Source organism: Flavobacterium sp. YO64 (genome assembly GCF_004119505.1).
Taxonomy (GTDB): Bacteria; Bacteroidota; Bacteroidia; order Flavobacteriales; family Flavobacteriaceae; genus Flavobacterium; species Flavobacterium oncorhynchi.
Map to the genome: position 1 here is coordinate 1 of NZ_NRQV01000021.1, position 57671 is coordinate 57671.

Annotated in this window: 56 protein-coding genes and 1 pseudogene (1 of these 57 running past the window's edge); 28 read left to right on the forward strand and 29 right to left on the reverse strand. The window is 32.4% G+C overall.

From position 1 onward, the window contains the following. Nucleotides 1-126 precede the first annotated feature (126 nt). The 10 genes from BOW57_RS14725 to BOW57_RS14770 all read left to right on the forward strand — a co-directional run bounded on the left by BOW57_RS14725 (nt 127) and on the right by BOW57_RS14770 (nt 13114). Entirely contained in the window at nt 127-1290 is a 1164-nt protein-coding gene (locus BOW57_RS14725) for a hypothetical protein (RefSeq protein ID WP_129055308.1), read from the forward strand. Between the two features lie 308 nt (nt 1291-1598). Further along, on the forward strand, nt 1599-2693 hold the full coding sequence (gene ychF, locus BOW57_RS14730; RefSeq protein WP_089052424.1) for a redox-regulated ATPase YchF: 1095 nt from the start codon (nt 1599-1601) through the stop codon (nt 2691-2693). A 385-nt stretch (nt 2694-3078) separates the two neighbouring features. Next, nucleotides 3079-3756, forward strand: a complete 678-nt coding sequence (locus BOW57_RS14735; RefSeq protein WP_129055310.1) for a TIGR02117 family protein — start codon at nt 3079-3081, stop codon at nt 3754-3756. A gap of 7 nt (nt 3757-3763) precedes the next feature. Beyond that, nucleotides 3764-4438: a hypothetical protein gene (locus tag BOW57_RS14740; protein ID WP_129055312.1), complete on the forward strand. Its 675-nt coding sequence runs from the start codon at nt 3764-3766 to the stop codon at nt 4436-4438. Between the two features lie 92 nt (nt 4439-4530). After that, nucleotides 4531-5448: a YihY/virulence factor BrkB family protein gene (locus BOW57_RS14745; RefSeq protein ID WP_129055314.1), complete on the forward strand. Its 918-nt coding sequence runs from the start codon at nt 4531-4533 to the stop codon at nt 5446-5448. A 95-nt stretch (nt 5449-5543) separates the two neighbouring features. Continuing rightward, nucleotides 5544-6068 carry an NADPH-dependent FMN reductase gene (locus BOW57_RS14750; RefSeq protein ID WP_129055316.1) on the forward strand — a complete coding sequence of 175 codons (525 nt, stop codon included), beginning with the start codon at nt 5544-5546 and terminating at the stop codon, nt 6066-6068. 54 nt (nt 6069-6122) lie between these two features. Further along, entirely contained in the window at nt 6123-7052 is a 930-nt protein-coding gene (locus tag BOW57_RS14755; protein ID WP_241687451.1) for a transglutaminase domain-containing protein, read from the forward strand. Nucleotides 7053-7136: 84 nt separating this feature from the next. Then, nucleotides 7137-8312, forward strand: coding sequence for a nicotinate phosphoribosyltransferase (gene pncB / locus BOW57_RS14760; protein ID WP_129055320.1), 1176 nt, complete (start codon nt 7137-7139; stop codon nt 8310-8312). 163 nt (nt 8313-8475) lie between these two features. Further along, nucleotides 8476-10344: a DNA topoisomerase IV subunit B gene (locus tag BOW57_RS14765; RefSeq protein WP_129055323.1), complete on the forward strand. Its 1869-nt coding sequence runs from the start codon at nt 8476-8478 to the stop codon at nt 10342-10344. A 52-nt stretch (nt 10345-10396) separates the two neighbouring features. Beyond that, nucleotides 10397-13114, forward strand: a complete 2718-nt coding sequence (locus BOW57_RS14770) for a DNA gyrase/topoisomerase IV subunit A (RefSeq protein WP_129055325.1) — start codon at nt 10397-10399, stop codon at nt 13112-13114. 64 nt (nt 13115-13178) lie between these two features. Here the strand turns inward: BOW57_RS14770 and BOW57_RS14775 are convergent. The 9 genes and pseudogenes from BOW57_RS14775 to BOW57_RS14820 form a co-directional block, all read right to left on the reverse strand. Continuing rightward, nucleotides 13179-14135, reverse strand: a pseudogene (locus tag BOW57_RS14775) (AAA family ATPase); the annotation flags it as partial. Nucleotides 14136-14434: 299 nt separating this feature from the next. Then, complete coding sequence (locus BOW57_RS14785; RefSeq protein ID WP_129055329.1) at nt 14435-16219, reverse strand: cytochrome-c peroxidase; 1785 nt, start codon at nt 16217-16219, stop codon at nt 14435-14437. Nucleotides 16220-16288: 69 nt separating this feature from the next. Next, on the reverse strand, nt 16289-17770 hold the full coding sequence (locus BOW57_RS14790) for a hypothetical protein (protein ID WP_129055331.1): 1482 nt from the start codon (nt 17768-17770) through the stop codon (nt 16289-16291). A 160-nt stretch (nt 17771-17930) separates the two neighbouring features. Beyond that, the gene (locus BOW57_RS14795) at nt 17931-18557 is read right to left on the reverse strand and encodes a PolC-type DNA polymerase III (RefSeq protein WP_129055334.1); all 627 of its coding nucleotides are present in this window, start codon (nt 18555-18557) and stop codon (nt 17931-17933) included. Between the two features lie 2 nt (nt 18558-18559). After that, on the reverse strand, nt 18560-20482 hold the full coding sequence (locus BOW57_RS14800; RefSeq protein WP_129055336.1) for a DUF294 nucleotidyltransferase-like domain-containing protein: 1923 nt from the start codon (nt 20480-20482) through the stop codon (nt 18560-18562). Between the two features lie 179 nt (nt 20483-20661). Next, nucleotides 20662-21435: a TerC family protein gene (locus BOW57_RS14805; RefSeq protein WP_089052410.1), complete on the reverse strand. Its 774-nt coding sequence runs from the start codon at nt 21433-21435 to the stop codon at nt 20662-20664. 24 nt (nt 21436-21459) lie between these two features. Continuing rightward, nucleotides 21460-21831, reverse strand: coding sequence for a DNA topoisomerase IV (locus BOW57_RS14810; protein ID WP_089052409.1), 372 nt, complete (start codon nt 21829-21831; stop codon nt 21460-21462). 221 nt (nt 21832-22052) lie between these two features. Next, nucleotides 22053-22628 (reverse strand): DUF1572 family protein, encoded by a 576-nt coding sequence (locus BOW57_RS14815; RefSeq protein WP_129055339.1) that lies wholly within the window; start codon nt 22626-22628, stop codon nt 22053-22055. 12 nt (nt 22629-22640) lie between these two features. Further along, nucleotides 22641-22991 carry a helix-turn-helix domain-containing protein gene (locus tag BOW57_RS14820; RefSeq protein ID WP_129055341.1) on the reverse strand — a complete coding sequence of 117 codons (351 nt, stop codon included), beginning with the start codon at nt 22989-22991 and terminating at the stop codon, nt 22641-22643. 99 nt (nt 22992-23090) lie between these two features. Here BOW57_RS14820 and BOW57_RS14825 point away from each other — a divergent pair, with 99 nt between their 5' ends. Beyond that, complete coding sequence (locus BOW57_RS14825) at nt 23091-23927, forward strand: DNA alkylation repair protein (protein WP_129055343.1); 837 nt, start codon at nt 23091-23093, stop codon at nt 23925-23927. 15 nt (nt 23928-23942) lie between these two features. Here BOW57_RS14825 and BOW57_RS14830 read toward each other — a convergent pair whose 3' ends face one another. The 5 genes from BOW57_RS14830 to BOW57_RS14850 form a co-directional block, all read right to left on the reverse strand. Next, the gene (locus tag BOW57_RS14830; RefSeq protein ID WP_129055345.1) at nt 23943-24515 is read right to left on the reverse strand and encodes a pentapeptide repeat-containing protein; all 573 of its coding nucleotides are present in this window, start codon (nt 24513-24515) and stop codon (nt 23943-23945) included. A 79-nt stretch (nt 24516-24594) separates the two neighbouring features. Next, nucleotides 24595-24816, reverse strand: a complete 222-nt coding sequence (locus BOW57_RS14835) for a DUF6095 family protein (RefSeq protein WP_129055347.1) — start codon at nt 24814-24816, stop codon at nt 24595-24597. 72 nt (nt 24817-24888) lie between these two features. Then, nucleotides 24889-25701, reverse strand: coding sequence for an N-acetylmuramic acid 6-phosphate etherase (gene murQ / locus BOW57_RS14840; RefSeq protein ID WP_129025106.1), 813 nt, complete (start codon nt 25699-25701; stop codon nt 24889-24891). A 429-nt stretch (nt 25702-26130) separates the two neighbouring features. Beyond that, entirely contained in the window at nt 26131-26799 is a 669-nt protein-coding gene (locus tag BOW57_RS14845) for a ZIP family metal transporter (RefSeq protein ID WP_089052451.1), read from the reverse strand. Nucleotides 26800-26887: 88 nt separating this feature from the next. Continuing rightward, nucleotides 26888-27652 (reverse strand): bifunctional 2-polyprenyl-6-hydroxyphenol methylase/3-demethylubiquinol 3-O-methyltransferase UbiG, encoded by a 765-nt coding sequence (locus BOW57_RS14850; protein ID WP_129055350.1) that lies wholly within the window; start codon nt 27650-27652, stop codon nt 26888-26890. A 154-nt stretch (nt 27653-27806) separates the two neighbouring features. On the opposite strand from BOW57_RS14850, the gene BOW57_RS14855 reads away from it, so the two are divergent. Then, entirely contained in the window at nt 27807-28970 is a 1164-nt protein-coding gene (locus BOW57_RS14855) for a class I SAM-dependent RNA methyltransferase (RefSeq protein ID WP_129055352.1), read from the forward strand. Between the two features lie 191 nt (nt 28971-29161). After that, a complete protein-coding gene (locus BOW57_RS14860) occupies nt 29162-29398 on the forward strand; it encodes a hypothetical protein (protein WP_129055354.1) in 237 nt (78 codons plus the stop codon). Nucleotides 29399-29517: 119 nt separating this feature from the next. Here the strand turns inward: BOW57_RS14860 and BOW57_RS14865 are convergent, their stop codons facing one another. The 3 genes from BOW57_RS14865 to rlmD are packed head-to-tail and all read right to left on the reverse strand — an operon-like array spanning nt 29518 to nt 32283. Further along, nucleotides 29518-30327: a DUF6048 family protein gene (locus tag BOW57_RS14865; protein WP_129055356.1), complete on the reverse strand. Its 810-nt coding sequence runs from the start codon at nt 30325-30327 to the stop codon at nt 29518-29520. Beyond that, nucleotides 30299-30856, reverse strand: a complete 558-nt coding sequence (locus tag BOW57_RS14870) for a DUF6452 family protein (protein WP_089052399.1) — start codon at nt 30854-30856, stop codon at nt 30299-30301. Before BOW57_RS14870 ends, BOW57_RS14865 begins: the two co-directional genes overlap by 29 nt. Nucleotides 30857-30870: 14 nt before the next feature. After that, the gene (gene rlmD / locus BOW57_RS14875) at nt 30871-32283 is read right to left on the reverse strand and encodes a 23S rRNA (uracil(1939)-C(5))-methyltransferase RlmD (protein ID WP_089052398.1); all 1413 of its coding nucleotides are present in this window, start codon (nt 32281-32283) and stop codon (nt 30871-30873) included. 193 nt (nt 32284-32476) lie between these two features. Here rlmD and BOW57_RS14880 point away from each other — a divergent pair, with 193 nt between their 5' ends. After that, nucleotides 32477-33490, forward strand: a complete 1014-nt coding sequence (locus BOW57_RS14880; RefSeq protein WP_241687452.1) for a sensor histidine kinase KdpD — start codon at nt 32477-32479, stop codon at nt 33488-33490. 102 nt (nt 33491-33592) lie between these two features. On the opposite strand, the gene BOW57_RS14885 is transcribed toward BOW57_RS14880, so the two are convergent. From BOW57_RS14885 to epsC, 3 genes are all read right to left on the reverse strand, one after another. Next, nucleotides 33593-34579, reverse strand: a complete 987-nt coding sequence (locus BOW57_RS14885) for an aldo/keto reductase (RefSeq protein WP_129055360.1) — start codon at nt 34577-34579, stop codon at nt 33593-33595. A 169-nt stretch (nt 34580-34748) separates the two neighbouring features. Beyond that, a complete protein-coding gene (gene cysM, locus BOW57_RS14890) occupies nt 34749-35636 on the reverse strand; it encodes a cysteine synthase CysM (protein ID WP_129055362.1) in 888 nt (295 codons plus the stop codon). Between the two features lies 1 nt (nt 35637). Continuing rightward, nucleotides 35638-36429: a serine O-acetyltransferase EpsC gene (gene epsC, locus BOW57_RS14895; RefSeq protein ID WP_129055365.1), complete on the reverse strand. Its 792-nt coding sequence runs from the start codon at nt 36427-36429 to the stop codon at nt 35638-35640. Nucleotides 36430-36619: 190 nt separating this feature from the next. On the opposite strand from epsC, the gene BOW57_RS14900 reads away from it, so the two are divergent. Next, nucleotides 36620-37321 carry a DUF1003 domain-containing protein gene (locus BOW57_RS14900; RefSeq protein ID WP_129055367.1) on the forward strand — a complete coding sequence of 234 codons (702 nt, stop codon included), beginning with the start codon at nt 36620-36622 and terminating at the stop codon, nt 37319-37321. 17 nt (nt 37322-37338) lie between these two features. Here the strand turns inward: BOW57_RS14900 and BOW57_RS14905 are convergent, their stop codons facing one another. Next, nucleotides 37339-37605 carry a DUF2752 domain-containing protein gene (locus BOW57_RS14905; protein WP_371413529.1) on the reverse strand — a complete coding sequence of 89 codons (267 nt, stop codon included), beginning with the start codon at nt 37603-37605 and terminating at the stop codon, nt 37339-37341. A 123-nt stretch (nt 37606-37728) separates the two neighbouring features. Between BOW57_RS14905 and BOW57_RS14910 the strand changes: the two genes are divergently transcribed. Together BOW57_RS14910 and BOW57_RS14915 are read left to right on the forward strand one after the other, a co-directional pair. Next, entirely contained in the window at nt 37729-37914 is a 186-nt protein-coding gene (locus tag BOW57_RS14910; protein WP_089052391.1) for a hypothetical protein, read from the forward strand. Then, entirely contained in the window at nt 37904-38455 is a 552-nt protein-coding gene (locus BOW57_RS14915) for a Smr/MutS family protein (RefSeq protein ID WP_089052390.1), read from the forward strand. The genes BOW57_RS14910 and BOW57_RS14915 overlap by 11 nt, the downstream gene beginning before the upstream one ends. 179 nt (nt 38456-38634) lie before the next feature. On the opposite strand, the gene BOW57_RS14920 is transcribed toward BOW57_RS14915, so the two are convergent. After that, nucleotides 38635-39609: a hypothetical protein gene (locus BOW57_RS14920; RefSeq protein WP_129055369.1), complete on the reverse strand. Its 975-nt coding sequence runs from the start codon at nt 39607-39609 to the stop codon at nt 38635-38637. 87 nt (nt 39610-39696) lie between these two features. Between BOW57_RS14920 and BOW57_RS14925 the strand changes: the two genes are divergently transcribed. Next, a complete protein-coding gene (locus BOW57_RS14925; protein ID WP_129055371.1) occupies nt 39697-40821 on the forward strand; it encodes a cysteine desulfurase family protein in 1125 nt (374 codons plus the stop codon). Nucleotides 40822-40935: 114 nt separating this feature from the next. On the opposite strand, the gene BOW57_RS14930 is transcribed toward BOW57_RS14925, so the two are convergent. From BOW57_RS14930 to BOW57_RS14940, 3 genes are all read right to left on the reverse strand, one after another. Continuing rightward, nucleotides 40936-41496, reverse strand: coding sequence for an L-threonylcarbamoyladenylate synthase (locus BOW57_RS14930; RefSeq protein WP_129055373.1), 561 nt, complete (start codon nt 41494-41496; stop codon nt 40936-40938). Between the two features lie 100 nt (nt 41497-41596). Further along, nucleotides 41597-42748, reverse strand: a complete 1152-nt coding sequence (locus BOW57_RS14935) for an acyltransferase (RefSeq protein WP_129055375.1) — start codon at nt 42746-42748, stop codon at nt 41597-41599. A gap of 233 nt (nt 42749-42981) precedes the next feature. Then, nucleotides 42982-43944, reverse strand: a complete 963-nt coding sequence (locus BOW57_RS14940; RefSeq protein ID WP_129055377.1) for a hypothetical protein — start codon at nt 43942-43944, stop codon at nt 42982-42984. A gap of 59 nt (nt 43945-44003) precedes the next feature. On the opposite strand from BOW57_RS14940, the gene BOW57_RS14945 reads away from it, so the two are divergent. After that, nucleotides 44004-44768, forward strand: coding sequence for a lipopolysaccharide kinase InaA family protein (locus BOW57_RS14945; protein ID WP_129055380.1), 765 nt, complete (start codon nt 44004-44006; stop codon nt 44766-44768). On the opposite strand, the gene BOW57_RS14950 is transcribed toward BOW57_RS14945, so the two are convergent. Both BOW57_RS14950 and BOW57_RS14955 read right to left on the reverse strand, forming a co-directional pair. Next, nucleotides 44749-45522 (reverse strand): glycosyltransferase family 2 protein, encoded by a 774-nt coding sequence (locus tag BOW57_RS14950; protein ID WP_129055382.1) that lies wholly within the window; start codon nt 45520-45522, stop codon nt 44749-44751. The genes BOW57_RS14945 and BOW57_RS14950 overlap by 20 nt on opposite strands. Before the next feature lie 19 nt (nt 45523-45541). Beyond that, nucleotides 45542-46606: a glycosyltransferase family 9 protein gene (locus BOW57_RS14955; RefSeq protein WP_129055384.1), complete on the reverse strand. Its 1065-nt coding sequence runs from the start codon at nt 46604-46606 to the stop codon at nt 45542-45544. Nucleotides 46607-46732: 126 nt separating this feature from the next. Here BOW57_RS14955 and BOW57_RS14960 point away from each other — a divergent pair, with 126 nt between their 5' ends. The 3 genes from BOW57_RS14960 to BOW57_RS14970 all read left to right on the forward strand — a co-directional run bounded on the left by BOW57_RS14960 (nt 46733) and on the right by BOW57_RS14970 (nt 49230). After that, the gene (locus BOW57_RS14960) at nt 46733-47479 is read left to right on the forward strand and encodes a glycosyltransferase family 2 protein (RefSeq protein WP_129055386.1); all 747 of its coding nucleotides are present in this window, start codon (nt 46733-46735) and stop codon (nt 47477-47479) included. A gap of 273 nt (nt 47480-47752) precedes the next feature. Continuing rightward, a complete protein-coding gene (locus BOW57_RS14965) occupies nt 47753-48466 on the forward strand; it encodes a polysaccharide deacetylase family protein (RefSeq protein ID WP_129055388.1) in 714 nt (237 codons plus the stop codon). 5 nt (nt 48467-48471) lie between these two features. Next, the gene (locus BOW57_RS14970) at nt 48472-49230 is read left to right on the forward strand and encodes a glycosyltransferase family 2 protein (RefSeq protein ID WP_129055390.1); all 759 of its coding nucleotides are present in this window, start codon (nt 48472-48474) and stop codon (nt 49228-49230) included. 61 nt (nt 49231-49291) lie between these two features. On the opposite strand, the gene BOW57_RS14975 is transcribed toward BOW57_RS14970, so the two are convergent. After that, nucleotides 49292-50107 carry a 2,3,4,5-tetrahydropyridine-2,6-dicarboxylate N-succinyltransferase gene (locus BOW57_RS14975; protein WP_125719511.1) on the reverse strand — a complete coding sequence of 272 codons (816 nt, stop codon included), beginning with the start codon at nt 50105-50107 and terminating at the stop codon, nt 49292-49294. Nucleotides 50108-50394: 287 nt separating this feature from the next. On the opposite strand from BOW57_RS14975, the gene BOW57_RS14980 reads away from it, so the two are divergent. The 3 genes from BOW57_RS14980 to BOW57_RS14990 all read left to right on the forward strand — a co-directional run bounded on the left by BOW57_RS14980 (nt 50395) and on the right by BOW57_RS14990 (nt 53250). Beyond that, nucleotides 50395-51033, forward strand: a complete 639-nt coding sequence (locus tag BOW57_RS14980; RefSeq protein WP_089052449.1) for a PAS domain-containing protein — start codon at nt 50395-50397, stop codon at nt 51031-51033. A 178-nt stretch (nt 51034-51211) separates the two neighbouring features. Then, nucleotides 51212-51628 (forward strand): Holliday junction resolvase RuvX, encoded by a 417-nt coding sequence (ruvX, locus tag BOW57_RS14985; protein WP_129055392.1) that lies wholly within the window; start codon nt 51212-51214, stop codon nt 51626-51628. Between the two features lie 125 nt (nt 51629-51753). After that, nucleotides 51754-53250, forward strand: coding sequence for a malate:quinone oxidoreductase (locus BOW57_RS14990; RefSeq protein ID WP_129055394.1), 1497 nt, complete (start codon nt 51754-51756; stop codon nt 53248-53250). 38 nt (nt 53251-53288) lie between these two features. Here BOW57_RS14990 and BOW57_RS14995 read toward each other — a convergent pair whose 3' ends face one another. Then, nucleotides 53289-55511 carry an FUSC family membrane protein gene (locus tag BOW57_RS14995; RefSeq protein ID WP_129055396.1) on the reverse strand — a complete coding sequence of 741 codons (2223 nt, stop codon included), beginning with the start codon at nt 55509-55511 and terminating at the stop codon, nt 53289-53291. A 198-nt stretch (nt 55512-55709) separates the two neighbouring features. Between BOW57_RS14995 and def the strand changes: the two genes are divergently transcribed. The 3 genes from def to mazG form a co-directional block, all read left to right on the forward strand. After that, on the forward strand, nt 55710-56300 hold the full coding sequence (gene def / locus BOW57_RS15000; RefSeq protein WP_089052375.1) for a peptide deformylase: 591 nt from the start codon (nt 55710-55712) through the stop codon (nt 56298-56300). A gap of 64 nt (nt 56301-56364) precedes the next feature. After that, nucleotides 56365-56850 (forward strand): DUF5606 domain-containing protein, encoded by a 486-nt coding sequence (locus tag BOW57_RS15005; protein WP_089052374.1) that lies wholly within the window; start codon nt 56365-56367, stop codon nt 56848-56850. A gap of 99 nt (nt 56851-56949) precedes the next feature. Next, nucleotides 56950-57671, forward strand: partial view of a nucleoside triphosphate pyrophosphohydrolase gene (gene mazG / locus BOW57_RS15010; RefSeq protein WP_129055398.1) — the 5' portion only. Its footprint extends 49 nt past the window's final position; 722 of the gene's 771 nt are visible here — the first part of the coding sequence; the start codon lies at nt 56950-56952; the stop codon falls past the right edge of the window.

Sequence of the window (57671 nt, forward strand, 5' to 3'; positions counted from 1 at the left end):
TTTTTTTTGCTCATAATTTAAGGTTTTGTGAAGAGGCTATTTTGTTGGTTTTTAGTATTTTGCTTTTATGTTTTTTGAAATTGTAAGAATAAAATTAATACTTTAGTTGAAAATTTAAGATTGCCTATGAGGAAAATTATACTTCTATGTATTGTGTTATTCGGTACTAGTATTTCTGCACAAAACGAGGAACATTCAATAATTATAAAAGATATAGAAACGCAGTTACCTATTGAAAATGCAACGATTGTTGTTTTGAAAACCAAACAGATTTTGTTAACTAATAAAGATGGTAAAGCTGTTTTTATATTAAATGGAGGATCTAATATACAGGTTTCTGAAACTAATTATGAGAGTTTAACTATTCGGTGGGCTTCCTTAAAAGAAAGTAATTTTGTAGTTTATCTAAGCAGTAAGAATAATAAACTAGATGAAGTTGTTTTGTCTAAACAATCACCTCAAAAAGTACTTCAAAGAATAGTTTCTAATTCTGTACATATGCTGGCCGCATCTTATAGGCTGAAAGTATATGTAAGAGAGTTTTTTATGCTCGATAATCAGTATTCTTATTATAATGACGGGCTTGTTAATTTTCAATTCGTTGGAAATCAAAAAAAAGCAGAAACAACACTTTTGGTAGAACAAAACAGATCTTACGGGATATTAGATACAGATGTAAGTGCAGATTTAAAAGGTTATAATTTGAATAATATCATGGAAAATTATTCGAACTTGAAATATTTTGAACCGCTTTTAAGTTCAAAAGCAAAAATGGAATACGATTTTATTATAAAAGGTCATTCCAAAAATAAAGATTACTATGTAATGACAGTTACACCTTTGGAGAAAGCAAAAGAAGCAATCGATAGTTTTGAAATTATTTACGATCCAGAAAAGAAACTTATTCTAGAGTTTACAATTGATGCAGCTCCGAAAAATATTGACAAATTAGAAGAAAAGACGACTATAAATTCAAAGAATATTACAAGATCATTTGTAAAAGTAGATTATAGGTTTGATGGCAAGAATTATTATTTGTTGAGCTCAAACGAAGAAATAGCTTATAATCTTATTTTAAAAGATGCAGTTAAAAATATTCAAGTGCGTAATAGCTTTACAACAACAAGTTTTAATAAACAAAACTTTACTTATAAGGAAAGTGACGTTTTTAAAGAGAAATCGCTTTTTAATAAGAAGAATAAAATCCTAACCAATTACTGGGATATTTCAGGATTAACTGCAACAGATGAAGAAAAGGCAATTGTGAGTTCCTTAGAGTTTAAAATGTAGTTTTGATTAAAATGACAAAAAAGTCCTGAAGTTCATTCAGGATTTTTTTGTGTAAAATTTTTATTTAGAAGCATGATTTATCGAGTTTTGAAAAAAATTAAGCAGCTGAATAAAAGTAATTTTATTAATAAACATTTTTACTTCGCTTAAGAGCTATTAAATCTTATATTTGCAAAATTTTAAAGTCCAAAAATATCAATTTGGCATAAAGAGAAAGAAAAACTTAAAATTATAATCCATTAAGTAATACCGCTTAGTGGCTTGACTCTAGAAATTTGGAGTCTACTAAAAATAAATAGAAACAACAGATGAAAGCAGGAATTGTAGGATTACCAAATGTTGGAAAATCAACATTATTTAATTGTTTATCTAATGCAAAAGCGCAAAGTGCTAACTTTCCGTTTTGTACAATCGAACCTAATATTGGTGTTGTAAACGTTCCAGATCCAAGAATCAATAAATTGGAAGAATTGGTAAAGCCAGAACGTGTACAAATGGCAACGGTAGATATCGTAGATATTGCAGGTTTGGTAAAAGGTGCAAGTAAAGGTGAAGGTCTTGGAAATCAGTTTTTAGGAAACATTAGAGAGTGTAATGCAATTATTCACGTTTTGCGTTGTTTTGATAATGATAATATTGTACACGTTGACGGAAATGTAAACCCAATTCGTGACAAAGAAACTATCGATATCGAGTTACAGTTAAAAGACTTAGAAACGATCGAAAAACGTTTAGAGAAAGTAAAACGTGCAGCAAAAACTGGAAACAAAGAAGCTCAAACTGAAGAAGCTTTGTTGAACAGAATTAGAGAAGCTCTTTTGCAAGCAAAATCTGCAAGAACAATTATTCCTCAAAACAATGATGAAGAAGTTCTTATGGAAGCTTTTCAATTAATTACAGCAAAACCAGTTTTATACGTTTGTAATGTTGACGAAAGTTCAGCAGTAAACGGAAACAAATATGTTGATCAAGTTCGCGAATTAGTAAAAGATGAAGAAGCTGAGGTTATTATTCTTTCAGTAGGAGCAGAAGCTGATATTACAGAATTAGAAAGTTACGAAGAGCGTCAGGTTTTCCTAGAAGATATGGGATTAACGGAGCCGGGAGCATCGGTTTTAATTCGTGCAGCTTACAAATTATTAAAGCAACAAACTTATTTTACAGCTGGTGTAAAAGAAGTTCGTGCTTGGACAATCAATATTGGAGCTACAGCACCACAAGCTGCTGGAGTTATCCACACTGATTTTGAAAAAGGGTTCATCCGTGCAGAAGTGATTTCATACGAAGATTACGTTCAATACGGTTCTGAAGCAAAAGCAAAAGAAGCTGGAAAATTTAAAGTTGAAGGAAAAGAATATGTTGTAAAAGATGGAGATGTAATGCACTTCCGTTTTAACGTTTAGTCTTTTTTTTAGAGAATAGAATAAAGAAGAAAGAGAATAGATTAAAACTGCTGGAGAGATTCAGCAGTTTTTTTGTGTCTAAAAGTTAATATTCACAAAGTATGTCATTTCGACGAAGGAGAAATCTTCGCAAGTAGCTCCGCAACGAAAATCGCCAATCTTTGTCGAGTTTCTAGGGGAGATTTCTCCTTCGTCGAAATGACAAACTGTACTTTTGCGTTGTAGTTTTTTTTAAAAAAATCCGTTCAAATCCGCGCTTTCGCGAAAGCGAATCAGTAAAATCCGTGTGCCATTTCGCAAACGAATTAGCAACTTGAAAAAATTTGGCTCAAAAATTGGTTAGAGAAAAATTAACCAATTACTAATCTAAAACCAACCAATCAAAATGCTAAAAAAAACTTTCAAATTTCTAGGCTGGACACTTTTCGGAATTTTTACTTTTCTGGCTTTGTACATTTCATCAGTTTTAATTATTTCGAAAATCACAGTGAATTCAGATATTGCAAAAATCGAAGAAGAAAATGCGATTCCGATTTATATTCTTTCAAACGGCGTTCATACCGATATTGTCGTTCCAATAAAAAATGAAATCAAAGATTGGCGAAATGAAATTCAATTCAATCAAACCAAATCAAAAGATTCGATAATGAATTTTATCGCTTTTGGCTGGGGAGACAAAGGTTTTTATCTCGACACACCAGAATGGTCTGACTTAAAAGCAAGCACAGCATTGAAGGCTGTGTTTGGAGTGAGTTCATCTGCAGTGCATACTACATTTTATAAGCAATTACAAGAAGGAGAAGACTGCAAACGTATTTTGATTTCGAAAGAGAATTATCAAAACTTAGTTACTTATATTTCTGACAGTTTCAATAATTCAACAAAGCCAGAATGGATTGCAGGTCACAGCTACGGAAAAAGAGATGCCTTTTATGAAGCAAAAGGAAGTTACAGTCTTTTTTATACCTGTAATACTTGGGCAAACTGCGCTTTGAAAGCCGCAAATCAAAAAGCTAGTTTATGGACAGTTTATGATAAGGGGATTTTTTGTCATTATAAATAGTTGAGTTATGAGAAAAGCAATCTTATTGATCGTTGTAATAATTGTATTAGGATCTTGTAAAAAAGCTAGAATGCGTCCCTGTCCTGACTGTTTCTTTTTCTATTTTGAAAATCCTCAACCAGATAATGATGTTGAGTTAGATAGATTTCCTCATAAATTTAGAGGAATATACAAAAATGAAGATTCGACTTTTTTAAAAATTGATGAAGATCGCATTATAGCAACGTATTTTGCAAAATATAAAATACATAAAAGCGAAATAGATTCTATGAAATCTGATTATTTAATTTTTAAAAATAAAATAATCAGAAAAGATTCTAAACAAAGCATATATATGAGTCCAAAAGGAGATTCGTTAGAATTGACAGAGGTATATTTAGATACTATTTTTCGATTTTCATATAATCAAAAAGTAAAACGGATTAATGGGCAATTGATATTAAGTACTCGGGATTCTGTTTTTTGGGATATTGAGTTTCTTTCTTTAGAGAAAAATAGACTTACATTTAAAAATATTTATTTGCCAAGTGATTTAAATAAACTGGATTCTGTTACCGCTATAAAGGCTAAAGTAATTGATTCAATGTCATATTTAATAAAACCAACAAGAAAGGAATTTAAAAGTATTTTGAAAATTAAAAATCTAGGTTACGATCAGGAATATAAAAAAGTTTCAAACTGAGATATGGAAAAAATATAAAATTCTATCACAATACAAGAATTGATTTTTTTTTATAAATGCTTAAATTTGAGAGAATCTCAAAGAATATGTAGATGAAAAATCAAAATGTATTTTCAAAATCCTGGTATTTATTAAAAACAACATTTTTAGAATTTAATGATGATAATGCAATAAAGTTAAGCGCAGCATTATCGTATTATACCATTTTTGCATTACCACCTTTATTGATAATTATAATTACTATTTGCGGCGTTTTTTTTGGAGAAGAAGCAGTTACAGGGCAATTGTATGGTCAAATCAATAGATTGGTTGGGAATAATGCTGCAGTACAAATTCAAGAAGCAATTAAAAATGTTCAATTATCAGACAGTAACTTATTTGTAACGATTTTTGGGGTTATAATGCTCTTAATTGGGGCTTCGGGAGTTTTTGCTGAAATTCAGAGTTCGATAAATTACATTTGGGGATTACGAGCAAAACCCAATAAAGGTTTGAAAAAATTTATTCAAAACAGAATAATGTCATTTTCAATGATTGTAACTGTTGGATTCTTAATGCTTGTCAGTTTAATGCTCAATGCGACACTTGATGTTTTAAATGCGCGATTAAAGCTTTATTTGCCAGATACTACTGTTTACTTGTTTTATATTATAAATTTAGTAATTGTTTTAGCAAGTATTACATTGCTTTTTGCAATTATATTCCGAACTTTACCTGACGGAGTTATCAAATGGAAAGATGCTTTTATTGGCGCTTCCTGCACCGCAATTTTATTTATGATAGGTAAATTTGCGATCGGGCTTTATTTAGGGAATTCGACAATTGCCAGTGTATATGGTGCAGCTGGTTCCGTAATTATAATATTAGTCTGGGTGTATTATTCCGCCATTATTTTATATTTTGGAGCGGAATTCACTAAGGTTTATGCGAAAACTTTTGGAGGAAGTATTTCACCAAATGAATACTCTGTAGAAATACAAAAAGAGATTTTTGAAATTGAGAATAACTAAAAAAACCACTAGATATTACCAAGACTTAAATAAAAAAAACAGTTTTAATCTTTTATCTCGACCAGCTGTCGGGAATGACAAAAAAATACCACAATATGAAAATAATAGCCTTTGGAGGAAGTAACAGTACACAGTCGATCAATAAACACTTAGCAACTTACGCGGCAAGTTTATTTGAAAATGCTGATGTAGAAGTTTTAGATTTAAATGATTTTGCAATGCCTTTGTTTAGCGTTGATTTAGAGAAACATGTTGGCCAGCATGAACTTGCAAAAGCTTTTTTAGCTAAAATAGAAAGCGCTGATCTTTTGGTGGTTTCTTTGGCAGAGAATAATGGTAATTATTCATCAGCATTTAAAAATCTTTTTGATTGGTGTTCAAGGATAATGAAAGAAATTTTTCAGCAAAAGCCAATGTTGTTATTAGCAACTTCACCTGGAGTGCGAGGAGGAGCATCAGTTTTAGAAATTGCAAATAATGCTTTACCAAGATATGGAGCGCAAATAAAAGCGACTTTTTCATTACCTGCTTTTAATGCGAATTTTGATTTAGAAGAAAATAAAATCTCAAATGCAGAGTTAGATAAAGAACTTAAAGATATTATCAAATCAAGTTTTTAATCAATGCCGCAAAAAAAGATTGCTTTTATATTCCTGCTGTTAAACAGTATTTTTTTGAATTACACTTTTGCTCAAAAAATTAGTGAAGTCGATAAAATAGTTGCAAAATATCCAAACAAATTTGTGTCAACAGAAAAACTAGCGAAAAGAATTGAAACAGACTTCAGTTCTGATTATGATAAAGCACGAGCGATTTACAGCTGGATGGCTTTTAATATAAAGTACGATTACAGTACTTTTTTAAATCCGCCCAAATCACAAGGTTTTTCATATTCAACAGAAGCAGAAAAGCAGCGAAAAATTAAAGCATTGAATGATAAAATGCTTCAAAAAGCTTTTGCTTCTAGAATAGCAGTTTGTGAAGGATTTACAGCTTTGTATCAACATTTGGCTGAATTGGTTGGTCTTAAATCTGAAATAATTCGGGGAGATTCTAAAACGAGATTGGCTGATATTGGAAGAAAAACAACTTCTTCAAACCATGCTTGGAATATTGTTTTGATTGATAGAAAGTGGCGCTTAGTTGATGTTACTTGGGGACAAGGATATTATGACAGTAACAAAGGGAAAATGGTTAATGATTTTACGCCTGTTTATTTTGATACTGATCCTGATTATTTTTTTGCAAAACACTTTCCAGATTCAGGTTCTTATTTAGGAAATAAATTAAGTAAAGAAGATTTTCTTAACGGACCTTTAATTTACAATAAAACAATAGAAGAAGATTATAAAGTTAAATCGCCAGATTCTGGAATTATTGATGCAAAATTTGGCGATAAAATTACTTTCGAAATCAAAAATGTTTCAAAATCCGATCAAGTTTTTTATCTCAATAAAAAGAATCAGCCCGTTAAAATTCAAAACTCAAAAGAAAAACGGGGCAGTTTAGAATTTCAAATCACTTACGATAAAAACATAGGAGATTATATTACCATTTATGTAAATACAAGCAGTATTGTTTCTTTTAAAATAATTAAAAAATAAATACTGAAAAGGTTTATTTAGCTGGGTTTTCTTCTTTTATCGAATTGCCGTATCTTAGCCATTCAGGACTTGAATTAATATGCTATGGAAACAACTTTTTTGAAATCGATCTTAGACAATGATTTCTATAAATTTACGATGCAGCACACTGTAATAAAACTTTTTCCAAAGGCAAGAGTTCGTTATGGTTTTATAAATAGGGGAAAACATATTTTTCCGCCTGGATTTGCAGATTTACTTCGGAAATCGGTTGATGCAATGGCTAATTTGCGATTAACTAAAGAGGAAAAACAGTATTTATCTCATCATTGTCCTTATTTAGATCCTACATATTTCGACTTTTTGCATGGTTATATTTATGATCCTTCAGAAGTTCAAATTAGTCAGGAAGGATCGGATATAAAAGTTACAGTAGAAGGTTATTGGTATCGAACTATTTTATGGGAAGTCCCTTTGATGGCATTAATTTCGGAGCTTTTTTATAAATCCAATCATTTAATTCGCTTAAACGACGAGGCAATAAAAGAGCTTACCAAGAACAAGATTGACAATTATAACAAGCTTGGAGTTTCGATTTTAGAATTTGGTACACGACGTCGTCATTCTTATGACGTGCATGTTTTGGTAAATGATACGCTTAGAACGTTTGGTTCAGAAAGTTTTATAGGAACCAGCAATGTACATTTTGCAATGGTTAATAATATCAGGCCTTTAGGAACTCATGCTCATGAATGGTTTATGTTTCATGCAGCGCAATATGGATTTAAAATGGCTAATTTTATGAGTTTAGAACACTGGACACAAGTTTATGGAGGGGATTTAGGAATTGCCTTGACAGACACTTATACTACTGAAATTTTCTTTAGCCAATTCGATAAAAAATATTCTAAACTTTTTGATGGAGTTCGTCATGACAGCGGCGATCCGATTGAATTTGCACAAAAAGTAATTTCGCATTACGCTAAAATGGGAATTGACCCGCAATCAAAAGTCATTGTTTTCTCGGATTCTCTAAATTATGATAAAGTAAAAAGTATAACAGATTTTTGTAAAGGTAAAATCAAGATGTCGTTTGGAATCGGGACCAATTTTACCAATGATGTAGGTTTGCCATCGATGAATATGGTTATAAAATTAACCGAAGTAAAACTTGAAAACAGACATTGGGAAGGCGTTGTAAAACTTTCTGATGAAAAAAACAAAAATACGGGAACGCCTGAAATGATTGCTTTGGCGAAAGAGGTACTCGGAATCAAATAGTATTTTTTTGCCGAAAAAGCAGTTTTTCCATAAATTTAGCTCCTGTTTTATTTTAAAATCAATTTAAATAGATTTTAAACTGTTATTATTCATAACAAAAAGAAAATACGCTTTTATTTTTTGTTAAGAAATGGTACATTAGCAAAAAATCCTAAATTCATATATGCTAGAGCAAAATCAATATACCGAAGATAATATTCGTTCGCTTGATTGGAAAGAACATATCCGTATGCGTCCCGGAATGTATATCGGAAAATTGGGAGACGGTTCTTCTCCTGATGATGGTATTTATATTCTTTTAAAAGAGGTTTTAGACAACTGTATCGATGAGTTCGTGATGGGCTCTGGAAAGACTATTGAAGTGACTATCAAAGATAAAACGGTTTCGGTTCGCGATTACGGACGTGGAATTCCGTTAGGAAAAGTAGTCGATGTAGTTTCGAAAATGAATACAGGAGGAAAGTACGATTCTAAAGCTTTCCAGAAATCGGTAGGTTTGAATGGTGTCGGAACAAAAGCAGTTAATGCACTTTCGAACTATTTTCGTGTAGAATCTGTTCGTGATGATAAACAAAAGGCAGCGGAGTTTTCGGCAGGAAATTTAGTTTCAGAAGAAGATATAATTGATACTACAAAACGTAAAGGAACAAAAGTAACTTTTACGCCAGACGAAACAATCTTCAAAAACTATAAATTCCGTTTAGAGTACGTTATCAAAATGGTTAAAAACTATTGTTACTTAAACAATGGCTTGACTATTATTTTTAACGGAGAAAAATATTATTCAGAAAACGGACTTCGTGATTTATTAGAAGAAACAATCAGCGAAGATGATTTAGAATATCCAATTATCCACTTAAAAGAGCATGATATCGAAGTTGCACTTACGCACAGTAAAACGCAGTACAGCGAAGAATATCACTCTTTTGTCAATGGACAGAATACAACACAAGGAGGAACACACTTAGCAGCTTATCGTGAAGCAGTTGTAAAAACAATTCGTGAGTTTTATAATAAGAATTTCGAAGCATCGGATGTTAGAAAATCTATTGTGAGTGCGATCAGCATTAAAGTGATGGAACCAGTTTTTGAGTCTCAGACCAAAACAAAATTAGGTTCTACAGATATGGGTTCTGATGATGGAACGCCAGCAGTTTCTGTTCGTACTTTCGTTAATGATTTTATTAAAACGAAACTGGATAATTACCTGCATAAAAATCCAACAACCGCAGAGGCTTTACTTCGTAAAATTCTTCAGGCAGAACGCGAGCGTAAAGAATTATCAGGAATTAGAAAACTGGCAACAGATCGTGCTAAAAAAGCCAATCTTCACAATAAAAAATTAAGAGACTGCCGAGCGCATCTTCCAGATACCAAAAACCCAAGAAACTTAGAAAGTACACTTTTTATTACCGAGGGAGATTCGGCTTCTGGATCTATTACAAAGTCGCGTGACGTGAATACACAAGCCGTTTTCAGTTTACGTGGTAAGCCTTTGAATTCATACGGAATGACGAAAAAAATTGTGTATGAAAACGAAGAATTCAATTTATTGCAAGCTGCACTAGATATCGAAGACGGATTAGAAAAATTACGTTACAACAACATCGTAATTGCAACCGATGCCGATGTCGACGGAATGCACATTCGTTTGCTTTTAATTACTTTCTTTTTGCAGTTTTTCCCAGAATTAATCAAAGAAGGACATTTGTATATTTTACAAACACCACTTTTCAGGGTTCGTAACAAAAAAGAAACGATTTATTGTTATTCTGAAGACGAAAGAAAAGATGCCATCGAAAAATTAAAACCAAAACCAGAAATCACTCGATTTAAAGGTTTAGGAGAGATTTCACCAGATGAGTTCAAGAACTTTATTGGAGATACTATTAGACTTGATCCGGTTATGATGGATAAACATACTTCAATTGAGCAGTTGTTATCTTTCTATATGGGGAAAAATACTCCGGATAGGCAAGAGTTTATTATCAAGAACTTGAAGGTGGAGATTGATGAGCTTGAAGAAGCTTAATCATAAAAAGAATTATAGAAGAATTTTTTAGTATTTATACTGAACAAAATATATGAAAGACGAAGAAGACGATAACATAATTCCAAACGACGACGAGAATAATCAAGATGAAAATCAATTTGGTGAAAATCAAGATGATTCAGATGAGATTATAAATGTAGATGCTAAAAATTTTGAAGGACAGCATTTTTACGAAAACCAGGAAGAAGAAGGAGAAGACGTTATTACCAAAGTAACTGGAATGTACAAAGACTGGTTTTTGGACTATGCATCGTATGTAATTCTGGAACGTGCAGTTCCTGCTATCGAGGACGGATTTAAACCGGTTCAGCGTCGTATTATGCACTCTTTAAAAGAGCTGGATGATGGTCGTTATAATAAAGTTGCCAATGTTGTTGGTCACACCATGCAGTATCACCCACATGGAGATGCAAGTATTGGAGATGCAATGGTGCAAATTGGACAAAAAGATTTATTGATTGACTGTCAGGGAAACTGGGGAAATATTTTAACAGGTGACGGAGCGGCAGCTTCGCGTTATATTGAGGCACGTTTATCTAAATTTGCTTTAGAAGTTTTATATTCTCCAAAAATTACAGATTGGGGAGTTTCGTATGATGGTCGTCGCGCAGAACCAAACAATCTTCCTGTAAAATTCCCTTTACTTTTAGCACAAGGAGCAGAAGGTATTGCGGTTGGACTTTCTACAAAAGTATTGCCGCATAACTTTAATGAATTAATTGATGCTTCTATCAAAATTCTAAAAGGAAAACCTTTTACATTATATCCTGATTTTATGACACAAGGTATTGCCGATGTGTCAAACTATAATGATGGACTTCGTGGCGGACGTGTACGTGTGCGCGCTAAAATTTCGCAATTAGACAAAAATACATTGGTGATTACGCAAATTCCGTTTTCAACCAACACATCTAGTTTGATTGACAGTATTTTGAAAGCCAATGAAAAAGGTAAAATCAAAATAAAGAAAATTGAAGACAACACTGCTGCCGATGTTGAGATCTTAATTCACCTTTTTCCAGGTGTTTCACCAGATAAAACAATTGATGCGTTATTTGCATTTACTGCCTGCGAAACTTCTGTAGCGCCTTTAGGATGTGTTATTGAAGATAATAAACCATTGTTTATCGGAGTTTCTGAAATGTTGAAAATATCAACGCACAGAACAGTTGATTTACTTCGTCAGGAATTAGAAATTCAGTTAGAAGAATTAAAAAATAAGTGGCATTTCTCTACTTTAGAAAAAATCTTCATTCGTGAAGAAATGTATATCGACTTCAAATTATATGGAGACAGAGAATCACTTTACAAATATTTATACGATCGTTTTGAGCCTTTCAAAAAATCATTTGTCAGAGACATTACTGATGAAGATTTACAGCGTTTGACTCAAATTCCAATGATTCGTATTACACGTTTCGATTCTGATAAAGCCGATGAATTGATTTCAAGGTTAGAAGAGGAAATGAAAGAAGTAGAGCATAATCTGGAACATTTGACAGATTTTGCAATTGCATACTTCACTAAATTAAAAGAGAAATACGGAAAAGGCCGTGAGCGCCAGACAGAACTTCGTGTTTTTGATAACGTTGAAGCTACAAAAGTAGTTTTACGTAACACAAAACTATATGTAAACCGCGAAGAAGGTTTCGTAGGAACGAGTTTAAAGAAAGATGAATACGTAGGTGATTGTTCTGATATTGATGATGTAATTGTGTTTTTACGAGACGGAACATTAATGATTACAAAAGTTGATGCTAAAACTTTTATCGGAAAAGATATTATACACGCTGCCGTTTTTGATAAGAGTGATAAACGTACAATTTACAACATGATGTATCGTGATGGTAAATCAGGTCCGTCGTATATCAAACGTTTCAATGTTTCGGGTGTAACTCGTGATAAAGCGTACGATTTAACAAACGGAACAAATGGTTCACAAGTTGTGTATTTTTCACATAACCCGAACGGAGAAGCTGAGGTTGTAACTATTTTATTGCGTCAAATAGGAACTATTAAAAAACTGAAATTCGATATTGATTTCGCTAAATTGGCAATTAAAGGACGTGGTTCTAAAGGAAATTTAGTGACCAAATATCCGATCAAAAAAATTGAATTAAAAGAAAAGGGGATTTCGACTTTACTGCCAAGAAAAGTTTGGTTTGATGATACTGTTAAACGTTTGAACGTTGATGCTAGAGGAGAATTGCTTGGAGAGTTTAAACCAAGTGATAAAATTTTAGTAATCAGTCAGACTGGAAAATTAAAAGTTATTATTCCAGAATTATCTACTCATTTTGAAGAAGATATGATTGTTTTGGAAAAATGGAAACCTAAAAAACCAATTTCGGCGATTTATTACGATGGAGAAAAAGAACGTTATTTCTTAAAACGTTTCTTGGTAGAGAATGAAGGTAAAGAAGAAAGTTTTATTACAGATCATCCAAATTCGCAGTTAGAAATTGTATCAACGGATTATCGTCCTGTAGCGCAATTAGTTTTTGCAAAAGTAAAAGGAGTTCAAAAAGAGGATTTACATATTGATGTTGAAGATTTTATTGCCGTAAAAGGTTTTAAAGCTTTAGGGAATCAATTAACAGCGGATAAACTAAAACAAGTTAATTTGTTGGATCCGCTTCCTTTTGAAGAACCTGTAGAAGAAGTGCCAGAAAAACCAGAATTGCCAGAAGATGATTCGGTCGAAACAGAATTAGAAGATGATGGCCAGATTGGTTTGATTTTAGAATAAAAAAACAAAAAACGCTAAGATTGATTTCTTAGCGTTTTTTTATATAAAATTGTGAAGTCTAATTTTAAAGAGAAACGGCTTCTTTCTTAATCCATTTTACTTCGTTGTTTTCGATGCTGACAGAAATTATATCTCCGTCTTGAACTTCACCAGAAATTATTTTTTTTGCTAGAGGTCTTCTTAAATGAGTTCTAATAATACTTTTAATTGGTCTCGCTCCATATTTGGCGTTGTAACCATTTTCAGCAAGATAAAGTTTCGCTTCTATCGGAATTTCGACTCTAATATTGATGTTTTTCAGCAAATCCAAGAACTCTTTCTTAAGGTGAATTTCAAATATTTTCAATGCATTTTCTTTGCTGATAGGCGCAAAAGGTACAATTTCTGTTAAACGTCCCAAAAATTCAGGTCTGAAATAATTTGCCATAATTTCCATTAAAGAACTTGAAGTCGGGATTTCACCATTATTGAAAGTTGTGACAATATGATCTGCGCCAATATTCGAAGTGAAAAGAATAATTGCATTCGAGAAATCGCCTTCCTTTCCTAATCGGTCATGCAGTTTTCCTTCATCCATTATTTGAAGAAAAACATCAAAAACTGAAGGATGTGCTTTTTCAATTTCATCAAATAAAACAATGGAATAAGGTTTTTGTCTGATCTTGTTTACTAACAAGCCGCCCTCTTCATAACCAACATATCCAGGAGGCGCACCATAGAGCAGTGCTGCAGAATGTTCTTCTTTAAATTCAGACATATCAAATCGGATAATTGCATTTTCATCTTGAAAAAGAAATTCGGCTAAAGATTTGGCTAACTCTGTTTTACCAGTTCCAGTTGGACCTAAAAAGAAGAATGATGCAATAGGCTGTCCAGCTTTGCTCAATCCTGATCTCGATTCTAAAATTGAACCTGCAACGGTCGAAATACAATGATCCTGACCAATAACTCTTTGATTTAGTACTTCTTCAATGGTGCTTAGTTTCTGCTTTTCTTCTTCATTTAGTTTGCCTGCGGGAATACCCTGGATTTAGTCATTTTAAAAGTTCGATTTTAGATATTAAAATCGAAAAAGGCACACGAAAAGAAATTTCGGTAAAAGCAGGTTTTAGCCGAACAGTTGATATTTATATTAAAACAAATCCTGAGGAAAAACAACATTTGTCGGATTCTGAGTGGAGCTATTTATGCGAAAGCTTTATGAAGAATCTAAAAAATAGATCTTCAAATGTGTTTCCGTATCGAATGTTTGTTGATTAAATGTAAAACGGCCAAAAAGATGATTTATGGCCGTTTTTTGTTGTGAAAATTATTTTGGTTTTACTGGTATTTCTTATCCGTAAGTGTTTTCATAAAAGCAACTAAAGCTTTTTCTTCTTTTACAGTTAGGTTCAATTTATCAAAAGGAAGCGTTTGATTTTCGACTTCGTAGCCTAAACCTTGCCCGCCGCCTTTGTTGTAAAAAGAAACCACTTCTTCCAGCGTTTTAAAAACTCCGTTGTGCATATATGGAGCTGTAACTGCTGCATTTCTAACAGTCGGTGTTTTAAAGGCACCAACTAATTGCGGCATTTTGTTATATAGATAACGACCTTTATCTGGGCTTAATGTTTTTCCTGAAGCTTCATTTGGAGTTCCAATAACTTCATGTTCCGTTTTAGAATAACTAGGCGGAACTGTTCCGTTAAATAATGGCGTAAAATGACAAGTTGCGCATTTTGCCTTTCCCATAAAAAGATTCATTCCTTCTATTTCTTCATTGTTAAGAATGTTTTTATTTCCTCTCATGTATTCGTCAAATCGAGAATCGAATGCGTTTAAAGAACGAACATAACTAGCAATAGCATTTTGAATCTGCCAAGCTTCAGGTTTTGAGGTTTTTGGATACGCTTTTTTAAATAGTTTTACATATTCATTATCCAATTGAATCTTCGCATGAATATTTTCCATAGAACCATGCATCTCATCTTTATTTTGAATAACGTCTACACTTTGTTTTTCTAAATCTAATTGGCGCATATCCCAAAATTGAGCGTTTTGTAAAGAAGCATAGGTTAGAGTAGGAGTGTTTCTGGCTAAATTCGAACCAGTCAAAGAAACGTTTGTTTTTAAGCCGTCTGTAAAAGCTTTTTCAGGATGATGGCATGAGGCGCAGCTTCGATCATTGTTTTTAGAAAGGCCTTTGTCATAAAATAATTTTTCTCCTAAAAAGGCTTTTTCTTTCGTAAAATTATATTCGTCAGAAAGCACAAAAGCGTTGACATCAAACGCATCTTTATCAAATAAAGTTTCAATAGCTGGGTTTAATGGACTGCTTTTTTTTACATTTTTAATATTCTCTTCTTTCTGAAAAGCTTTAATATTTTTTGAAATCGGATTCAAGTATTCCGTTATAAAAAAGGCACGATTAAAAGCATTGAAATTATTGTTTTCAGTACAGTACTTTTGCGCTTTTAAAGTCAATTTTTTTAGTTCTGATAATGATGTATTACTAGCGTTAATTTTTTCAAGTGATTTTGGAATTACAATCAAACTTTCGGCGGCTTCTGGAATTGAAGATTGTAAAATTGGACTGTCAAAACCTGTAATTCCTAAGGCAATAACCCTAAAAATATTTTGTTGAATAGCGTCTAGTGTATAATCGTTACTGATCGTAATAACTTCAAAAGTGCTTTTCAGCTGTTTAATATTGGACTGAAAAATATTCAATTCTTTAATTATATCTGGATTGTTTTCAGCATCATATTCTGGATAAATCATTTCTTCGATAACCTGAAAACCATGAGGTTCAAATGATCTATTTTCTTCAAGTTCCATTTCGTCTAAGGCTGGACCATTCATAAACCTCGCTGTCTCAGGTGCAAAGTATTCAATTGCCCATTCGACTTTTTTATAAGCCAGACGTGATTTTTTAAACTGTTCAACAATTTCTTTTTGCGATGAGGTATTTGTAATCAGCTTCTGAAATTTTACAATTTCATTGTTTAACTTGGTTAAGTCAACTAATAAATCTTGTTTTATAGTCGTTTTTGAAACTTCATTTTTTTGGCATGAAAAGAAAAAACAAAGTGTCAAAAGTAGAAAAGTAAAGTGCTTTAATTTCATAATAGTATTGTAATAGAAACAACCCTTATCTAGAAAATAAGGGTTGTTGATAGATTTTGGCTGTATTTATTATCGTTGTACGTTTCTAATAATAACAGTTTGTCCGCCCTCTTTGTTAGTTTGAGTTCCAGAACCATCAGCGTTTTTAAACGCATCGCTCTGCCAAGTGTGAGGGTGAATATTTACAGTAAAAGTATCAGGAACACCAATGATATCAGATATATCTTCCATTGCTCCAAATTCCCAGCTTCCAAATCTCATTTCACCAGTTTGGTTGTAAAGAGCGTTCCAAGCCGTATCCGTTCTTTTGTGGTTCATGTTTAACCAAGGTTTGTTTTGTTTTGTAGCGATATTGTATTGCCAGATGTACGAATCGTGTTTAGCATCAGCATAATAACTATCACCATCTTCCTGAATGTAAACGAAATTTTCAGTTACACATAAGTTATCTGGGTTGATGATTCCCGTTCCTGGAGTACTGTCACCTTCGACAGCCAATTCTAAAGTTCCTTTAAGCGGATCTGCAGCGTCCATTTTTAATTTATAAACTCTTCCCCACATTGTATATCCGTCAACAGGAGCATTGTTTGTTGCTTGACCAGTTGCTGTAAAATAAACTTCTCTGTTGTTGCTTGCACTTCCTTTTCTGTAATCTACATCTTCAACTCTTGAAAAACGAATTGCTTTTAAGTCATTAACGGTTGTATTAATTACAGCTCCTGTTAAGTTTTTAGCATTTGGAATTTCAACAAACTGAACAGGATAAGAGTTGTTTAGTTTCATTGTAGTTTCTACTTGATTCCCGTCAGTTCTTTTTAAAGCATATAGTTTACCATTACTTAAATCTCCAACAGTAGAACTCATATACATAATCAATTGTCCTGCACTTACGTGTGAAGTTGCATACGATTGATCTTCTCCAATAAGGATAACAGTTTTCCCTGGATAAGCTTCTTTAGGAAGTGGAACTGCATTTTCCATACTTGCTTTTCCTAAAGCTGGTAAAACTCGATCTGTTCTGCTTTTGTCTGATGATTGTCCTAACGGATTAATTCCGTGAACCATACTTTCTTGTCCGCTTTCTCCAGCAGTTAAAAAGATAGGACCAAACCCGTGAATTTCTGGTGTTGCTAAAGTTGCAGAGCATAAACGTGTTAAACCTCCAACTCCGTCAACAAGATAATCTCCTTTTACAGGTTTAAAAGTTTTGTCTAAATAAACTCTTGAAACTGATTGCAGGATTTCATGGTTTGTAATCATAATATAACCTTCTCCAGTTGGATTTTTCATTAATCCAGCACCATCAGGCTGCGCACCGTAAACAAATTTAGGAGAATCCGGAAGAACGTCAGAACTTGCAATTAAAGTGCTTATTTTAAGGTTCTCAAAACCTGCCATCGGAAATACAAAAGCAGGAACTTTTGAGTGTGAAGTAAAATCGATAGCAGCGTTTACATCTTTTGATGAATCTTTGTCGTCATTTTGGCAGCTCATTACAGAAAGACCTGTAATTCCAAGCAATGCAACTGATTTTAAAAAAGTACTTTTCATATTTGTTTTGTTTTTTTGATTGAGGCAAAGCTATCCTCGAAAAACAAAATATATGTTACGCTAGTTTTTTCTTATTGCTAATAAATAATAAGTTAAAGATTACTAAATGGTAAATTTTTGAGTCTAATGTAAATTTTAGAGTATTAATAAAATCTTAAAATTATTTAAAAAGCTGATTTAAAGAAATTTCTTTTTTCTCTTTTAATTTTTTTACAATTTTCAAAAAAGCAATTGCGGTAATGTAAGCATCGCCCAAAGCCGTATGTCGATCTTTTTTTGAAATATCAAATTTATCTGCGAGATCGTCTAAAGTGTAATGATCTTTGCGCTCAAACAAATGGGATTTAATTAGTGTTTTTTTGTATAAATATGCCGTATCTAAAGTTTTATTAGTTAACTGCGGCAGATTATTTCTTTCTAATGCTTTGTTAATCATTGTTACATCAAAAATAGTATGATGTGCAACTATAATAGAGTCTCCTAAAAAAGTTAAAAACTGTTGTAAAGCCTCTAGTTCACTTGGGCGTTGTAGAACAAAATCTCTCAATATTCCGTGAATCTGCGCAGTCGATTTGTCGTAGTGATCTTGCTGAAGATAAATTTCAAGTGTTTCCTGAACAGAAATTACATTGTTTTGCAGTATTAAAGCGCCAATGCATAAAATTCGATCATTTTCGTAATCGAATCCTGTTGTTTCGGTATCTAGAACTACAAATCGGGTTTCTTCGATAGTAATGCTTTCATCGAAGAGTTCGTTGTCTTTTTTCCAAAAATTAAATAAACCCATCGCTATACTAAATTTGAAATATTAAATCGTATCGAGATTAGTTCTTGAAGTTCTTTTATAGTTTTAAAAGTACGTTTCAGTTTAATTTTTTCCATTTTAGATAAAGATTCCAAAGCAATAAACTGCCCAGAATCATGATGTAAAAGTCCTTGTTTGGTTCTAAATTTTAATAAAGCTTTAAAGGAGTAAGAACAGGATAAATAAAGTTCTCTATTATTAGGTTCTAATTCTGCCAGTTTTTCAAAACGCTCTGCTGTATTGCTGATAGATTTAACAGAATGTGATAAAATCAATACTCGTGCAGCATCTGTTAAAGGCATTAAAGCTCGTCTTTTAATATCGAAATTATCTTTGTTTGCGCCGTCTTGCTCTACAAGAAACTGTCTGAAGAATCCTGTTGGAGATGGATTTTGCAATGCGCCGCTCACTAAATGAACATAAAATATTGGATTAGCTTTTATGTCTTCAAAAATAAAATCAGAGAGCTGATTCGCAATTTCGGCATCGCCATACGTTAAACTATAATCAAAGAAAATAAACGACAATAAAACCTCATTTTTGCCAGGATTTGTAATCCAATGATGTACTTGAGCCTTCCATTCATCTAGACTCATGCACCATTTAGGATTCGAAGCCATCATTTCGGCAGGACAATAATCATAACCAATATCAAATAAACCTTTGTTTACTAATGCAGCAAACTTCAAAAAGTAAATTTTAGTTTCATCTTTAAAAACATCTGAAACATTTTCATATACAATGGCATTGTCTTGATCTGTATGCAGCATTTGTTCTCCTCGTCCTTGACTTCCTAGAGCCAGCCATGCAAATTTTACAGGCGGCGGACTGCTCATTTTTTCAATGCAAATTTCGATTACACGTGTTGTGCAGGCTTCATTGAGTTCTGTTATGATTTTAGAAATCAATGTCATCGGAATATTTTGATCTAAATACCCTTGAAGAAGCTGCATAATGCGGTTTCGAATAGGTTTTATTTCTTTAGTTTTTTTAGCTCTTTTCAAAGCTTTAATCAAAACTGCTGGATTATTTCCAAGAGCAACCATTACATCGTGTTTCGATAAAATTCCAACTGCTTTTGTATTTACAGTTCCATCTTTGGTAAGACATAAATGGCTGATATTGCTTTTCATCATTGCCATTTGAGCCTCAGTAACCGTCATTTTTTTCGGGTACGTAATCACAGGTTTTGTCATGATTGTTTCGGCAGTTGTCATGATTGAATAATCTCCAGTAACAATTTTATTGCGAAGATCTTTATCAGTCAAAATACCAATTGGCAGCATTTCGTCGACAATCAATATGGCGCCTACTTTTTTAGTATTCATGATTTTGGCAATTTCTTTTACTGTTGTAGAAGGACTGCAAGTGACTATTTTTTTTGAATATTTTATGGGCGCTAAGTCGAATGAATCATTGTTTGAATGGCGGTTTTCATTCAATAAATCGTCATCGCCGTATAGTTTGTCTTTATGAATATCTGAATAAGGATTTTTAGTATTTGAAGCATAACTTTCAATCAGGAAATTACCAATATTTCTATTTTCAAGGGCATAAGGCTTAAATACGGCTATAGGAATTGCATATAGAATGGTTTCTTCGTGTGCAACGGCTTCCATAATATAATTTTCCTGTGCTAAAAGCGGACGTAATCCAAAAATATCACCTTCGTCACACATATCTAAAACAGTGCTTTTTTGACTTTTTTTGAGTGCAACTGCTCCTTTATGAACGACATAGAAGGAATCGTGCGTTTTTTCATTTTCGGCAAAAATAACAGCATCTTTATCTTTATAAACAATAGAGATTTGTTCCGAAAGCTTTTCGAGATCCATTGGATGCAAAAAATTAAAAGGAGGGAAGTTCTTTAAAAAGTCGGCAACTCTTTGTGAAATGGTATTTTTCATACATCAGATTTGAAATCTAATGTACTATATAAAATAGAAATGTAAAAGGAACACCTGATTATTATTTTTAGTTTGGTTATAAAGGTGCAGAGGGACAAAGGGGCAAAGGTGAAGAGGTGAGGAACGTTTTTAAAGTGCGCCATAAAAAAGTCCCAAAAAAGGGACTTTTGATTTTATGTTTATTCTTGTCTTCTGCGGATTCTCATATTAATAAATTCGACAGCTAGTGAAAATGAGATGGCAAAATATAAATAACCTTTTGGTACAGCACCAATATGTTCACCCGCAAGAGCAGCGTTTGATAAGTGCATACTTTCTGTAATTAACATGAATCCAATTAAGATTAAAAACGAAAGTCCTAATATTTGAATGGATGGGTTTTTGTTTACGAAGTTTCCAACAGGAACAGCAAACAACATCATAACAGCAACAGAAATAATAACTGCAGTTATCATAATGGTCAATGCGCCATGTACACCATTTGTCATTCCAACAGCAGTTAAAATGGAATCAACCGAAAAAATTAAATCGATCAATAAAATCTGAACAATAACATTCGAAAATGACTTTTTTGCGGCAGTTTTAATTGTTTGTTCTTCCTCGCCTTTATGGTCAACTTTTTCGCTGATTTCTTTGGTGCTTTTATAAATTAAAAATAAACCTCCAAGGAATAAAATAACGGCTTGCCCAGTAAAATCACCTTCAAACCAACCCCAATGAATGCTGAAAATTGTCGCTTTCATGGCAATTAAATAGGATATTCCCATTAATAAAGCAATTCGCATGAACATAGCTAGAAATAAACCTATTCGGGTTGCTTTTTTGCGATCTTCTTCAGGTAGTTTACCCGTAACAATCGATATAAAAATGATGTTGTCAATTCCTAAAACAATTTCAAGAAAAGTTAAAGTAAGTAAGGCAATCCATGCATCAGGATTCAAGAATACTTCCATATCAAACGAGTTTATTTATATTATTTAGTCAATTTTAAAAACAGTACCGCGTTGTTTTTCCTCAGAACCAACCATACCGAATTCAAAGGTATAAGAATCTTTTGTGGTGTTTAGAATTTTCATGCTGATTGCTTTTTCTTCGGCCATATTTTTTGGATGCTTTTTTTGCAGTACATATTCGCAGTCGCTCACCCAGCGGATAGTTGAAGTATCTGTTTTTCCTTCAAAAGTTTCGATTTCAATATTGTCTTTGCGTTCAAAAACCGTAGTTTTTTTTACGCCGTTTACTTCAAACTCAAATTTGAATTTCCCGGTTTTAAAATCTTTACAATTGTGTTCGGCATTATAACATGATACCAGCGCCAATACTGGAAGTAAGAATAGTATTTTTTTCATTTTAAATAAGTTTTTTTAGAAGCTCCCTTCCGTAAGGGCCGGAAATAAATTGGAAAAATAATAAAATGTTATTACAATTGAAATGACAATGATATTTAGAAAAGAAAGAAAAAATAAATTACGTTTTCTATTTGTCTCAGCTTGCTCATCAGATAATTTTGTTTTACAGAATTTAATTAAAATCCAGTACCAAAAACCTCCTAAATAAGCATGATATTCAATCATTTCAATTTATTTAATTCATCATCGGTAAAGTTCTTAATTTCTTTCTCTTTGGCAAACTTTTCGGCATTGTAATTTCCTGATTTATTCTTTGGAATGGATAAGCTGTCCCAAGAACTGTTCTTTAGTTGTTTAGCATAAAAAATAATCTGGCCAACATGATAAGGATAATGTGCAAGTTGTCTATTTATGGCTTCGATAACGGTATGACCTTCATTTCGAATATAAATAATATCTGAAAGCTGTTCTGGTTTTAGGCTGCTCAATGCATTTTCCAGACATTTCCAGCCTTTATTCCAAACTTCTAAAACTTCTTGTTTTGACTGTAGATCATTCTCAAATTCTGAATCACGATTTCGCCATTCCTTCTCGCCGTCAGAAGTTAAAAAGTCAGTCCATCGCGAAAGCATGTTTCCCGAAATATGTTTTACAATCGTGGCAATACTGTTAGTATCATCATTTGTTTCAAAAAAAAGTTGTTCAGGCTCTAGTTGGTTGATCGCTTTTTCGCCAAGTGTTTTGTAATACAAAAATTGTTTTTTAACACTTTCAAGATAAGATTCTTCAGTTTTCATGATTTGTGTGTTTTAAGATTGAAGCTGAATTTTGTTTTCAGAAATTAGTAATTTCCCCCAATCATTAAGTTTCCATAGTATTTCGACTAATTGTTTTCCAGTTTCGGTCAAAGTATATTCAACACGCGGCGGAAGTTCGTTAAAAGAATGTTTCATCAATATTCCATCTTCGACCATTTCATTTAATTGCTGGTTTAAAACACGTCGGTCCACTTTTGCGATACCGCGCAAAAATTCGCTGGGTCTTTTTTTCCCATCGTTAATTTGCCATACAATTGGAATTTTCCATTTCCCGCTGATACAGTTTACAGCAATTTCTAATGGACAAATTTTATTTTCAGTGTTTCGTTCCTTTGTTTGCATAAAATTGACTTTTGTATCCCTATGGGATAAAAATATGCGGTATTGCCAGGCTGATCCAACTTACCGATCTTTACAAAAATAGTCAAAATTTTAAGCAGAATGAGCGAATTAACGAATCAAATTGAAACATTGAATACAACCATAAAACGTAAAGGAGCACGATCTGCAAAAGATATTCCGAGTTCTATTTTAGAACAGCTTAATAAAGGTGAAATTGAAACAGCTAATCTAGTGGAATGGCTGGTAGTAGATCAGATTGTTTTGTTGGAAAATGTTTTAAATCAATTAGACAGAATGCAGTATTTTGAGTCGATACAAAATGATATTCGCAGTTTGAAAAAGCAAACAGTAAATACCATAAACGAAGCAATTGGAACTGGAATATTAAAATTGTCTGCTTTAAATAATGATTTAAGAATCCTATCAGATATTTCCAAACATAAATCAGATTTAGTGAGATGCTGGTCAGCTTATACGATAGGCAAAAATCCAAAATACACAATTGAAGAAATGTTAGAACAAATTCAGTTTTTGGCAGCCGATAAACATTTTGGAGTTCGAGAAATTTCATGGTTGGCTGTTCGTTCACATATAGCAAAGAATTTGGATAGAAGTCTTGAAATTTTATTAAAATGGACTTTAAACGAAGATGAAAATATTAGACGCTTTGCAACCGAAGCAATACGGCCAAGGGGAGTTTGGTGCGAACATATCGAAGAGCTTAAGCAAAAACCGGAACTAGCTTTAAAAAATTTAGATTCCCTAAAATCTGATCCATCTAAATATGTTCAAGATAGTGTGGGGAATTGGTTGAATGATGCCAGTAAATCAAAACCAGATTTCGTTAAAGATTTATGCAAAAAATGGCAAATAGAAAGTGCTGCAAAAGAAACAGCTTACATCATAAAAAAGGGATTGCGAACAATTGAAAAATGAAAGTAGAGCTGCTATTTATACAATCTTAATATCGTATTTATCTAAAAGTCCAACAATTCCCTGAGTCGAAAATTGTGCTTTTCTCATGGCATTAAACTCTGGATCGATTTTGTAATTGTAAGCGGTTCTAAAATCAACTGCGGCCAATTGGGTTTCATTAAAAATTGCGCCGTCTAAGTTACAATTGTCAAAAACTGAATTGGTTAAATTAACACCTACAAAAGTTACTTCTCTAAGTGATGAATTAATAAATTTTGTTTTTGGCATTTTTTTATTAGCAAATGAAGCATAATCTAAAGTGCATTCCTCAAAATGGACTTGAAATAAAAAATCGTCACATTCATTAAAAGCAATTCCTAAAAGTTTGCAATTTCTGAAAGTCACATTTTTTAAACTCGTTCCTGCTAAACTTGTCATAGATAAGTTGCAGTCAATAAATTCACAGTCTAAAAAAGTATTAGAATTAAAATTACTATTCGAAAAATCACAATTTTTAAACACACAATCTTCAAACTCACGATTGTTTATTTTTTTATCGATGTAAACAACTTTTTCGAATGTTTTTTGAATGTGAATTAGACTTTCCATTTTGTGTTGGATAAATATTAAATAACAAATGAATACTTAATAGTTTTGGAACTGTTAAGAATTGTTTACTTGAATAAAATTAGTCATTAAATATACTTTTCATAATTGTTTTCAATCCGTAGAAAATTAAAAACATAGAAGCTAAGCAAGCTACAATTCCAATTCCTAAAACTAAATAATGCCAATTGGTATGTTGATTCATAAAAGCATTGTAAATCAATGAAGGCCCAAGAAACATTAATGGCAGAGCACCAGTTAAATATTTGATTCCTTTTCCTAATAGTTGCTTATTTGTTGCCATTTGTGTGTGTTTTTGTTTCAAGTTTGAAAACTTGATGAAGTTTGCGGTTAAAGGTACCACAAAGAAAACGGTTTACTTATGATAATTATCAACAGCATTTCTAACGCTGCCATATTTTTTGAGTAATTCAGATGCTTCATCATATGAAACGGGAATTTCACCCATAATCATTTTAACTCCTCGATCTACAAGTTTTACATTACTTAACTGCATATCGACCATTTTGTTGCCTCTTACTTTTCCAAGCTGAATCATTGCTGCTGTCGAAATCATGTTTAAAACCAGTTTCTGTGCTGTTCCAGCTTTCATTCGCGAACTTCCTGTAATAAATTCAGGACCAACTACAACTTCAATAGGAAACTTTGCGGTTAATGCAAGCGGACTTCCAGCATTGTTAGTAATACAGCCAGTTATAATATTGTTTTGGTTACAGGCTTCTAATCCTCCAATAACATAAGGAGTTGTTCCAGAAGCAGCAATTCCAATCACTACATCATTTTGATTGATATTATAAGACTTTAAATCAATCCAAGCTTGTGTAGGATTGTCTTCTGCATTTTCAACTGCTCGTCTTATAGCGGTATCACCTCCCGCAATTATACCATTTACTAAATCAAAGGGAACACCAAAAGTAGGCGGACATTCTGAGGCATCAACAACACCTAAACGACCTGAAGTTCCCGCTCCAATATAAAATAATCTGCCGCCAAGTTTCAATTTTGCAACTATTTGTGGTATCAAAGCTTCTATTTGAGGTAAAGCTTTTTCTACCGCATAAGGAACAGTTTTATCTTCTTGGTTGATATTTGATAACAATTCATGAACAGACATTTTTTCTAAATGTTCATATTGTGATGAGAGTTCAGTTGTTTTTGTAAATGTCATTTGAGTGTTATTTAGACCAGTCAAAATTAATATTTTTTTATTTTAATAAAGAAAATTACAACACAAAGTCACAAAGAAATGTAATCTTTTTTTGTGCTCTATTTTTTAGCAATAAAGACTGTTTGTCAGAAGTTTTGTTACGCGAATGCGAAAAGCAATATTGTTGAATAGTTCAGATTAATGAAGAAATTAGACTTATTAGCTGGAATATCTAGGATTTAGGTTCGCAATCAGCTTCTTTTTTAATGAAAATCTAAAAAGGGAAAGGCTTTAATTTTTTGTCAGTTATTTAAAATTTCATAAACACTAAAAACATTTGGCAGTATTATTTTTGAAACTTTATGAATAAAAAGCAAGTAAGAAAAAGCATCATTTTAAATAATAAAAAATGATATTCAGCCACTAAAAAGGAAACGAAATTTAATAAAATTACAAGAAAAATGCTAGTAAAATTCCAAGTACAATCATTGAAACTTTTGCGATATTAAATTTATGTCCTTCGCTGCTTTCAAAAATAATGGTTGATGAAATGTGGAATAGAATACCTATTACTACTGCGGTAATTTCAGTATAATATTCATTTAAAATTGGCAGATATTCAGAAGCAACAGTTCCTAAAGGCGTCATTACGGCAAAAGTAAGCATAAAGGCAAAAATCGCTTTTTTGTCTAAATCGGCATTGATAAAAAATGTTGTTAAAATTACCGCAATTGGCAAATGATGAATCGCAATTCCTAAAGCCAAATCATGATGATGACTTACAGGAAAACCTTCTAAGAAGGCATGAATACAAAGACTTATAAAAAGCAGCCACGGAATTTGCGACATTTTTGCATGACCATGAACGTGTCCATGTTCTGCGCCTTTTGAGAAAAATTCCAGCACAATTTGAAATAAAATCCCAAGCATAATAAAAATCCCAATATTATGATTGTGAGATTCATAAACTTCGGGCAAAAGATGCATTACTGTTAAAGATAACAAAAATGAACCGCTGAACGCCAGCAGTAACTTTAAATTGGTTTTGTTTTTTGGTTTTAAAAACAAAGCCACTATATATCCTAAAAGTACAGAGAATAAGGGTAGTAAATAGTTCATTTCGTTTCGTGTAATCGTTGATTTGTTTAATCGGTTAATTGTTTTTGTTTAGCGATTAAACGGTTAAACAATTAAACGATTCCCCAATTTACTTAAAAATCATGATTAATCGTTCGCTTTCGGTTTTATGGAATTTTTTGAGTTTATAATCGCCAAAAATATCTAACAGAAAAATTCCTGCTTCATCCATTAAATCTTGAAAGTCTTTCAAAGTTAATGCTTTTACTTTTTCTGTAAAATGATATTTTCTGCCTTGATCTTCAAAGTCAATTTCTTTGAAAATGTGACCCTCTTCAACATATCTTTTTATGTGAAAATCAATTTCGTCAACCGTTTTTACTTCTTCTGGAACTAAAGTTTCAATAACTTGGTTTACATTCATAAAATCAATTACAGCAAAACCATATTCAGATAAGCTTTCTTTGATAGCTTTCAGGGTAGTTAAATTATCGTCGTCACTTTCAAAATAACCAAAACTGGTAAAAAGATTAAAAATGGCATCAAATTTTTCTTCAAAAGGTTCACGCATATCGTGTACTTTAAAGTGCAGCGATTCGTTGCTGTTTTTATTGGCTTCTGCAATGCTGTTTTCAGATAAATCAGCACCTAATACGTTATAACCAAGTTGGTTTAAGTATATAGAATGTCTTCCTTTTCCGCAAGCTAAATCAAGCACCTTTGCTTTTTCAGGAAGATTAAGGTAATGTGTAAGATTATCCATAAAAACCTGAGCTTCTCGGTAATTTCGATCTTTGTAAAGAATGTGATAATACGGAGTATCAAACCATGAAGAGAACCAGTTTTCTGTATTACGATCCTGATTTGGTGTTGATGAGTTTGGTGCTTCAGACATTTATTCTATTTCATTTAATTTAAAGTACCGCAAATTTAGTGTATTTTTGCCGAAAAATAACTATTTCGCAGTGATACTAAATTTTATCATTGCATAATGTAGAGATGCACCGCTGTGCATCTTTTGAGTTTTAGTTTTTTTAATTTATAGAGAAATGGAAGAAAATTTTAGAATGATTGCCAAATGTTTTTTTGGCTTTGAAGAAATATTAGAACAAGAATTACGTACGCTTGGTGCTCAGGATGTTGAAAAAGGAGTGCGAATGGTAAGTTTTAAAGGAGACAAAGGTTTTATGTATAAAGCCAATTTGTCACTTAGAACGGCGTTAAAAGTACTTAAACCAATTTACTCTTTTAGAGCTAACAACGAGCAGGCATTGTACAAAGGAATTTCTGGTATAAACTGGTCGAAATTGTTAAATGCCAATCAAACTTTTGTAATTGATGCAACTGTGCATTCTACTTATTTTAATCATTCTGAGTTTGTTTCTCAAAAATGTAAAGATGCTATTGTAGATCAGTTTAGAGAAAGAACAGGACAGAGACCAAGTATTGATAAGCAATATCCTGATTTACGAATCAATGTGCATATCGACAAAGATCAGGTTTCGGTAGCTTTAGATACTTCTGGAAACTCATTGCATCAGCGCGGGTATAGAACGGCTACAAATATTGCACCTATAAACGAAGTTTTAGCAGCGGGAGTTCTTTTGCTTTCGGGTTGGGAAGGACAAAGTCACTTTTTAGATCCAATGTGCGGATCAGGAACTTTTTTAGCAGAAGCGGCAATGATCGCCTGCAATATTCCGGCTAATATCAATCGTAAAGAATTTGCTTTTGAAAAATGGAAGGACTGGGACAACGATTTGTTTGATCAGATTGTAAATAGTTTGATGAAAAAAACAAAAGAATTCCACTATACTATAAAAGGTTTTGACAAAGCGCCAAGTGCTGTAAGTAAAGCAAAAGACAACATTAGAAATGCTAATCTGGAAGATTATGTAACCATTTCTGAAGACAACTTTTTTGATTCTGAAAAAGAAGTAGAAGGAAAATTGCATATTGTATTTAATCCGCCGTATGATGAGCGTTTAGATATTCATATGGAGAAATTCTATGCTAGTATTGGCGACACTCTAAAGAAAAATTATCCAGGAACAAATGCTTGGTTTATCACCGCAAATCTAGAAGCTTTAAAATTTGTTGGACTAAAACCATCAAGAAAAATCAAACTTTTTAACGGAAGTCTTGAAGCTCGTTTGGTAAAATACGAAATGTACGAAGGAAGTAAGAGAACGAAATTTCAAGTTACGGAGTAGATAGGTTCAAAGTTACAAAGGTTCAGAGGGGCAAAGGTATTTAAACTTTGTCGCGACAAATTTTTGTAATGTTGAGTTTATAAAAAAATCAAGTAGAATTATAGTTGCAAAGTGGTAAGACTTTATAAACGCAAAGAGAAATTCTTTGTGCCTCTGAACCTTTGCTGCTTTGAACCTTAAAAAAAGAAAAAATGACAAAACTACAAATAAGAGCTTTTTTATATCAATTAGGATGTTTTGCAATTCTGTTTATTTTAGGCAGATTTTTAATTGCAACTTATACTGGACTGACAGGATTATGGATTCCGGTGACGGCATTTATTGCGGCGACTTTAATTTCTCCAAAATTTCAGGCTGCAAGAACAAAGGATGGTGAGAAGCTTTTTATGAAATGGATTTTTATAAAAGGAATTAAAGAAATTGGATAATTCTTGAAATTTTTAGTAAGAAGGAATTAAGCTTATTGAAGCAGTAAGCCGGATTTCGATTACGCATATATAAAAAGCCCCGAATTCAAAAATTCGGGGCTTTTTTATATTAAGATTTTCTATTTTTTAGGAGTTTCTTTTTTGATTTCCGGCAGAACTACTTTCTTCTTGTAAATTGGAATAAAATAAGAAACAGTATAATTGAATCCTACTCCAAAACTTCCGTCATAAGTTCTGTTGAAACCTGGGATATAAAGATTGTCAAATCCAGAAGGTTTGTTATTCATAACTAAAAGTTTAAGCTGAACACCAAAACCAACAAATACATTATTAAAAACTTTAGCTTTAATACCGCCCGCAACCTCAATCCAGCCAGCGCTTAATCCATTATATTTTTGATTTGCCGTAATGTAGGGCTGTTCTCCCCAATACGGATTTGGATTGTAAATTTTGTAGCTGTTTAAGTCTTGACTAAATGAGCTGAAACCAGCACGCATACCAATTGTTATAAGGTTTTCCATATCTAACCAGTTTTGGTACATATTGTAATCAAATCCTGCTTTAATATAAGTTCCTTTTGCAGTAGAATTTAGTCGGTCATCATCAGTTGTTTTGTCTTCAAAACCCAATTCAGCGGCTAAATAATACGTTTTGGTTAAACGATAATCTCCTACAAACTCAATTCCTTTATAATCTTTATCATAAAGCCCTCTAGTTAGTTTATATAAATCTACTCCTACACGCAAACCATAACGATCTGTTTTTGTTGGGATACTATCTGTTTTTGTTTCCTGAACAGCTGGTTTTGCTGTTTTTTTTGGTTTTTCCTGAACGATTTCTTTTTTTGCAGCTGATGTTTCTTGCGAATGTCCTAAAAACATTGAAAACACTAAGCAAAAACTAAAAATATATTTTAACATGTGTTTCATTTTCTGTTTGAATGTTAGGAGTTAGTATATCAATACTCTGCATCCATTGACCGTCGTTAGCAGGGTCAGTTCGAATGATTCCGGCAGTGTTTGAATTATCGCTTGGGTTCAGTGTAAAATTAGTTTTAAAACCACAAGCTCTCGATACATAAATGTTTTGTGTTGTATAATTAAATGTCAATACATCTGTATTTACCGCTGCAGGATTAGTGTTTATGGCATTAAATATAAAACTGTAAGCGGTGGTTGTACCATCTGTTTTTAATGGAATCGAAATAGTACTTCCATTTGCTAGATATTTACCTGTGTCAGTACCTTTATCATTAAAAATAATCCCATTTGGATCACCGCCGCCAATACCAACAACTTTTAGGTTTGTTACATTTTTTACAACAGACGGATCTGAAATATTATAAAAAGTAATAACAAGTCGCGGAGTTGTAGGTGTATTTCCATCGCAAATGTCATCTTTTTCACAGCTGGACAGTCCAAACGTAAAAAGAAGTAAAAGTGAGACTATTTTTTTCATTTATAATTTTATAATTATCGAAGTTCTAAAAGTACAACATTTTCAACATGATGTGTTTGTGGGAACATATCAACAGGTCGAACGCGGGTAACTTTGTATTTTTCGTCCATCAATGCTAAATCACGAGCTTGTGTTGCCGAGTTACAGCTTACATAAACTACTTTTTTAGGAGCAATTTTTAAAATCTGATCAATTACGGCTGCATGCATACCATCTCTTGGCGGATCTGTAATAATAACATCCGGTTTACCATGCTGAGCAATGAATTCTTCATTGAATACCACTTTCATGTCTCCAACAAAAAACTCGCAATTTGTAATATTATTGCGCTCTGCATTTGCTTTTGCATCTAAAATTGCTTCAGGAACACTTTCTACACCAATTACTTTTTTTGCTTTTTTAGAAACAAATTGAGCAATAGTTCCTGTTCCAGTGTACAAATCATAAACCGTCTCATTTCCTGATAATCCAGCAAAATCACGCGTAATTTTGTACAATTCGTAAGCTTGATCTGAATTTGTTTGATAGAATGATTTAGCATTGATGCTGAATTTCAAACCTTCCATTTCTTCCAAGATATAATCTCTTCCTTTATAAAGTTTAATATCTTGATCGTAGATAGTATCATTTTGTTTAGCATTTACCACATATTGCAAAGAAGTAATTTGCGGGAATTTCTCGTATAAATGATCTAAAATAAGTTCGCGGTTAGCTTTGTCATTTTCGAAAAACTGAATCAAAACCATAATTTCGCCTGTTGAAGCAGTACGAATCATTACAGTTCTTAATAAACCAGAATGTTCTCTTGGGTTAAAGAATGCTAAATTATGTTCATTTGCAAAAGCTCTGATTTCATTTCTAATAGCATTAGAAGGATCTTCTTGTAAGTGACATTTTTGAATGTCAAGAATTTTATCCCACATTTTCGGAATATGAAATCCTAAAGCATTTCTGTTCCCTAGATCTTCCTTGCTTTCAATTTCTTTTTCTGTTAACCAACGACTGTTAGAAAATGAAAATTCCATTTTATTTCTATAGAAAAACTGCTTTTCAGAACCTAAAATAGTTTCAAATTCAGGAAGTTCAACTTTTCCAATACGCTGTAAATGATTTTTTACTTCGTTTTGTTTGTAATACAGCTGCTGGCTGTATTTCATATTTTGCCATTTACAGCCGCCGCAAACACCAAAATGATCGCAGATAGGCTCAATACGATGCTCTGATAATTCGTGAAATTTTACGGCTTTACCTTCGTAATAGGCTTTTCTTTTTTTGAATGTCTGTACATCAACTACATCACCCGGAACTACATTCGGAATAAAGATTACTTTTCCGTCAGGTGCTTTTGCTACTGACACTCCTTTTGCTCCAGCATCAAGAACCTGGATTTGATGAAAGACAACTTTGTCTGTATTTTTTCTTCCCATAGCGCAAAAATAAGCGTTTGAAAACTTTTATAAATTTAAATTTCAAAAAAAATTATCAAATTGTTGAATTTATTAGTTTAATTGAGTTTAAAAGTTAACTTTGTTTTTAACATTAATCTCAAATACCCCAAGTATAACCTATAGTTTGTCATGTTTTATGAAGTTGTATCACAATCTTTCACAAATCAGCTTTTTGAAAAAAAGTTATGCATTTAAATTTTTGTTTGTCGCGTTTATAGGAATACATATTCCGCTTATTGGGATTTTATTTTTTGTGCTTTTTTTTGAACATACCGTCTCACCAACTTCAATTTTACTTTTTTCTCTAATTATGACTCTGCTGGCAACGGTAGTTACGCTTTTGATATTAAAACAATTAATCAAGCCAATTTCGATTGCTTCGAGATCTTTGGATGATTATAGAAATAACAGACAGCTTTCAGTATTACCAACAGAATATACTGATGAAGCAGGGCTTTTGATGTGTAATATTCAAGAATCAATTTATGAGGCCGAAAGTTTTCTAAACGAAAAGCAGGATTTAATTTATATGCTTTCGCACGATTTGAAAAATTTTGCAGGAAATCCGCAAGGTTTAGCAGAGCTTATTTTGAGTGAAAATCCATCAGAGTCTGTTAAACATTTAGCAGGTTTAATTTGCGAATCGACTAATTTACAATTTCGATACATCGAGAATTTTATAAAATTATTAAAAGAACAAGATCAAGTCGTAAAAATAAATCCAGAATTTAAGACTATTTTAATCTCGAACATTCTGCCTTTTATTAACGAGCAGGTTGAACAACGTTTGATTGATAAAAAAGTAAACTTAAAAGTAAATGTTGAAATTGACGAGGTAAAACTTAAAATCGACGAAGGCTTATTAGTTCAAGTTTTAGTTAATTTAATCAGTAATGCCGTTAAGTTTTCTTATTTCGACAGTGAAATAAAACTTAGAGTTTTTAAGGAGAATTCAAATGTAATTATTACGGTTGCTGATGAAGGAATTGGTTTTGATAAAAATCAGATTGATGAATTGTTTAAAAAATTCACAAAAATGAGCCGTTTAGGAACTGCTAATGAATCGTCAACCGGAATTGGATTGTACTTGTGTAAAAAAATTGTCGAGAAAAATAAAGGAAAACTAACCGCTTTAAGTGAAGGCAGAAATAAAGGTGCCGAATTTAAAATTGAATTTGAATTGTAAATTTGGAGATGCTAAGGGGCTAAGGTTCTGAGGATCTAAGGTTTTTTGTAAAGTTTAAAACTTAGCACCTTAGCATCTCAGAACCTTAGTGTCTTCAAAAAATTACCAGAGCTGATGAACAGACGGTTTTATCAAATCGTTGTAAATTTTATTCATTGCCGAAATTTGTTCAGATGTTAATTGAGGAGTATCATAAACAGATAAATTCGAAAGAACATGTTCTTTTTTTGAAGCTCCAGGAATAATACAGCTCACTTCATTAAAACTCAAAATCCATTGCAGAGCAATAGGAGCAAGGTTTGGCGTATCAGGGAATAAGGCTTTTAGTTTTTCGACTGCTTTTAAACCTAATTCGTAATCAATACCAGAAAAAGTTTCACCTTTATCAAAGGCATCTCCGTTACGATTAAAATTACGATGATCCTGAGTGTCAAAAGTTGTTTTTGAATCAAATTTGCCCGTTAAAAGACCACTTGCGAGTGGAACACGCGCAATGATGCCGATATCTTTCTTCTTTGCTTCAGAGAAAAATAACTGCGATGGGCGCTGGCGGAATAAGTTAAAGATAATTTGAACCGTATTTACATTTGAATATTCTATTGCTTTTAAAGCTTCTTCGACTTTTTCGACACTTACGCCAAGATTCAAAATTTTGCCTTGTTCTTTTAATCGGTCAAAAAGTTCAAAAATTTCAGGACGGTAATAAACTTCTGTTGGCGGACAATGAAGTTGTATTAAATCTAAAGTTTCTAAACCAGTTCTTCTTAAACTGTCTTCAACAAATTTCTGAAGTACTTTTGGCTGGTAGCCTTCATTGATATGCGGATTGATATTGCGTCCGCATTTTGTTGCTACAAAGATGCGTTCAGAGCGTGAACGAACAACACGGCCAACGGCAGTTTCGCTTAATCCGTTTTCATAAACATCAGCAGTGTCAATAAAGTTTACACCATTGTCTATGGCAGTATTTATAAGTTCATCGGCAGTTTTATCATCAAATCCTGATCCCCATTTTCCTCCAACCTGCCAAGTTCCTAGTGAGATTTCAGATATGTTGAAGTTTGTTTTGCCTAGTTTTCTGTAGTTCATTTTCTTTTAAGTTACAAAGGTTCATAGGTAAATAAGGTACAAAGGTTTCTTTGTTGAGACACACAGCGGTGCATCTTTTAGGAGTTGTAGTGGTTTGTAACGAGTTTGTGAAATTTAGCTCTGCTGAGCCTTTGATTCTTTGCCACTTTGATCCTTTGTCCCTTTTTTTTTAATCAAATAAATCAGATGATAGATAACGGTCACCGCGATCACAAATAACAGCAACAATAACACCAGATTCTAGCTGCTCTGCAATTTTTAAAGCAACAGCAACAGATCCTCCGCTGCTCATTCCGGCAAAAACACCTTCTTCTAAAGCTAATTTTTTTGTCATTGCTCTAGCTTCCTCTTCGCTTACATCGACAACAGTATCGACTTTTGAAGCATCAAAAATTTTAGGCAGATATTCTTGCGGCCATTTACGAATTCCCGGAATTTGAGACCCGTCGCTTGGCTGCGCGCCTACAATTTGAATAGCAGGATTTTTTTCTTTTAAATAAGTAGATGTTCCTATGATCGTACCAGTTGTTCCCATTGCCGAAACAAAATGTGTAACAGATCCGTCAGTATCATTCCAAATTTCTGGACCAGTAGTTTTATAATGCGCTTTCCAGTTATCGTCATTCGCAAACTGATTCAGCATTAAATATCCGCCTTGAGCGACTTTCTTATCTGCATAATCTCTCGAGCCGATAATTCCTTCGCTGGCAGGTGTCAAAATAACCGTAGCGCCATAAGCACGCATAGTTTGCGTTCTTTCTTTTGTAGAATCCTCTGGTAAAACCAATTCGATTTCTATTTGAAACAATTGCGCAATCATTGCCAATGCAATTCCAGTATTGCCGCTTGTTGCTTCAATTAGTTTATCCCCTTTTTTAATTTCGCCTCTTTCAAGTGCTGAAGCGATCATGTTGTAAGCAGCTCTGTCTTTTACACTTCCACCCGGATTGTTTCCTTCAAGTTTAAGTAAGAGTTTTACGTTTTTATTTTTAACCAAATTGACAGTTTCCATTAAAGGAGTATTTCCAATAAGGTTTAACAATTTCTGTGGACCCATTTTATCTTTTTTCTTTTATTTTAACGTCGGTTGTAGTAGTATTCAAAACGATAGAATCTGCAGGAATAGATTTCGTTACCCATGCATTTCCGCCAATAACACTATTCTCGCCTATGATAGTTCCTCCTCCTAATATTGTGGCATTGGCATAAATACACACATTAGCTTCTACGGTTGGATGTCTTTTCGCATTTTTCATTTCCTTGCTCACACTCAAAGCTCCTAAAGTAACTCCTTGGTAAATTTTAACGTGTTTTTTAATAACAGAGGTTTCTCCAATAACAATTCCAGTTGCGTGATCAATAAAAAACGGCGATGCAATGTTTGCTCCCGCGTGTATGTCAGTTCCTGTAATTCGATGCGCATATTCGCTCATTAATCGTGAGAACAGCAATAAGTCTAGATGGTATAATTCGTGACTTAATCTATAAATGGCAATAGCATAAAAACCAGGATAACCCAAGTAAACTTCGTCTAAGCTGTTTGATGCTGGATCATTTTCTAAAATATATGCGGCATCTTGATTCAATTTTTCTAGAACTCCTGGAAGTTTTTCAAGAAATCGATCCCAAATAGACTCGCATAAGTTTTCAGGTTTTTGACAAGCTAAAACAGCAATTTCTTTAAAGCGTATTTCGAGTTCATTTATGCTTTCGTCTAATGCGGCATTCGAATCAAAAAGGGTGTAGAACAGCTTTTCAGTAAAAGCTTCCGTTTTGGTTTTGATACCGTAGTTTATTGTAGAATGGCTTTTTAAGGCTTTAATGTTTTGTATGATAGTATCTTTTGTCACAATTATAAAATTGAATGGATATTTTAAAACGTTAAAAGTAAGGTGTTTTTTGTAAATACAGGCACGAATTAACTAAAGAAATTTTGTGCTTCGGGTTGTATTTGTGATAAATGAAAGTTTGCTGAAATCTAAAATATAATATGATTCTTAAGAAGTTAATTGTGTAAATTAGCCTATAAAATTTACAAAAATGAAAAACAATTTAACGTTCAAGAGTGCAATTTCAAATATAGATTTTCCTATAAGTGAGAAAATTTACGGAAAATCAATTCATGACCCAATATTAGGTTTAATTGTCAAAGATCATCCTTCTTTTTGCGATGACGATTGTATAGCTGTAGAAGAGTTGAATCAATATCGCCAGAAATATATTTCGAATTATTTGTCTACTGAAATTGGAGCGCTTTCAGATCTTGAAAAAAACGTTATTTCTTCATTAAAGGAAGATAAATCAATAGTAAGTATTGTTGAAGATGAAGTTGAGACGAGGAGTATTGGACAGAAAATTGCCGATCAAGTGGCAGATTTTGGCGGAAGCTGGACTTTTATAATTTCGTTTCTGGCTTTTATTATTATTTGGATTGGCTCGAATGTTTATATTTTGGTCAATAAAGGGTTCGATCCATACCCGTTTATTTTGCTGAATTTGATCTTATCCTGTATTGCAGCTTTGCAAGCGCCGGTGATTATGATGAGTCAAAATCGTCAAGAAGAGAAGGATCGAAATCGTGCTAAAAAAGACTATATGATTAACTTAAAATCGGAATTAGAAATTAGAATGATTCACGATAAAATTGATCATTTAATTATGCATCAACAGCAAGAATTAATCGAAATTCAGAAAGTGCAAATTGAGATGATGAATGATATTTTGAATAAAATTAAGAAGTAAAAAAACGATCAAAAACATCAAAGATAAAAGTGTTTGTAAAAGTAACCAACAAGCATAAAAATGATATTCAGGCTTGCTGCTTTCCAAATTATTTTTTGATAATTTCTAGACTTGTCCACAAAATATAAAACGACTAAAATCAAAAATAAAAGGGTAGTATAAACTGCCGGATACATATTAAAAGCCGCTAAAAATTCACCTTGAAAAAGTAAGAATAATGATCGCTGAAAACCGCAGCCTAAACACTCAATTCCAAAGAGCGTTTTGAACATGCAGGGGATCATATATTTTTCTAAAGACACGGTGATTTTTTTTACAATTTTACGAAAAAAATATAAGATAACATTTCAAGAGGAGGGAACTGTTATTTTAAAGTTTGCTACTTTTGAATTCTTAAACTTTAAAATATGAAAACGTTTAAAATTTTAATTATGATTCTTGCCATTTCGGTTGCGTTATATGAGCAGGTTTCGGCAGAAAAAAATATCTATATAACGGTAATTGCAATTGCAGTTTTCATGTATGGAATGATGCAGCTGAGTGCAAAAACACCAAGTAAAAACCAAGATAAAGAAGAGAAGGATGTTGACTAAAGGAGATAAGGTTTCTGTCTTAGACGAAGCCATAAACGGAACGGTGGTTTCAGTGAAAAACAACGAGGTTTTGATTGAAACTGAGGACGGATTTATGATGACATTTTTTGTCAATGAGTTGCTTAAAATTCAAGAAACCAGTAATTTAATGAATTCTATTAAAAGAATAGATTTAAATGAGATTTCAAAAGAAAAAACAGAGCCAAAACCACGTAGTTTTGTCAAAGAACGCAAAGATAAACGCGAAATTTCGGCTCCAGAATTTGATTTGCATATTGAAAAGCTGGTTCCAAATAAACGCGGAATGTCGAATTATGACATTTTAACTCTGCAGACAGAAACGGCAAAAAGACACATTGAATTTGCGATCAAAAATCGCATTCCAAAAATTGTTTTTATTCACGGTGTAGGCGAAGGAATTTTAAAAGCTGAATTGGATTTTTTATTGGGTCGTTATGATGGTATAGATTTTCAAGACGCCAATTATCAAAAATACGGACTGGGTGCGACCGAAGTTTATTTTAGACAAAACAATAAATAAACAGGTTTTTGAATCTTAAATAAACTGTTTTAAAAGCATAAAAAAATGTCCGTTTTTCATTCTGAATTTTGATTGAAATCAGTTATGAAAAACGGACGTTTTTTGTAGGAATAAAAAAAGAAGCAAGGGTCGTTTTTGAACGTTGCCCTTGCTTCTTTTTTATTTTATTTTTTACTTTTTTACTTGGTGATTTTTCCTAGAAGAAAGCTAGTTCCAAGTCTAAATTTACTGTTTCCTTTTACTAGCGAAACGTTTGCAAGAACAATAGTATGAATAAAGTTTGTACCTACTTTTTCTGTTGTAACTTGTATTTCTGCTTTTAGATCTGCGTTTGTATTTTCACCTACCCAAGTTTCATTTACAGCAGGTAACGAAGGAGTAGTTTTTTGACAAAAATAGCCAGCAGAAATACTTCCAGTCCCGCTTAAAAAAGTTCTGTAAAAAAGCTTGTTTGTAGTTGCCCCAATTGCTCCTGTTCTTGGCTTTCCTGGAGGGGTAACTACATTATCAAGTAAACTTTGATCAAAGTTTTCGATTGTTAAAGTAAAGGACGTATTGTAATTGTAAACCGTTAAATTATCAGGACAAATAAAGGCTTCACCGCTGGCAGCATTTTGAAACGTTAAATTAGCTGGAGTAACTGTAGTTTTATAATCTCCAAACGGAAATTCGGCTTCAACTTGATCTCCTGCAGGTTTTGCAAAAGTGATGTTCTGAAATACAATATTGTGGTTGTAGCCATTAATTCTTGTTGCTCCGTTTACATCAGGATCAGTTGCTATTTGTGTCGTTGTAATTACAATTTTCCCTGTTTTTCCTAACCATTCTTCAGTAACATTTGGAGTTCTTGGCGGTATGGCGCCGCAAATATTAGTAGTTTCTACTTTACCATCATAAGCTCTGTATACAACACGATATAGATTATTGTCTATGTCGTAGGTATAAACGTTAGGATCGTTTACAATTCCGTTTGCCTGTGGTAATTGAAGCAATAATGATTCTTGCGTTTTAAGTTTGTAAATTAAAGTATTAGTTGTAGGATCGCAGCTTGCCGCTGTTACATTATCAAAATCGATTGTATCTACTGTAAGGTCGCCATCGTCACAGCCGTTTAACAAAAACGCCAATAACACAAGGCTTGCATATTTTTTCATCGTAAATTTTATTTGGGTCAAAAATAGTGAAAAATTTGGCAAATGATATTTAAGATTAGACAATTGATATTTCATAACTTTGCAGCAATGAAAAAAGTATACCTCGATAACGCCTCAACAACTGCGATGCGTCCTGAAGTTATTCAGGAAATGACTAAAGTTATGACTGAAGATTTTGGTAATCCATCATCGACACATAGTTTTGGGCGAAATGCTAAAACAGTTTTAGAACTTTCTAGAAAAAGTATTGCTAAACACTTAAATTGTTCAGCTCAAGAAATCATTTTTACTTCGGGAGGAACTGAGGCTGATAACTGGATTTTGAGATCGGCAGTAGAAGATCTTAAGATAGAACGAATTATTACTTCAAAAATAGAACATCATGCCGTTTTACACGCTGTTATGGCATTGGAGGAAGAATATGGTGTTCAGGTTGATTATGTGAAGATAAATGCTGATGGAAGTCTTGATTTGACGCATTTGTCTAATTTGTTAAGCGACGAGAAAAAAACAATCGTTAGTTTAATGCATGTAAACAACGAAACAGGCACTATTTTAGACTTAGATAGAGTTGGGGTTATTTGTAAGCAATATAACGCCTTATTTCATTCAGATACGGTTCAATCAATTGGGAAAACCGAAATCGATCTGCAAAAAACTCCGGTTGATTTTATTTTAGCCAGTGCGCACAAATTTCACGGGCCTAAAGGCATTGGTTTTGCTTTTGTTCGAAAAAATTCTGGATTGCAGCCTTTGTTTTTTGGAGGCGAGCAAGAAAAAGGACTTCGCGCAGGTACCGAAGCGGTACATCAAATTGCTGGAATGGCAAAAGCCTTGTCTGTTTCTTATGAGAATTTAACTGAGGAACGCGAATATATTTCTGAGCTTAAGAAATATCTTATTGAGCAGTTAGAAACTCATTTTTCTGGTTTTAAAATTAATGGGAGAAAAGATGATTTTTATAATATCATCAATATTACACTTCCGTTTTCTTCAGATAAAACGTCGATGCTTTTGTTTAGTTTAGATATGAAAGGAATTGCTGTTTCTAGAGGAAGCGCCTGCCAATCTGGAAGTATAAAACCGTCGCATGTTTTAAAAGAAATGCTTTCAGAAGATGATTTACAACTGCCAAATCTTAGAATTTCATTCAGTCATTACAATACAAAAGAAGATATTGATTGGCTGATTGAGTCCTTGAAAGTTGTTTAGAGGTACAAAGGGGCAGAGTAGCAAAGGTTCAAAGGTCTCTTTAATGTGAAAAGTCCTTCGACTTCGCTCAGGATGACATAAAAGATCTGTCCGACTGAGCGAAGTCGAAGCCTTTTATTTTCTAATCACTTTTACCTGTGAATCGTTTGTCAGCTTTATAATTGTCGAAGGTTTTCCTGCAACTTTATCGTGATATAAATTAACCACATAATCAACTCCATTGATGATTTCAGGGTTGATATCTTTAAAAGCAATTGGAGTAGGCTGCCCTGAAATATTTGCTGATGTTGAAACCAATGGTTTTTTCATTCGCTCTAATAATTTAAAACAAAAAGGCTCTTTTACTAATCTTACCCCAAGCGAATTATCTGCGGCAATGATATTGGCAGCAACATTTCTAGGTTCATCTAAAATTAAAGTTGTTGGCTTTTCAGATAAATCTAAAATTTGCCAAGCTACCTCTGGAATGTTTTTAAAAACATTGTACATCATTTTTTCGCCATTCATTAAAACAATCATGCTTTGCGTTTCGGCACGTTGTTTCAGCTTGTATATTTTAGCAACAGCTTCAGGATTTGTAGCATCGCAGCCAATTCCCCAAACAGTATCAGTTGGGTAAAGTATAATGCCGCCTTCTTTGATTACTTCGTATGCTTTAAGTATTTCTTCGTTCATTTTGTAAAATGTAATTGGCTATTGAGATTGCAAAGGTAGCAATAAAAAAAAATAATAAATTACGATTTTGTTTACTTGGTTTGCTGTATTATTCGGTAGATTATGCTTTGTTTTTTCTTTTTGCTAAAGACATTAAAGGCAGTTCGATGTATTTAAAAGTCAGCTGACAAATTAGTATTAAAGGGAAAACAGATACCGTAATAATCGACCAAAATTCAACGTCAGTCAATGTTTTTGCTTTTTCAAAACCAACAATGTAATGAAATATAACAAACAGTAAAATACCATGAAGTAAATATAGACTGTAGGTAATTTGACCAAATTTACGCGAAAAAGCACTCGATAAAACTCCGAAAAAATTGTTTCCAGATGCGATAATCAAAAATACAATAGACGCTGCTATCAGTGGATAAGGTTTTCTGCCACTGTTGAAAAAATAGACTGAAACGGCTAATAATAACAGTGCTAATAAGGTGTACTTTTTCTGTTTTAAAATCGTACTAAACTTTTTTGTGTTTATTAATAATGCAACACAAATTCCGCCAATAAAAGGCATAAAATGTCTTAATGACGATTTGTTTATAACCATAATTATTACGGCGGTAATGGTAAAACCGATTAACGCTTTGTAGTTGATTTTTATTTTAAAGAACAATGCAATAAGAGGCAATAAAAAGTAAAAAATCCATTCGTAAGGCAATGTCCAAGTAATTCCGGCATTTAGAATAAATGTATCTTCTAAACCATTTAGGTTTGAATTTTGCTTGCTGATGTTAAAAAATATCCAAGAAAGAATGCTTTTTAAGTTTTCTAAAAACGGAACTCTAATAGTAAAATTAGTCAAGCAGGCAGTCAGAATAAAAATGATAATTACAGAGAAAAAATACATTGGAAAAAGCCTGAAAAATCTTGATTTAAGATAGTTTGACCAATCAATTTCTCCCGTTTTATTATTGAGTAATTTGGTTGTAAATAAAAAAGCAGTAATTATAAAAAAGAAAACAACAGTAGTTTCTCCAAATTGATTGAATAAATTTGATTCTGGATCTTCCCAATTTTCAGTTTTTAAATATACCTGCCATATATAACTATGGTGCAAGAAAACAAAAAAGGCTAAATAACCTCGCAATCCATCAATTTCGGGATAACTAACATCAGTTAACTTTATTTTTACTAATCGATTAATTGCTACAACAGATAATACTAAAGCAATTAAGGCGGCAATTATAATCAGAGAAAAGGTAAAATTCATTTTGTTTTTGCATGTTGAATAACACCAAAGTTTGACAATGGCTAGGTGGTATTTTTATTCTGATGCAAACATACAGAATGATTAATTAAAATTGAACGAATTACAGCGTGTTTTTTTGTGTATTTAAGAGGTATAAATTGGTTAATAAAAGCATAAAATAAATGAACAACACGGTATGAGATCGTCAAATACGTTCAGTTTTTAATAATGAAAGGCTTTAAAATATGAAAGATTTACTTGAGATTTTTAAAAATTACATTTTCGCACCATCCTTCGATAGTATATTGGTGTAAGATAGAATCTGGGATTTTTTCGTATTCGTTTTTAAAAAAATCAGCAGAAATTACAGGATTCTTTTCATCAATAATAAGGATGTTATTAGGATTATAAAAATCGTAATTTTTGATGTCAGAGTTCGTAGTAATTAATTTTTTATCTAAACCTAAACTTTCAAAAACTCTAAAAGTTAACCCAATTTGACCAATTCTGTTAATGTCCAAAAGTACTTTTGAGCGGCTGATATAGTCGTTTACTTCAGATAATGGCATATGTTTGTTGATATAAGTAATGGTATTATCAACAGGTTTTCGTTTTTTATCGTAAACAATAAATTTAAATTTTATTGTTTTAGATTTTAGCTCATCAGCGATTCGAATTAAAATTGGCAGTCTTTTATCGATTGAGCTAATATTGAAAACATCATATTCAAAATCGGCGTTGCTGCTTAAAGAAACGTTGTTATTGTAAATCCAATTTGGAGCAAATTTTAGATTAAATTTCGCACAGTCATCTTTTTCGAACGAAAAAACGTCATCAAAACAATGGAGAACTCGTTTAATTTTTGGACAGCGATAAATATTGTCGTTAAAGAAGCCAATAGATTTTTTAGTATATTTTTTAAATTCAAGAATACTTTTAGGATCTATAAAATCACCTTTTATAGTTAAAATAACATCTTGAATTTCTTTGTTTTCCTCTAAACGGTTTAAAATTTCTTTACCAAAATGCTGGTGTTTTAGGTTTGGTTTGTTTAAAGCCTTTAAAATAAAATTGTAAGCCTTGTGTAATACAGTTGGATATTTGTATTTGAAGGTGTTAAAATCGATATGCTTAACTATATGTCCTTGTTTTTCTAGCGTTGAAGCAATATGTTTATTGAGTCCCCAATTGTCAAGACTTATTAGTGTAATACGCATTATCGATATTTTTTTTTTATTAGATGGTAAAACTAACTAAATTTGCTGAAACATTTTTTATGATCTTAAGATTAAATCGAGGGTATGAAAAATTCGAAAATGAGATTGTCGAGTTTATTCAGTTTTTTGACACCAAAGGAGAAGACTTCGTTATTGGTCAGCGTAATCAGATAAAACTTTTTGATTTTAACAATCAAAAAATAAATATCAAATCGTTTAAGGTTCCACATCTTATTAATAAAATCGCCTATAAATATTTCCGAAAATCAAAAGCAAAACGTTCTTATGAGTTTGCAAATGAATTATTAGAATTAGGCGTAGGAACACCAAAACCAATCGCTTACGCCGAGTTTTCTTCGATTATAGGTTTAGAGAAAAGTTTTTATATCAGCGAACAGCTTCAATGTGATCTGACTTATAGAGAGCTGGTTGAAATTCCAGATTTTCCTGATCGCGAGAATATTCTAAGACAATTTACCAGATTTAGTTTTGATCTTCATGAAAAAGGAATTGAGTTTTTAGATCATTCGCCAGGAAATACTTTGATTAAAAAGAATGCTGAGGGGAATTATGATTTCTTTTTAGTGGATTTAAATAGAATGGAATTTCATAAGACAATGAGTTTTGAAATGCGCATGAAAAATTTATGCCGTTTAACTCCTCTTGAAGAAATGGTTGCGGTAATGAGTAACGAATATGCTAAATTATATTCGGAATCTGAAGAAAGAATTTTTGAGTTGTTGTGGAAATATACTTCTGATTTTCAGGAGAAGTTTTACAGGAAAAAACGCTTAAAGAAGAAACTTAAATTTTGGAAGAAGTAAGTTCTTGCAGTTTTTTGTAACGAACAAAAACGCTATAAGCATTTAGGTAGCAAATAGTAATACCATTGATGCCGTCGAGAAAACCAAGACGAATTAAAAATTGGTATAGAAAAGTATATAAAGGGTGAAGAATCATTAAAATATAAGATGATTTTTGCCCTTTTTTTAGTTTTTCATTCGCCTTCAAAATTCCGTAATTATACATTTTCGACTTGTAATCTTGATACGAAGTATAAGAAAAGTGAATGATTTTGTTCTTTAAAATCGAAGTTTGACCATTTACGATTAACTTTTCATGAACCATTCTTTCGGCATTGTATCTGCAATCTGATTTTTTAAAAAGTCTAAAAATCTTATCGGTCTGCCAGCCGCTAAAGTTTAACGGCTTATTCTTGAACATAAAAGTTCGATATATCAAATAAGCACTTGCAGTATTATTGCTGTTTATTGTCGAGATAATTTCAGTTTTTAATTCTGAAGTCAATCGTTCATCGGCATCAATAAATAAAACCCAAGAATTTCTAGCTTGATCTAAAGCAAAATTACGTTGAGCAGTATAGTTTGTAAAATGATTCTGAATCAATTTTACATTCTGAAAAGATTTGACTATAGCAACTGTTTTATCAGTACTATATGAGTCAACTACGATAATTTCATCAGCAAAATCAATATCTTCAAGCAGAGATTTTATATATCGTTCCTCGTTGAGTGTAATTATTAGAACCGATAATTTTTGCTCGTTATTAATTTGCATAATGATATCCTGAGTATTCTCAGTTTTTGTACTCTTGAAAATAAGTTTCTAATTTTTCAAGCATTAAAGGCAAAGGATATTCAGCATAATACTCAAAAGTATGCTCTTTTATGTATTGTTCTGTGTGCTGCTCGTAAATTTCAGGTTTTAAATCTTTTAAATGAATAGAAGCATTTTTGGCTTCATTCTCAAATATTTGCCAAGTTTCTTTTCTAACAGAAGGTGTAAATATAGAAAACGTTGGAATTTCAAGTGCTTTTGCCATGTTTACCGCGCCGCCTTCATTTCCTATAAGCATTTCGCATTGTGATAGAAGTGCTAAAAAAGAACGTAATTCAGTACAATATAAATCAAAAGCAATGTGTTTTTTTGTTTCCTCACTGCAATAATTATAGACTTCCTGAGCAAGATCTTTTTGATCTGGAACATAATTAAAGATGATAGAAGCATTGGTTTTGGCTACTGTAAAATCAATAATTTTTGCCATTCCCTCAAGCGGATAAGTTTTGTAAACCTCGCTTCCTAGAATTCCAAACATGATTAAGGGTTTGCTGGTGTCAATGTTATGACTTTTTAAAAGATTTTTGGCATCATTAATTTCAGATTCTTTTAAAAAGATTTTAGGCTTTACGTCTGTGATTTTTTCAGAAATAAAAGGCTTTAAAAGTAATAATCGGTTTTCGATTGCAAGACCGTGTTCCGATTTTACTGCATCAAATCGCTCATAACTGTGATTGTAAAAAATGCTCGAATACCATTTATGATAAGAAACTTTATATTTTGCTCCAGAGAACAGCGTAATTAAATTTGTTTCTAATTTGCTGTAAACATCAATTACAGCATTGTATTTTTTTCTGCGAATTTGAAAAATAAATTTAAATAAGGAAGGAATTGACTTTCTAACCTTATTTGTTAATACAATAACATTGTCAATATTTGGATTTTCTTTTAGAACATCAACAGAATTCGGGTAGCACATATAATCTATAGTGGAGTCTGGATATTTTGTTTTTAGATTATTACAAATTATTGTACTCGTTAATACGTCTCCAATTCTTTTTTGCTGAATGACTAATATTTTCATTTATTTCTTTAATTCAATTTGAGGCTAAATTACAAACTATTTTATGATGTGTGCAAGCTCATAGTTAAGAATAGGATAAAACTAATCTAAAAGTTATCTTTGCATTTAAACAAATCGAATTTTAGAATGGAAATAAGCGGCTTAGTTATTACTTTTAATGAAGAGAAAAATATAGGAAAATGCATTGATGCTTTGTTAAAAGTTTGTAATGAAGTAATTATTGTAGATTCTTTTAGTAAAGATCGTACAGTAGAAATTGCCAAAGAAAAAGGAGCAATTGTTATTGAACAAGCTTTTTTGGGCGACGGACCACAACGTACTCATGGTTTGCCATACTGCAAAAATGATTGGATTTTAAATCTTGATGCGGATGAATTTTTAGATAAAGACGCTGAAGAGTTTATTCTGAATAAAAAATATCTTGAAGGAAATTATGATGCATTTAGTTTTCGAGTAAAAAATTTCTTAGGCGATAAATTGATCAATTTTTCGGGATGGTATCCAGATCATAAAGTTCGTTTTTTCAATAAACAAACAGCGCATCCTTCTGATTCAAAAGTGCATCAAAAAATAATTACTCAAAATGAGAAAAAAGTTGCGGTTCATATTTTGCATTACGGCTGGGATTCTTTAGATCAAATAATTGCTAAAAAGAATCAATATTCTGGCTGGCATGCGCAGCAATTATTCGATCAAGGAAAAAGAGTAAATGCTTTTAAACCAGTACTTAATGGCGCCGTTGCATTTATTCGCTGTTATTTCTTTAAAAAAGGTGTTTTTAATGGTATCGACGGACTTACAATTGCAATGATTCAAAGCTTTTTCTCTTATATAAAATATGCAAAGCTTTTAAAACTTCAAAAAAAGCAATAATTATGGAGCATCAAGATTGAAATTATTAAAGATGCTCCATAAATATTTTTAACTATAATTTATTGCAGACAATCTCAATGTCTGCTTTTTTTGTTTATAAAAATAAGGTTTACAGTTATTATAAACATACGGAATCTTCTGTAAATCAACTTCGATTATTAACAAATTATATGTTTTTTTACTAGCTGGATTCTTATTTTTAGGTTAAGAAATATTTTTTTTGTGAATAATAATACTATTAATGTTAGATTTGCAAAAAAATTGCAAAAGTAAATGTCAAAGCTGCCCATTTTAATGTATCATAATGTTGTTGAAGATGAAGCAAAATCTTTGAATTTATCTATTTCTGTGTCAAAGTTAGAGGCACAGTTTAAATTTCTTTGCGATAATAATTACACAACATTTCATTTTAAGGATTTAGACAATTTAAAGGAATTACCTTCAAAAAGCATTATTATTACTTTTGATGATGTTACCGAATGTCAGCTCTTATATGCTGTGCCTTTACTCGAAAAATACCAATTAAAAGCTTCTTTTTTTATACCTTTTACTTACGTTGGAAATTTTGATTATTGGATAGAAGGAAAAGAAAAGATAATGAGTGCCGAACAATTAAGAGGATTAGACCGTAATCTTATTGAGTTGGGGTATCATTCTTTTGAACATAAAAAATACAGTTCATTATCTAAAGAGGAACTGGAAGCTGATTTTATTAAATCGAATAATTTTATACTAGAAAACCAATTAGATATAAAGCCTGTTTTAGCATATCCTTTTGGAAATTATGCTAAGAAAGACGCGCAATTTGCTGTTTTTGAAAAAATAATGCGCGATAATGGTATCAAATATGGTTTACGAATAGGAAACAGGGTGAATAAATTTCCTTTTAAAAACAACTATTTAGTAAAAAGAATAGATATAAAAGGAGAAGATAGTTTATTAAAATTTAGATTAAAACTGAAAATAGGAAAGCTTAAGATTTTTTAGAGAATATGGAAATTAGTGGGTTAGTAATTACCTATAATGAAGAAAAGTATATAGGTAAATGTATTGATGCTTTGTTCAGAATTTGTGATGAAGTAATTGTTATAGATTCATTAAGTGTTGATAATACGGTTAAAATTGCAGAAGAAAAAGGGGCTAAAGTTATCTCGCAAGCTTTTTTAGGCGATGGCCCTCAAAGAATTCATGGACTGCCTTATTGTAAAAACGACTGGATTTTAAATCTAGATGCTGATGAAATTTTGGCAGAAGATGCTGAGAAATTTATATTATCTAGAAAATATGAAGATCAACATTTTGATGTTTATGCCTTTAGTCTTTATAACTATTTGGGAAATAAGTTAATAAATTTTTCTGGCTGGTATCCTGATAAAACGTCGCGTTTTTTTAATAAAAAAACGGCATCTCCATCAAAAGACAGTGTTCATCAAAAGGTTTCAGGAAACAATAAAATCCATTTGAAAGTTCATGTTCACCATTATGCATGGGAGGATTTTGATCAGCTTATCAGGAAGAAAAATTTATATTCGACTTGGCACGCGCAGCAGCTTTTTGAACAGAATAAAAAGGTTAATAGTTTTAAACCAATATTAAACGGTTTGGTAGCTTTTATAAGATGCTACTTTTTTAAAAAAGGTTTTTTGAATGGATTGGATGGTCTTACATTCGCAATGATTCAGAGCTTTTTTTCCTATATGAAATATGCTAAGCTTTTAAAGCTTCAGGAAGCAAATAAGAAACAGAAATAAGTATAAAAAAAGGAATGAATTTTAAAAACTCATTCCTTTTTCTTATTTGTAAAACTATAAATTAAACAGCAACATCGTATTCACGAAGTGCATTGTTTAGTGAAGTTTTTAAATCTGTAGAAGGTTTACGAGTACCAATGATTAAAGCACATGGAACTTGAAATTCTCCGGCAGCAAACTTTTTAGTATAACTTCCAGGAATTACTACTGAACGAGCAGGAACAAAACCTTTCATTTCAACAGGCTCATCACCAGTAACGTCGATAATTTTTGTTGAAGCAGTTAAACACACATTAGCACCAAGAACAGCTTCTTTACCTACGTGAACTCCTTCTACAACAATACAACGAGAACCAATAAAAGCACCGTCTTCAATAATAACCGGAGCAGCTTGCAATGGTTCAAGAACACCGCCAATACCAACTCCACCGCTTAAGTGAACGTTTTTACCAATTTGAGCACAGCTTCCAACAGTTGCCCAAGTATCTACCATAGTTCCTTCATCTACATAAGCACCAATATTTACATAACTTGGCATTAAGATTACACCGCTCGAAATGTAAGCTCCATAACGTGCAACAGCATTTGGTACTACACGAATTCCTTTTTCAGCATAATTTCTCTTTAGTAACATTTTGTCGTGGTATTCAAAAATACCAGACTCCCATGTTTCCATTTTTTGAATTGGGAAATACATTACAACAGCTTTTTTTACCCATTCGTTTACCTGCCATTTATCGCCAACTGGTTCAGCAACACGTAATTTTCCAGCGTCAACTAATTCGATAACTTCTCTAATAGCATCAGTTGTTGTAGTTTCTTGTAATAAAGCTCTGTTTTCCCAAGCTTGTTCAATTATAGTCTGTAAAGAATTCATAGTGTTTAATTTTTGGCAAAGATAAGGTATTTGAGTAAATGCAAAAAAGAGAAAGCCTTTTGAAGATGTTATATATTTAACTTTTTGTTTGTATTTTGATAAATAATAAAAAAGCAATAAGATAAAAATTGAAATTATGAGCCGCTAAAAGTTTTTTTAATATCAAAATATGACAAAAATCAGATTTTGCTTTTTTTCTTCTGTCTAATTTCGCGACATAATTCCAGAGCAATTTTGTAAGGAAATTAAGCGTACAATCCAAAACAAATAATATAAGCAGAAAAATGATGAATCAAGAAAATCAACTTCAAAATCGAATTCCAGTTATAGATAAAGAGGTTACGTGGGACAAGACACAAGTAATTATGAGTAAAACAAATGCGTTTGGTATTATCGAATATGCCAATGAAGTTTTTGTTGATGTTTCTGGTTATGAAGATTACGAATTAATGGGACAGCCGCATAATATCATTCGTCACCCAGATATGCCAAAGGTCATTTTTAAAGTTTTATGGGAAAATCTTAAAGCTGGAAAAAACTTTCATGCAATTGTAAAGAATTTAGCGAGATCTGGACGTTATTACTGGGTTATTACCGATTTTGAGATTGCAAAAGATGAAAACGGAGTCATTATGAACTATTTTGGAAGAAGACAAGCCGTTCCGCAAGAAGTTATTTCACTGCATATTGAACCATTGTACAAAAAACTGCTGCAAATAGAAGCTGCAAGCGGTGTTGAATACAGTGAGAAATATTTAATTGGATTTCTAGAGGAAAAAAAGAGAACTTATGTAGAGTATATAAAAGAGTTGATATACGAGCACGAAAAAACACAATCTAAGTTTGCGAATTACGAAGAGAAAGAAAAAGAAGACGAGGAGGAAGAGGAAGAAAGAGGCTTTTTTAGAAGACTGTTTAATAGATAGATATATTTTTTTAGTTTTAAATATTTTTGGTGAGGTCCGTTCTGAGTTTTTCAGAACGGATTTTTTATTGGTAAATAATTTTGATAGGAAGGTTAAAGTTAAAAGGCTTGTAAAAGGTTATATTTGCATTTTCTTCAAAAGTTTCTTTTTTAATTGTCGTTTACAAAATTTAGATAATATGCCTAGAATCCTCTCATTAGATTACGGACAAAAACGTACAGGAATTGCTGTTACTGACGAAATGCAGATTATTGCATCAGGATTAACTACCATTCCAACTCATACTTTAATTGATTTTCTAAAAGATTATTTCGCTAAAGAAAAAGTAGAAGCAGTTTTAATAGGCGAGCCAAAACAAATGAATGGCGAGCCATCTCAAAGTGCATCGGTAATTAAAGGTTTTGTGACTCATTTTTCAAATATTTTTCCCGAAATGAAAGTAATTCGTGTTGACGAACGATTTACTTCAAAAATGGCATTCCAGACCATGATCGACAGTGGATTGAGTAAAAAGCAAAGACTGAATAAAGGTTTAATTGATGAGATTTCGGCAACAATTATGCTTCAGGATTATCTTTCTTCAAAGCGTTTTTAGGTTTATTTCTGATTAATTTCACATTTTTGGAAAAATTTATAATTTTCTAACTTTTATCATGTAAAAATTAGTTTTTTTTTGCGATTGAAAAAGGTACCTTTGCACTTTAAAAACAAATTACTGTTATGCCTGACAATACAATACGTTCCAATAGTGAAGTAGTGCTTATTGGAGCTGGAATTATGAGTGCAACTCTTGGATTAATTTTAAAAGAGCTGCAACCAGATATTAAAATTGAAATTTATGAAAGATTAGATGTGGCTGCTGCCGAAAGTTCCGATGCTTGGAACAATGCAGGAACCGGACACTCTGCCTTTTGTGAATTAAATTATACCCCAGAAAAGGCTGACGGAAGTATTGATCCAAAAAAAGCAATTAGTATTGCTGAATCTTTTGAAATTTCCCGCCAGTTTTGGTCTTATTTGGTACAACAAAACAAAGTACCTTCTCCAGAAAATTTTATAAAAAGTGTTCCTCATATGAGTTTTGTTTGGGGAGATAAAAATGTAGAATACCTTAAAAAGAGATTTAAAGCACTTCAAAGTAATCCTATTTTTTCTGAAATGACATTCAGTACTGATTTTAATCAGTTAAAAGAATGGATGCCATTAGTAATGGAAGGCAGAGCGGCTGATGAAAAATTAGCAGCTACTCACATGGAAATTGGTACCGATGTTAATTTTGGTGCGCTGACAAGAAGCATGTTTAATTATCTTGAAAAATTAGACGGCGTTAATTTATACTTCAATCACGAGGTTAAAAAATTAAAACAACGTGAGGATAAATCTTGGAGAATTAAAATCACAGATTTATCAACAGGTCAAAAGCGAAAAGCATATACTAAATTTGTATTTATTGGAGCTGGTGGAGGTTCATTGCCTTTATTGGAAAAAGCAAATGTTCCTGAAGGAGCAGGTTACGGAGGATTTCCAGTAAGCGGACAATGGTTGAAATGTACAAATCCAGATGTTATTGCAAAACATCAGGCTAAAGTTTATGGAAAAGCAAGCGTGGGAGCACCGCCAATGTCAGTTCCACATATTGATACACGTGTAATCGATGGTGAAAAAGCATTGTTGTTTGGTCCTTTTGCAGGATTCTCAACACGATTCTTGAAAAATGGTTCGTATTTAGATCTTCCATTATCGATAAAAGCAAACAACTTAATTCCTATGCTTTCTGCAGGATATCATAATATTCCTTTAACAAAATATCTAATTGAGCAAGTTCGTCAATCTCCAAAAGACAGAATGAAAGCACTTCGTGAATATTTGCCAAGCGCTCGTTCTAAAGATTGGAAATTAGAAAAAGCAGGACAACGTGTTCAGGTTATTAAAAAAGGTGAAGATGGAGGGGGAGTCCTAGAATTTGGTACCGAAGTTATCAGTACGCACGACGGAAGTTTAGCTGTTTTATTAGGAGCTTCTCCTGGAGCATCTACTGCAGTTGCCATTATGATTGATTTAATTGGAAGATGTTTTACAAATCAAATTAAAACACCAGAATGGGAAGCAAAAATGAAAGAAATTATTCCTTCTTATGGAAAAACGCTTAATGACAAACCAGAGCTTTTAGCAGAGCTTAGAAAAGAAACTGCCGAAGTTTTGAAATTGAATAATTAGAGTCAATTTTTATATAAAAAACAACAAATCCAGATGAATTAATCTGGATTTGTTGTTTTTAGTTCTTTTGTAATTTTTAATATTTTTTCTGCAAGATTGCTCATCCAAATTAATTGCTCAATAACCATCTGGGCTTCCTGCATTTTTGCTTGACGTGTTTCCTTGTCTAGTTCATCATCAGCAGCAAGGCGAGAAAAATTTCTACGTTTAAGCTCTTCAAACTGCAGTGTGACATCTTCTTTGTCAAAAAAAGTATCCGTAATAACAGCTTCATTTCTTAAAATTGAAATGGAATGTTCTAAGTTTGAAAGAATAGTTTTTATAATGTAATTGAAAGATTCTGAAGCCGAGGTTGTTTGATGTGACTGTATGTACGTCGATAAAGACGCTAAAGCCGATAAAAAAGAATGATTTAAAACCACTAGTTTGTTTACCAAAGGCATTGTTTTTTGTTTAGATTTCGGCTCTTGCATCATCCTTTGAAAAGAAGTCATTAAATTACCAGTCTCAACAAATGCATTCTTTCTCGCTAATTTATAAGAAGTCGGAACTTCACCTTTTTTATTATAGAAATCAGCAATTTCTTTTAGATAATTTCTGTTTGCTCTAATCGAATTCTCAATATGAATAGGTGTATTTAAAAATTCCCAAGCCGGCCATAAAAATTGATTGGCGATAAAAGCCAAAGTAGCACCAGCAAGCGAATCGAGTATTCTAAATTGAATTACTTCAACAACATTTGGCGTCAAAATTCCGTAAATAAAAACAACGTACATCGTTACAAACGTCGCGCTTATTTTGTAGTTAATTTGAGTAAACGAAATTCCGAGAAGCATACAAATAATCGAGAAAATACTCAAAACAACATGATTTTGAATAAGCGATACGATTCCAAATGCCAAAAGCCCTCCTAAAATAGTTCCAAAAATTCTATTATAAGATCGTTCTTTAGTTAAACCATATCCTGGGCGCATAATTACAACTATAGTTAGCAGAATCCAGTAATTATTTTGAAGATGTAATAATTGACCAAGGATAAAACCACACAAAATAGTTACCGTCAAGCGAATCGAGTGTCTGAATATTGACGATGAATAACTTAAGTTTTCAATTAAAGTTCGCAGCGGATAATATTGCGGCGTTAAGAATTTTTCTAATTCTTTGTCTTTATCTTTTAATTTATAAGACTGCATTGCCAGCGATAACGCACGTTGAATAGTTTTAATTTTCCCAACTTGATTTTTGGCATATTTCAGCATATTAGTAAGCATTAATACGCCTTCGGCAGCTTCTTCTTTGCCTAAACTCTTTTCATAATCAAAAATCGCAAATTCAAGAGCATCAAGTTCATTTTTTAAATCATTTTTGTCAACATAAACAGCAATATGTTGCACGTTTTTAGAAAGTTTCTTTAAAGTTGATGCCAGCTTATACGCTACATTTTGATAAGTGCGTAAAACTTCAGGGTGTTTGTTGAACTTTTCATGAATCTTATTGTGGTCAAAAGAAGTATACAAAGCAAGTTCTTGAATTTCTACTAAGGTTATAAAAACCAGCAGCATTTTTCTATTTTGGCTTGTTGTTCCTGACGCATTTTGATTTCCAATCAGCATTTTTCTTAAATCCTCATGAATCAAATTAAGATCAACTTGTATCGCCAGCTGTTTTTCGATTATTTTTTCACGATTTGCTTCGGGATTCCATAAATCACCTCTAAGTTTTAAGTATTTAGACGTTAGCTTTATGCCTTCTGCAATTTGCAGTTCGATATATTTATAAGGTTGTACAAAGTGAAAAACTAATGAAACAATTAAGTATAAAATTCCTCCAACAAAAATAAAACCTGAATATTGAAAAGCTTCCCATCCTTCATGTAAATGACCAAAGGATAATGAAATCGATAATAAAGCAGAAAACGAAACCAATGTTGCTCTCTGACCATATACTGAAATCATGGAGCATATAAACAATAAAAATCCTAAAAAAGGATAAAATAAATAAGGATGCGGATAGGCAAGATTTACTAATAAATTAACACCCGAAACAATAAAGGAAGCAACAATAAGACCTTTTATTTTATGACTTAAAGAGCTCGGAATATCACTGGGATAGGTATAAAATGCACCTAATGCGATTGTAAAACCTATTTCGAAATGTCCTAAAAAATTTAAAATTAAAACGGGTACAACTGAGGCGATGGTTACTTTTGACGCATTTAAAAAAGAAGTACTATTTGTGAATTTCGAGATACGTTCAAGCATAAAGTGAGGTTTACTAGCAAAGGTAAGAATTGTACGAACTATTTTGGCATAATTATAGCTGAGTTTTTAGAAGCATCCAAAATATATCATAAATATAGGTTTAAAATTATTCATTGACTATTTTTTACTATTTTTGCCAGCTGAAATATAAGAACCCAATATAGGGTTTTTGTTAGATAAAACATTAAACAATAACAAATGATTTTACCAATTGTAGGATATGGCGACCCAGTTTTAAGAAAAGTGGGAACAGCGATTACGCCAGATTATCCAAACTTAAAAGAGACATTAGCAAACATGTATGAAACCATGTATAATGCATATGGAGTTGGGCTTGCTGCACCGCAGGTTGGCCTGCCAATTCGTGTGTTTGTTATTGATACAACTCCTTTTAGTGACGATGAGGATTTATCATCAAATGAGCAGAAAGATTTGAAAGGTTTTAAAAAGACTTTCATCAATGCAAAAATCATTAAAGAAGAAGGTGAAGAGTGGAGTTTTAATGAAGGATGTTTAAGTATTCCGGATGTTCGCGAAGATGTTTATAGAAAACCAACGGTTACAATCGAATATTGCGAAGAGGATTTTGTAATGAAAACAGAAGTTTTTGATGGTTTAATTGCCAGAGTTATTCAGCATGAATATGATCATATCGAAGGTGTTTTATTTACAGATAAAATATCATCTTTGAAAAAACGTTTGATTCAGAAAAAATTGAAAAACATTACTGAAGGCAAAACATTTCAAGAATATAGAATGAAATTTGCTGCTGCTAAAAAAGGAAGATAAATGTTCTGAATAATTTAGAACATAAAAAAATATAATAAAATTCTTAATACTAATTTTAATAAACATGAATTTAGACAAAATTTTAGCCATTTCTGGGAAACCAGGTTTATATGTATTGAAAGTACAGACTCGTACAGGTTTTGTGGCAGAATCATTATTAGACGGAAAAAAAATTACTGTAAACTTAAAAAGTAATGTAAGTTTATTATCAGAAATTTCAATTTATACATACGAAGGAGAAAAACCATTGACTGAAGTTATGCAAAAAATTGCTGCTAAAGAAAATAAAGGTCAAGCTATTTCGCACAAAGAAGATAACGCAACATTAAGCGCTTATTTTAAAGAAATTTTGCCAGAATATGATGAAGAAAGAGTTTATCCTTCTGATATTAAAAAAGTATTAAACTGGTACAATACACTTCAAGCTAAAGGTTTGGTTACTGATTTAGCACCAGCTGCTGCAGAAGCTCCAGAAGAAACTCCAGCAGTAGAAGAGAAAGTAAAAAAAGCTCCAGCTGCTAAAAAAGCAAAAGCTCAGAAAGAAGAATAATAGTTTTTCTGAATTTAAATATTAATCCTGTTGAGATGTTTTCTTGACAGGATTTTTTACTTTTACAATCACTTGCCTGAAACATAAAAACAAGAAAAAATGAGCAAAGAACTTCAATTAAAAGCTTTTGAAAGATTATTAATTATAATGGATGAGCTTCGTGAGCAATGCCCGTGGGATAAAAAACAAACATTGCAAACGTTAAGACATTTAACGATTGAAGAAACTTACGAATTGGGTGATGCTATTTTAGATAATGATTTGAATGAAGTAAAAAAAGAACTGGGTGATTTACTGCTTCACATTGTTTTTTATGCAAAAATAGGTTCAGAAACAAATGATTTTGATATTGCTGATGTATGTAATGAAATTTGTGATAAATTAATTCATCGCCATCCTCATATATACAGCGACACAGTTGTGAAAGATGAAGAAGAAGTAAAACAAAACTGGGAAAAGCTTAAGCTGAAAGAAGGTAAAAAATCAGTTTTAGAAGGCGTGCCAAGAAGTCTTCCTGCGTTAGTAAAAGCAAGCCGTATTCAAGATAAAGTAAAAGGTGTTGGTTTTGATTGGGAAGAACCACATCAAGTTTGGGATAAAGTTCAAGAAGAATTAGAAGAACTGCAAGTGGAAGTTAAATCTGGTGATCAAGATAAAATTGAAGCCGAATTTGGAGATGTTCTATTCTCAATGATAAATTATGCCCGCTTTTTAAATGTTAATCCTGAAGATGCTCTAGAACGTACTAATAAAAAATTCATCAAGCGCTTTCAATATTTAGAAAGTAAAGCGGGTGAATTAGGAAAACCTTTAATGGATAT

Coding starts and splice junctions, on each gene's coding strand:
- BOW57_RS14725 (WP_129055308.1), top strand. CDS start 127: ATGAGGAAAATTATACTTCTATGTATTGTGTTATTCGGTACTAGTATT.
- ychF (WP_089052424.1), top strand. CDS start 1,599: ATGAAAGCAGGAATTGTAGGATTACCAAATGTTGGAAAATCAACATTA.
- BOW57_RS14735 (WP_129055310.1), top strand. CDS start 3,079: ATGCTAAAAAAAACTTTCAAATTTCTAGGCTGGACACTTTTCGGAATT.
- BOW57_RS14740 (WP_129055312.1), top strand. CDS start 3,764: ATGAGAAAAGCAATCTTATTGATCGTTGTAATAATTGTATTAGGATCT.
- BOW57_RS14745 (WP_129055314.1), top strand. CDS start 4,531: ATGAAAAATCAAAATGTATTTTCAAAATCCTGGTATTTATTAAAAACA.
- BOW57_RS14750 (WP_129055316.1), top strand. CDS start 5,544: ATGAAAATAATAGCCTTTGGAGGAAGTAACAGTACACAGTCGATCAAT.
- pncB (WP_129055320.1), top strand. CDS start 7,137: ATGGAAACAACTTTTTTGAAATCGATCTTAGACAATGATTTCTATAAA.
- BOW57_RS14765 (WP_129055323.1), top strand. CDS start 8,476: ATGCTAGAGCAAAATCAATATACCGAAGATAATATTCGTTCGCTTGAT.
- BOW57_RS14770 (WP_129055325.1), top strand. CDS start 10,397: ATGAAAGACGAAGAAGACGATAACATAATTCCAAACGACGACGAGAAT.
- BOW57_RS14785 (WP_129055329.1), bottom strand. CDS start 16,219: ATGAAATTAAAGCACTTTACTTTTCTACTTTTGACACTTTGTTTTTTC.
- BOW57_RS14790 (WP_129055331.1), bottom strand. CDS start 17,770: ATGAAAAGTACTTTTTTAAAATCAGTTGCATTGCTTGGAATTACAGGT.
- BOW57_RS14795 (WP_129055334.1), bottom strand. CDS start 18,557: ATGGGTTTATTTAATTTTTGGAAAAAAGACAACGAACTCTTCGATGAA.
- BOW57_RS14800 (WP_129055336.1), bottom strand. CDS start 20,482: ATGAAAAATACCATTTCACAAAGAGTTGCCGACTTTTTAAAGAACTTC.
- BOW57_RS14805 (WP_089052410.1), bottom strand. CDS start 21,435: ATGGAAGTATTCTTGAATCCTGATGCATGGATTGCCTTACTTACTTTA.
- BOW57_RS14810 (WP_089052409.1), bottom strand. CDS start 21,831: ATGAAAAAAATACTATTCTTACTTCCAGTATTGGCGCTGGTATCATGT.
- BOW57_RS14815 (WP_129055339.1), bottom strand. CDS start 22,628: ATGAAAACTGAAGAATCTTATCTTGAAAGTGTTAAAAAACAATTTTTG.
- BOW57_RS14820 (WP_129055341.1), bottom strand. CDS start 22,991: ATGCAAACAAAGGAACGAAACACTGAAAATAAAATTTGTCCATTAGAA.
- BOW57_RS14825 (WP_129055343.1), top strand. CDS start 23,091: ATGAGCGAATTAACGAATCAAATTGAAACATTGAATACAACCATAAAA.
- BOW57_RS14830 (WP_129055345.1), bottom strand. CDS start 24,515: ATGGAAAGTCTAATTCACATTCAAAAAACATTCGAAAAAGTTGTTTAC.
- BOW57_RS14835 (WP_129055347.1), bottom strand. CDS start 24,816: ATGGCAACAAATAAGCAACTATTAGGAAAAGGAATCAAATATTTAACT.
- murQ (WP_129025106.1), bottom strand. CDS start 25,701: ATGACATTTACAAAAACAACTGAACTCTCATCACAATATGAACATTTA.
- BOW57_RS14845 (WP_089052451.1), bottom strand. CDS start 26,799: ATGAACTATTTACTACCCTTATTCTCTGTACTTTTAGGATATATAGTG.
- BOW57_RS14850 (WP_129055350.1), bottom strand. CDS start 27,652: ATGTCTGAAGCACCAAACTCATCAACACCAAATCAGGATCGTAATACA.
- BOW57_RS14855 (WP_129055352.1), top strand. CDS start 27,807: ATGGAAGAAAATTTTAGAATGATTGCCAAATGTTTTTTTGGCTTTGAA.
- BOW57_RS14860 (WP_129055354.1), top strand. CDS start 29,162: ATGACAAAACTACAAATAAGAGCTTTTTTATATCAATTAGGATGTTTT.
- BOW57_RS14865 (WP_129055356.1), bottom strand. CDS start 30,327: ATGAAACACATGTTAAAATATATTTTTAGTTTTTGCTTAGTGTTTTCA.
- BOW57_RS14870 (WP_089052399.1), bottom strand. CDS start 30,856: ATGAAAAAAATAGTCTCACTTTTACTTCTTTTTACGTTTGGACTGTCC.
- rlmD (WP_089052398.1), bottom strand. CDS start 32,283: ATGGGAAGAAAAAATACAGACAAAGTTGTCTTTCATCAAATCCAGGTT.
- BOW57_RS14885 (WP_129055360.1), bottom strand. CDS start 34,579: ATGAACTACAGAAAACTAGGCAAAACAAACTTCAACATATCTGAAATC.
- cysM (WP_129055362.1), bottom strand. CDS start 35,636: ATGGGTCCACAGAAATTGTTAAACCTTATTGGAAATACTCCTTTAATG.
- BOW57_RS14900 (WP_129055367.1), top strand. CDS start 36,620: ATGAAAAACAATTTAACGTTCAAGAGTGCAATTTCAAATATAGATTTT.
- BOW57_RS14905 (WP_371413529.1), bottom strand. CDS start 37,605: ATGATCCCCTGCATGTTCAAAACGCTCTTTGGAATTGAGTGTTTAGGC.
- BOW57_RS14910 (WP_089052391.1), top strand. CDS start 37,729: ATGAAAACGTTTAAAATTTTAATTATGATTCTTGCCATTTCGGTTGCG.
- BOW57_RS14915 (WP_089052390.1), top strand. CDS start 37,904: ATGTTGACTAAAGGAGATAAGGTTTCTGTCTTAGACGAAGCCATAAAC.
- BOW57_RS14920 (WP_129055369.1), bottom strand. CDS start 39,609: ATGAAAAAATATGCAAGCCTTGTGTTATTGGCGTTTTTGTTAAACGGC.
- BOW57_RS14925 (WP_129055371.1), top strand. CDS start 39,697: ATGAAAAAAGTATACCTCGATAACGCCTCAACAACTGCGATGCGTCCT.
- BOW57_RS14930 (WP_129055373.1), bottom strand. CDS start 41,496: ATGAACGAAGAAATACTTAAAGCATACGAAGTAATCAAAGAAGGCGGC.
- BOW57_RS14935 (WP_129055375.1), bottom strand. CDS start 42,748: ATGAATTTTACCTTTTCTCTGATTATAATTGCCGCCTTAATTGCTTTA.
- BOW57_RS14940 (WP_129055377.1), bottom strand. CDS start 43,944: ATGCGTATTACACTAATAAGTCTTGACAATTGGGGACTCAATAAACAT.
- BOW57_RS14945 (WP_129055380.1), top strand. CDS start 44,004: ATGATCTTAAGATTAAATCGAGGGTATGAAAAATTCGAAAATGAGATT.
- BOW57_RS14950 (WP_129055382.1), bottom strand. CDS start 45,522: ATGCAAATTAATAACGAGCAAAAATTATCGGTTCTAATAATTACACTC.
- BOW57_RS14955 (WP_129055384.1), bottom strand. CDS start 46,606: ATGAAAATATTAGTCATTCAGCAAAAAAGAATTGGAGACGTATTAACG.
- BOW57_RS14960 (WP_129055386.1), top strand. CDS start 46,733: ATGGAAATAAGCGGCTTAGTTATTACTTTTAATGAAGAGAAAAATATA.
- BOW57_RS14965 (WP_129055388.1), top strand. CDS start 47,753: ATGTCAAAGCTGCCCATTTTAATGTATCATAATGTTGTTGAAGATGAA.
- BOW57_RS14970 (WP_129055390.1), top strand. CDS start 48,472: ATGGAAATTAGTGGGTTAGTAATTACCTATAATGAAGAAAAGTATATA.
- BOW57_RS14975 (WP_125719511.1), bottom strand. CDS start 50,107: ATGAATTCTTTACAGACTATAATTGAACAAGCTTGGGAAAACAGAGCT.
- BOW57_RS14980 (WP_089052449.1), top strand. CDS start 50,395: ATGAATCAAGAAAATCAACTTCAAAATCGAATTCCAGTTATAGATAAA.
- ruvX (WP_129055392.1), top strand. CDS start 51,212: ATGCCTAGAATCCTCTCATTAGATTACGGACAAAAACGTACAGGAATT.
- BOW57_RS14990 (WP_129055394.1), top strand. CDS start 51,754: ATGCCTGACAATACAATACGTTCCAATAGTGAAGTAGTGCTTATTGGA.
- BOW57_RS14995 (WP_129055396.1), bottom strand. CDS start 55,511: ATGCTTGAACGTATCTCGAAATTCACAAATAGTACTTCTTTTTTAAAT.
- def (WP_089052375.1), top strand. CDS start 55,710: ATGATTTTACCAATTGTAGGATATGGCGACCCAGTTTTAAGAAAAGTG.
- BOW57_RS15005 (WP_089052374.1), top strand. CDS start 56,365: ATGAATTTAGACAAAATTTTAGCCATTTCTGGGAAACCAGGTTTATAT.